Here is a 56,886-nt window from a genome sequence, read left to right on the forward strand (position 1 = left end):
TCAGATGGGTATCATGTTTTGGATTCGCTTGTGGTATTTGCAGATGTCGGCGACCAAATCACGGCTGAAAGCGATTCAAATCTCTCGTTAGACGTATCCGGCCCAATGGCGCTGGGTGTGCCATCAGACGCAAGCAACCTCATGCTAAAGGCCGCGGCTTTGATGCCTCCGGGGCAGGGCGCAGCGTTATCGCTGACCAAGAACCTTCCTGCAGCCTCTGGTATCGGGGGCGGTTCATCAGATGCGGCTGCGACGCTACGTGCCTTATCACAACTTTGGAATGTGGCCCTGCCAACTCCTGAAAAGTTGCTCAAACTAGGCGCAGACCTTCCCGTTTGCATGACGCCCTTGCCGCAACGAATGTCTGGCATCGGTGAAAAGCTATCTTTGGTTCCAAATGTGCCAGAATTGAACATCCTTTTGGTGAACCCTAAAATCGAAGTGCCAACTCCTGCAGTCTTCAAAGCTATGACAAATCGCGATAACCCTGGGATGACTCGGGCCCTGCCTGCTTGGAGCTCTCAAAGTGATTTCGTGCATTGGCTTGGCTATCAGCGCAACGATATGCAAGCGGCCGCCTGTGCGCTTGCGCCAGAAATTTCGAACTGTTTGACTGCCTTGGAAGCCGTAGAAGGCTGCCAATTGGCGCGTATGTCTGGTTCAGGGGCAACATGTATTGGGGTCTTTGTAACCGCCAATGCCGCGAAAGTAGCAGAACAAGTACTCAAGTCTATCTATCCGAATTGGTGGGTGACGGCTGCCAAAACCACTGCGTCCTGATATTCACCTTTTCCAAGGTACTCTGGGGTGAACCTCAAAACAGAGTTTTGAGGAAAGGGGCAACGCCCCTAACCTTTAGCTTACGCGCGCGACCACATAGTCGGCGAGATCAATCAACAGACCTTTGATCTCGTGATCGGGTAGGGTGTTCATCGCGTCTTTGGCCTTCGCAGCCCAAACCAATGCATCCTGCCGCGTTTCTTCAAGCGTTCCGTGTTTGGCCAATAGCGCGAGCGCATGTTCCAAATCACCATCGACTTGCTTGCCCTTTTCAATGGTCCGCTCCCAAAAGGCGCGTTCCTCGGCATCTGCCTTGGCAATAGCTTTGATCACAGGAAGCGTCAGCTTGCGCTCACGGAAATCATCACCGACATTCTTACCGGTCGCCTTTGCATCGCCTTGATAGTCCAGCAAGTCATCAACAATCTGAAAGGCAATTCCCAATGCATCACCGTAGTCATACAGCGCCTTAACAAGCGTTTCATCTGCCGATGCAATAACACCACCAACTTCGGTAGCTGCAGAAAACAAAGCCGCAGTTTTGCCGCGTACAATTTGCAGGTAAACGCTTTCGTCAGTCCGCAAATCTGTCGCCGCAGTCAGCTGCAAAACTTCACCTTCGGCAATCGTTGCAGAGGCATTCGCGAGAATATCCAGAACGCGCAGGCTTCCAGTCTCAACCATCAACTGGAACGAGCGTGAAAATAGATAGTCCCCAACCAGAACAGAACTTTGGTTGTCCCACAACAGGTTAGCTGTTGGGCGTCCACGACGCTGTTCGCTTTCGTCCACCACATCATCATGCAACAAAGTCGCTGTGTGAATGAACTCAACAGTTGCTGCCAGATGCAGGTGATACGGCCCGTCATATCCACACATTTTAGCCGCAGCTAGGGTCAGCATTGGACGTAAACGCTTACCTCCAGCACCCACCAAATGCGCCGTAACTTCAGGGATGCGCGGCGCGTGTTTGCTCGCCATCCGATCCGTGATCAGGTCGTTTACGGCTTGCATTTCGCTTGCCAACAAAGCGCTTAGCGCTTCATGCGGTTTTGTTGCTGCGTGGTCCAGACCCATCACACTCCCGTCACAAGGCTCGACAATTGCCGCTCCTTGCCTTTACATCCCCAGATATGAAAGAACTTTTGCGCACCACAGATCCGACAATCATTGCCTTCGCGATGGCTCTCCTTCAAGGAGAGGGTATAGACTGCTTTGAAATGGACGTAAATATGAGCGTTCTCGAAGGTGGTATTGGAATTTTCCCGCGCCGCATTCTTGTGCATGAAGATCGCTTGATCCAAGCGGAACGTGTGATGAAAGACAACGAGATACCTCTGGGACGGACGTGACCGAAAATACCACTGTAAATGAGTATCTTAGCGGCCGCGTTCTGATCCGACAGCCCGCTGTTGGCTACCGTGCAGGCGTCGATCCTGTACTCCTAGCGGCCTCTGTTCCCGCGGTTGCAGGACAAACCGTGCTTGAGCTCGGGACCGGTGTGGGGACTGCGGCACTCTGCCTCGGCGCTCGAGTGCCGGGTTTGCAAATGACCGGGATTGAATTGCAGTCCGAATATGCGATTTTGGCACAGGAAAACGGCCTGCGAAATAACATGGAATTCGAGGTGCTAACCCAAGACCTCGCCAATCTTTCGCCGGACATCAAGCAGCGTCGATTTGATCATGTGATAGCCAACCCTCCTTATTTTGATCGCTCTGCGGGCTATTCAGCTGTCGATAACGGGCGTGAAATCGCAATGGGTGAAGATACGCCATTGAGCACGTGGATCAATGTCGCGTCAAAACGCGTGGCCCCCAAAGGTTTTGTGACCTTCATTCACCGTGCCGAACGCCTCCAAGAGCTTCTCAAGCAATTGCCATCCTTCTTAGGGTCAATTCAGGTGCAACCCTTGCAACCTCGCCCTGGGCGGGATTCGCATTTATTGATTCTGCGCGCCCGCCATTCTGGTCGCACGCCACTCCGGCTGCACGCGCCAATTCAGATGCATGAGGGGCTGATCCACACTGACGATGCAGATGATTACACTCCGGCGATTAGGTCCGTTCTACGCAATGGCGATTCACTGCCGATGCCCTAATTTGTGGCCAACTGCGGCAACAAGACTTTAAGTCTCAGATTTTTAGGCAAAAAGTGGCTAGCTTTAGCGAGAAACTCACCAATTAAAGCGATTTGGCAGTATATTTCTCTCCTCCATGTTGCACCCGCAGCGTGACAGGCGCACGATTTTGTGATGGACTAATTCTGTTTTGGAAACCTGATAGAGAGGAGGACTGCCATGAGCGTGAGCTCACATTTGGAAGAACTTAAACGGAAACATGAGACCCTCTCAAAACAAGTCGAAGAAGAACAGCGATCGCCAGCTTCAGACGACACTTCAATCGTTGAATTGAAAAAGCAAAAACTCAAAATCAAGGAACAGATTGTCCGACTATCGGCTTAAGCAGATACAGGATTGATCATTCAACCCCGTTTCTTCCCTAAGAGGCGGGGTTCATTTATGCGATCCTACGTTTGCAGCTACAGCGTTGATACCGGTACAATTTCAAACTCGTCAGAGAAATGCGCCGTTTTTTCGATCTCAGCGATGAACCAGTCTCTAAGAGCGGCAATTGCAGGGGTTGTCTCTGCGCCTTTGCGGCATAAGAAATAAAACCGTGCATTCATCTCTAAGGCCAGCTTAAATGGCATAACAAGCCGCCCCTCCATAACATCTTTCATAATGATCGGCCGACGACCTAGGGCGACGCCAACACCTGCCACAGCCGCATCAATTGCGTGATCCGCATTGGAAAAATGAGCACCTCGTTTTCCTTCTGGATAAGGAATGCGTGCGGCGCGGAACCATGCGGGCCAGTCGCATGCATCTTCAAGGAAATCCAACGAATCGTCATACAGCAGCGGGGCGTCTATCAGGCTTTCTGGTGTCGAATATACCTCGGCCAGTTTCGGGGTCATGACGGGTGTTAGCCAATCGTTACGTACCGGCACAGAATATAGACTTTTAAACTCTTCTTGAGCAAACCGGATCGCAACGTCAACGTCGTCACGGTCAAAATCAAGCCGTCGAAGCGTAGCTGAAAAGCGTAGCTCGATGTCCGGATGTGCACGTGCGAAATCGAATATTCGCGGGGCCAACCATTTGGCGGTTAGGGCGGGGCCGGCCGAAATTGTAAGCGTGTTTTTAGACAGTGTATTGCGCGCACTTCGCCACGCAGCAGTAAGTGCGTTAAAGCCTTCGCTCGCGCCGGGGGCCAAGGCTTTGCCTGCTGTAGTCAATTCGACAGCTCGGTTTAATCGAACGAACAGCGGATGCCCCAAGTGGTCTTCAAGCGACTTTATCTGAAACGATAGTGCCGCCGGTGTCACATTCAATTCACTTGCGGCTTTCGCAAATGACAAATGGCGGGCGGCAGCCTCAAAGGCGCGTAGCGCTGTGAGTGGGGGCAATCTATCGGTCACTTCACTTAAGTAAAACTAAATTGACGCGGTGAAAAGTCTCGTTTGTGGCTTTTTTGTAAATGCTCATAATGGATACAGTTCAATAATACTTACGTTAGGAGGCCGTCATGTTGGAAATCGCGGTAACCGCTCAAATAGCCGAAGCAAACAAATGTGCACACCTTGAGCGCTCTAAAGCGTTCTGTTCCATATTCCGCCGCCTGCGCCGAGTATTTTCCGTTCCGCTGAGCCGAACGCCGGCTCTTACGGGGCTGTCCCGCTGAACCTTGGTTCTTACGAGACAAAAAAAGGGCCGGTCAAAAGACCGGCCCTTTTGAAGAACTTTAGGCGTTTGTTTAGACGACGAATTGCGCGCCGTTTGCCGAAATGGTTGACCCATTGATAAAGCCAGAGTCGTCTGACGCAAGGAAGACAACGCAGCGCGCGATTTCTTCTGGCTCACCCAAGCGACCAGCAGGAATCTGTGGGATGATTTTTTCGTTCAGGACGGTCTCAGGGATCGCGCGGACCATTTCCGTGCCGATGTAACCAGGGCAGATCGCATTCGCAGTAATGCCAGCGCGCGCGCCTTCTTGCGCTAGGGACTTGATGATACCCAGATCACCAGCCTTCGTCGCGGCATAATTCACCTGACCGAATTGACCTTTTTGACCATTGATAGAAGAGATCACGATCACGCGGCCAAACTTACGCTCACGCATACCTGGCCAGATTGGGTGAACGGTGTTGAACACGCCTGTCAGGTTGGTGCCAACAACTTCGTTCCACTGTTCCGGAGACATCTTGTGGAATGGCGCGTCACGAGTGATGCCCGCGTTTGCGACAACCACATCAATTGGGCCCAAGTCAGCTTCGACTTGTGCGATGCCAGCCTTAGAGGCGTCGTAGTCCGCTACGTTCCATTTATAGGTTTTGATACCTGTGGCTTCTGTGAAGGCGGCCGCTTTTTCATCGTTGCCCGCGTATGTCGCTGCAACCTCATATCCTTCGGCTTTCAAAGCCTTGGAAATCGCTTCGCCGATGCCGCGGGATCCGCCGGTGACGAGTGCTACTTTGGCCATGGTATTCCTCCAATATGGCTTATTCTTCAGGAAATTATATTACAAACAGTTGTTTCGATGTGCAATTAAGTTGCGCAATGATAAATTGACGCATACTGCTATCTCACTCAATCTAAAGGGTAATTTCAACAAAATAGTTACAAAAAAGGGCACCCAAATTTGGATGCCCTTTTCTTAGTCGTAAATGGGGTAAAGAATCAGGGGCGTTCAACGCACAGAGCAACACCCATGCCGCCACCAATGCATAAAGTAGCAATGCCTTTTTTGGCGTCGCGTCGCTGCATTTCGAACAACAGTGTATTTAGAACGCGGCAACCGGAAGCACCAATTGGGTGGCCAATCGCGATTGCGCCGCCGTTGACGTTCACGATTGCTGGATCCCAGCCCATTTCTTTGTTTACGGCGCAGGCCTGAGCGGCGAACGCTTCGTTGGCTTCAACCAAGTCCAGATCGTCAACAGTCCAGCCAGCTTTGTCCAAAGCTTTACGAGACGCGTGGATTGGGCCAACACCCATGATGGATGGGTCCAGGCCAGCGGTTGCATAAGAAGCGATGCGGGCCAATGGCTTGATGCCGCGCTTTTCAGCCTCTTCTTCTGACATCAACAGAACAGCGGCCGCGCCGTCGTTCAAACCAGAAGCATTCGCCGCAGTGACAGAGCCGCCATCGCGCACGAACGCTGGGCGAAGCTTCTGCATGTTCTCGATAGTAGCGCCGTGGCGGATGTATTCATCCTTGTTTACCACAGTTTCGCCTTTACGAGTCTTAACAACGAAATCAATGACTTCTTCGTCAAATTTTCCAGACTTTTGAGCGTCTTCAGCTTTCAGCTGAGACGCCAGCGCAAATTCGTCCTGCATTTCGCGGGAGATGTCGAATTCATTTGCGACGTTTTCAGCAGTCTGACCCATGTGATAGTTATTGAATGCGTCCCAAAGGCCATCTTTGATCATGGAGTCGACATACTTCATGTCGCCCATTTTTTGACCGGCACGTAGGTGGGCAACATGTGGCGAAAGGGTCATGTTTTCTTGACCACCTGCGACGACGATGGATGCATCACCCAGCATAATGTGCTGCGCACCCAGTGCGACGGCGCGTAATCCAGAACCACAAACTTGGTTAATGCTCCACGCTGCGCTTTCTTTTGGCAGGCCCGCGTTGATATGCGCTTGACGGGCAGGGTTTTGGCCCTGACCAGCTGTCAAAACCTGGCCCAAAATTGTTTCAGAGACGTCAGACTTTTCAATGCCTGCACGCTCTACGACGGCTTCAATTACAGCTGCGCCCAGATCATGTGCAGGTGTGTTAGCGAAAGAGCCACCAAAGCTACCTACTGCAGTCCGTGCAGCGGAGGCGATAACTACGTTTGTCATACTTTTGTTCCTCTAAGATACGGAAAAGGCACCCCTAAGAAAGATGCCCATCGATCCCCTTCCACGGGCTTCATTAGCGGATTTGCCGCAGTGCGGCAATTAAAACATGCCAATACCCGTAAGAAAGTTTCAATTCAGGCGGCCTTTTTGGAACTTTTATTCTTTGCCCACGGGGGATTAACCGTCGGGGCACCAAACGCAAAACCTTGCAGGCAGTCAAAACCTAGCCGCGCTAATGTATTCGCATCTTCAACACTCTCAACTCGGGTTGCAACTGTGAATATGTCGAATTGCCGCGCAATACTCGCCATAGCGCCGGCTAAAACTTGGTTCTCACGATCTCCGTTAATGTTTTTTGTAAATTGGCCATCTACCTTAAGAATATCAAAGAAAAATTCCTTAAAGTACCTAAAGGATGTTAAATCCGAGGCATAGTCGTCCAAAGCAAATGCGATCCCTTTCGCTTGTAGCTCATCCATGAAATCCATCACCAATTCAGGCACTTGCATGGCGGATGGTTCCGAAATCTCTAGGATCAGACGTTCTGCAACTTCTGGCTGTCGCTTGACCGCGCCTTCAAGGGTTCTCATCCAACGCCGATACCCGATAGAACGCGCAGACATGTTAATCGAAAGGCGTAATTTGGGATTGCTCGCCAAAGTTTTCAAACCCAATTCTAGGGCAAGACAATCTAATTGGCGCCCAGCCTCGGTATCAGCGACGACAGCCATGAAGTCTTTTGCGGGAATCACACGCCCGGTTTCATCCAAAACGCGGATCAACCCTTCATAAAATGCGGGCACATTGGGGTCGCTTGCCTTAACGATAGGTTGAAAAGCCAGCATTACCTCTTTGTGGGTAATCGCCTCTTTCACCATGTCCACAGTTGCGACGTCACGCGTTTTAACTGCGTAGTCCAGCGGATTGCCCCGTGTATTCTGTCCTTTGTTGCGGCGGCCCATGTCATCCATCCCCTATGTGTTAGGGGATTGAACGGCATAGCTATGAACAAGCCGTTAAACTCTTAATTTGAAGAGAATTACCCGAATAATCAGGAAGCGCTGTCTTCAATTAATGTTCGTAAAACAGCTTTCGCGTTGTCGCTGCTCCAATCAGCATCGCCACGCAGTCTAGCTATCTCTTGCCCCTCAGGGTTCAAAATCACAGTGATCGGTAGGCCCAAGACCTTCATATCGCGGGCAATTTTCTGCTTTGGGTCTTGGTGACGCGGTAGGTTCTCTACGTTGATCTCCGCAAAGAACTTCTTAATTGCAGGCGGCATGTTCCGTCCAGTGGCCAGGGTCACCACCTCAAACTGGTCACCTCCAAGTTCAGTTTGCAACTCAGACAGCATCGGCATTTCGTGCCGACAAGGTGCGCACCATGTGGCCCAAAAGTTCAAAAGCACATATTTGCCTTGGTAATCACTTAGGAACCCGTCGCCACCATCTTCGTGGACAAAAGCTGCATCGCTGGCTTCCATCGGTTCAGAATGAAATACCAATTTCTTCATATCGCCCTCGCGCAATGCCTCTGCAGATTGCAGATCAGCAGACGCAATATTTGCGCTAAAGGCCAAGGCCATATAAAGCACGCTCAAACGTAACAGACGCATAGTTCCTCCGAAGGGCACGACATGACAGATAATTCCTCAAACCAGATGTGGGGCGGCCGCTTTGCCGCCGGACCGGACGCGATCATGGAAGCAATCAATGCTTCGATCGGGTTTGATCGACGGATGGCAGCACAGGATATCACTGGCTCTCGGGCCCACGCAGCCATGTTGGCCAAGGCAGGCATCATTACGGATAAGGATGCCGAAGCGATTAGGGAAGGCCTCCTCACGGTCTTGTCAGAAATCGAGGGCGGAACGTTCAACTATTCGGCAGCACTCGAAGACATCCACATGAACGTCGAAGCACGCCTAAAAGAGATCATCGGCGAGCCAGCGGGCCGTTTGCACACAGGTCGCTCCCGGAACGACCAAGTGGCCACAGACTTTAAGTTGTGGGTACGTGATCAAATGGACGCTGCAATCTCTGGCATCGAAGCTTTGATGAAGGCGCTGATCGCGCAGGCAGAAGCAGGTGCAGATTGGGTTATGCCGGGTTTTACGCACCTTCAGGTCGCGCAACCCGTCACATGGGGCCATCACATGATGGCCTATGTGGAAATGCTCGCACGGGATAGGTCTCGTTTTGTCGATGCGCGCAAGCGGATGAACGAATCGCCACTGGGTGCTGCTGCCCTTGCTGGCACATCCTTTCCAATTGATCGCCACATGACAGCCGAAGCGCTGGGCTTTGATCGCCCATCTGCAAACTCTTTGGATGCTGTGTCTGACCGTGACTTCGCTTTGGATTTCCTAGGGGCAGCATCCATCTGTGCGATCCACCTCAGCCGCCTGTCCGAAGAACTGGTAATCTGGTCGTCTGCACAATTCCGCTTTGTCACTCTGTCTGACCGCTTTTCAACCGGCAGCTCGATCATGCCGCAAAAGAAAAACCCGGATGCAGCAGAATTGATTCGCGCCAAAATCGGCCGGATTTACGGGGCGAACACCGCGTTGACCATTGTCATGAAGGGCCTTCCGTTGGCTTATTCCAAAGACATGCAAGAAGACAAAGAGCAGACCTTTGATGCCGCCGATAGCCTGATGCTGGCGCTTGCAGCTATGGAAGGCATGGTCAAAGACATGACCGGCAACCGTGAAAGCCTCGAAGCGGCGGCAGGGACAGGCTTCTCCACCGCAACAGACCTCGCTGATTGGTTGGTGCGTGCCCTGAATATGCCGTTCCGTGATGCACATCACGTCACTGGCTCACTTGTCGCAATGGCGGAATCCCGCGGCTGTGATTTGCCCGACCTGACGCTTGAGGATATGAAATCGGTACATGAGCACATTACCAAAGACGTCTTTGGCGTCCTTGGCGTGCACAATTCCGTGGCCTCGCGCACGTCTTACGGTGGTACTGCCCCCGAACAAGTTCGCGCACAGGTCGCCCGCTGGAAGGACCTATTGGGATGAAAGTAGTCGCCGCATTATTGGCGTTGGTACTGGTTGCAAGCTGCGGCGCGGATGGCGCGCCGCTCCGCCCCAGTGCAAACCTTGGCATCAATATCGGCCCGAATGGGATTAGCCCATCCGCCAGCGTTGGTGCCAGTAAGGGGCCAGTGAAGGTAAGCGTCGGCCTTTGATCCGCTTGCCGCTCTGTTAGAGTAGGTATTTGGATCAAGAAAAGCTTGTATGATTGCGCTACAGCCAATCTGTGCCTAAAGAGGCGCGGTAGGATTGGCTGGAGTGACACAACATGGATCATTTTCTTTATCGTGACGGCGCGTTGTTCGCCGAGGACGTGCCAGTGGCAGAAATCGCCGCGCAAGTGGGCACACCATTCTATTGCTATTCCACCGCGACCTTCGAACGCCACTTTCGCCTTTTTGACGAGGCGCTAGAAGGCACCGATCATTTGGTCTGCTACGCGATGAAAGCGGCCAGCAACCAAGCCATTTTAAAAACACTCGCCGCACTTGGTGCTGGTATGGATGTGGTTTCAGGCGGCGAATATGCGCGTGCCAAAGCCGCAGGCGTTCCGGGTGACCGGATTGTATTCTCGGGTGTTGGCAAAACACGCGAAGAAATTCACACAGCCCTCACCGGCGGCATCCGTCAATTTAACGTCGAATCAGAGCCAGAAATGGAAGTGATCAACGCGGTGGCGTTGGAGCTTGGCGTTAAAGCTCCAATCACCGTACGCGTGAATCCAGATGTCGACGCAAAGACCCACGCAAAAATTGCGACAGGCAAATCCGAAAACAAATTTGGCATCCCAATCAGCCGTGCGCGCGAAGTCTACGCCCACGCCGCTAGCCTGCCGGGTCTGGAAGTCATTGGTATCGACGTTCACATCGGTAGCCAATTGACGCAACTTGAGCCATTCAGGCTGGCCTATCAAAAGGTCGCGGAACTCACGGAAACCCTACGTGCCGACGGCCACGACATTCGTCGCCTTGATCTGGGTGGCGGGCTTGGCATTCCTTACGAACGCTCTAACGACGCGCCGCCACTGCCTGTGGAATACGGCGCGATGGTCAAAGAAACACTGGGCCATCTGAACTGCGAGATCGAGATTGAGCCGGGTCGCCTTATTGCGGGCAACGCGGGCATCATGGTCAGCAAAGTCATCTACGTGAAAGAAGGCGAAGACCGCCAATTCATGATCATTGATGGCGCGATGAACGATTTGATCCGTCCAGCCATGTACGAAGCACATCACGATATTATTCCAGTGGTCGAAGCCACACCGGGCGAAGAGCCAACGACCTATGACATCGTTGGCCCCGTATGCGAATCTGGTGATACCTTCGCCAAAGGCCGCACCATGGCCGAGGTGAAACCAGACGATCTCGTCGCCTTCCGCTCCGCCGGAGCTTATGGCGCGGTGATGGCCAGCGAATACAATACGCGCCCTTTGATCCCAGAGGTTCTGGTCCATGGTGATCAATTTGCGGTTATTCGCCGACGTCCGACCTTTGAAGAAGTGATAAATCGCGATACCATTCCCGAGTGGCTCTAGGGCAATTCCGCCCATAGCCATCGGAATGGGAGCACCGTGGCACCAACAGGTCCCGCAAAAACCGTTCTAAATAAGCTCGCTTGGGTTCTGACGCTCACCCGTCTGGGCCTGTTGGCCGAGCGCGTGATTCGTGCATTCTGGCCTCTTTGGTCTGTGATCTTTGTTGTGGTTGCGGCCCTCATGTTGGGCTTGCAGGATAGCTTATCTGTCGAAGCGGTGTGGATTTTGGGTCTCGCGGCGCTGGTCTCCACCGTGTGGTTTCTTGTCCGTGGCACGCAAAAGCTAAAGCTTCCTAGCCGCCAAGATGCACTCGTTCGACTAGACGAGACTTTACCCGGACGACCCGTTCAGACGCTTTTGGATCAACCCGCAATGGGGCAGGGCGATCCAAATACGCAGGTCATTTGGGCCGCCCATCAGGCGCGTATGGCCGCCAAGGCCAGCGCCGCACGCGCGCCCAAGCCCGATTTGCAAGTATCTCGCCTCGATCCCTTTGGATTGCGCTTTGTCGCACTATTAGCGTTATGCGTCGCGCTACTATTCGGCAGCATTGGCCGCATTAGCAGTGTCACAGCCATGACCCCAAGCAATGCGCCCACCATAGCAGCAGCCTCTTGGGAGGGATGGATAGAACCGCCCGCATATACGGGCCTGCCGACGCTATACCTTAACGACCAACCAGAAGGCCCGCTAAACCTACCTGTAAACAGCCAGGTCATTCTGCGTCTCTATGGCGAAATCGGCGCGCTGACCGTTCAAGAGACTGTCTCCGCCCGCATTGGCGAATTGCCAAGCGTCTCTGAAGCGGCGCAAGACTTTGTCCTTCGTCAGGACGGTGCGCTGACCATTGCCGGTGACAATGGCCGCAGTTGGGCCATTACTTTGCGCCCCGATACTGCGCCTGAAATCCTCAATGTCGGGGAGGCGACCGCCAGTGGACGTGGCGAAATGAGCCTGCCGTTTACTGCCCAAGACGACTACGAAGTGGTCGCCGGCACAGCGACGATGGCGCTCGATATGGCTCAGGTTAATCGGCAGCACGGCCTAACTGTTGATCCTGAACCCATTCCAGATGTCGACATGCAATTGCCGCTGCCAATCTCTGGCAAACGCGATCAGTTCGAAGAAACCCTGATCGAAGATTTCTCAGAACATGTGCTAGCGCATCTACCCGTCACCATCACTTTGCAGGCCGAAGATGCAGCAGGTCAGAAAAGCCAGCCACATGTGGTTAATCTAGTACTACCTGCACGCCGGTTCTTTGACCCATTGGCCAATGCTTTGGTTGAGCAAAGGCGCGACCTTCTCTGGTCCCGTAAAAACGCGCCCAGAGTTGCACAGCTTTTGCGTGCCATCTCTCATCGCCCAGAAGAGGGTATTTTCCGCAAAGATGCCGACTATCTGCGTCTACGCCTGATCCTAAAAGACCTTGAACGATACAGCGCCGCAGGACTTACTACAGACCAACGCGACGAAGTTGCGCAAAACCTTTGGGATTTAGCCGTTAAGCTCGAAGAAGGCGATCTTAGCGACGCCATTGCTCGCATGGAACGCGCCCAAGAACGCCTTGCCGAAGCCATGAAAAATGGCGCAAGCGACGAAGAAATCGCACGTCTCATGCAAGAGCTGCGCGAAGCCACCCAAGATTACATGCGCCAACTCGCACAGCAACAACGCGAAAACGGCGACGATTCAGATCGGGACCAGCAGCAAGCACAGAACTCCATCGAAATGACGCAGGACGATCTGCAGCGCATGATGGACCGCATCCAAGAGTTGATGGAACAGGGTCGCATGGCCGAAGCCCAACAAGCGCTCGAAGAATTCCAGCGGATGATGGAGAACATGCAGGTCGCCGAAGGCGGGCAGGGTCAGCAATCTCCCGGCGAGCAAGCGATGAACGAGCTTGGTGAAACCCTTCGCCAGCAACAAGGCCTGTCTGATCAAGCCTTTCGTCAACTCCAAGAGCAATTTAACCCCAACGCACAATCCGGCCAGTCCTCTGAAAACGAGGGGTCCAGCGGCGGACAAGGACGCGGTGAGTCCCACGATGGCACCGGCGGAGAAGGACAAGGCGAGGGTGAAGGTGAAACCGGCGAAGCCGGAGAGGGCCTAGAAGGTGAACTTTCTGACCGTCAGCAAGCCCTTCGCCAGGAACTACAGCGCCAACAACAAAATTTGCCCGGGCAGGGCACACCTGACGGTGATGCCGCGCGCGAGGCCTTAGGTCGCGCAGGGGATGCCATGGATGGCGCAGAAGAAGCGTTGCGCAACGATCAATTGGCAGAAGCGATCGATAAACAATCCGAAGCAATGGAAGCCCTGCGCGAAGGCATCCGCAGCCTTGGCGAGGCCATGGCGCAGAACCAAAACAATCAACAAGGACAGGGCCAAGCCCAAGGTCGCCCTGGATCAGCCCGCGATCCGTTGGGCCGCAATCCTGGATCACAGGGCATTGCTGGTACGGATGAGGGGCTTTTGCAGGGCGAAGATGTCTATCGCCGTGCCCGCGACCTGTTGGATGAAATCCGCCGCCGCTCCGGAGAAACAGCACGCCCCGAGCAAGAACGCAGTTACCTGCGCCGCTTGCTCGACCGTTTCTAACAGGCGTTTGTTTTAACTGTCAGCTGAATCAGAGGCCATGCCATCAAGCCAAAGCATCAGCTTTGTCATCTGCGCATCCAACTTCAGTCGCCCATTATCGACCGCATTCACATAGGCCGCGACATAGCGTTCAGACTGTGGAATGGATTGGCTCACCTGATCAGGCTTTGAATACACATAAATCCCGCCTGCGATGAGCAGGATCGCCAATGCAAACCCGATACGGCTGCCACCGGCGCGACGTTGGCTGACAGTCGGGCGACCATCTGGCTGTTCATCTGCTGGGCGGTCTTCGGTTGATCGCAGGGTCGAGTTAATTTCTTCGATGTCCGGCAGCAACTCCCGCCGAGAATTCGCAGGTACCGGTTCTTGTGGTGCATCCATCTCGTCCGCAGATACGCCACGCATCCGTGCCATGCGCTCGCGTGCCTGCCGTGCGCGTTTGGCCGCATCATCAACAGGTTCGTCCAATCCCAGATCCGTTTGTGTCTCTAGACTGGTTTCTTCTGCCCGACGCGCGGCCTCAAGGGCTGCTTCTTCGCGCAAAACGTCCGCGACAGATGGATCAAGCTCGCGTCGCTGCGGAGCCTCTTCTGCGTCCTCGGGGACTTCAAGCTCGGGCTCGTCGTCGTACTCCGGCTCAGGCGTTTCAGAATGATCTTCTTCTAGCGCTGCACCCAATTCGGATTCAAAATCATCCGCTTTTACTGGTTCAGCCTCAGGCGCTTCTTCGATCTCTTCCTCTTCGACGGGTGCCTGCTGAATGTGGTCAGGGCGCGCTCGGCGCACAGCAGCTTTCACAGCCGCAGCCAGCGCTTCATCCGTCGCATCTGCGGTCATCGTCACCGCATCTGTTTCAACTGGCTCTTCGATAGCTTTTTCTTCATCCGCTTCAAACGCAGATGCGTCGTCAACTTCCGGTGTCCATTCCGCATCCGGTGCGGGGACATCTAGGTTTGCTTCGGCGTCTGCATCGAAATCTCGATGGGCCTGAAACCATGTCGAACTACAATTAGAGCACTGAACATCCCGCCCTTCAGGCGGAATCACATCTTCCGGTACCTCATATTGAGCACCGCAATTTGGGCAAGTTAGCCGCATGAACCCCTCAAACCCCCGATAACCCAAGCATTAATTAACAACATATGGTGTAACTGGTGCGCGGGAAAGTGCAAATCTGGTTCGCAACGCATTGCAACCCAAGCGATGCTGCGGCACAACAGTGCAAACCATGATGAGGCCACCCGTGATTGAGCTGGACAACATCGCATATAGCTATGGCGGTGGAGAATTACTGAGCGAAGTTAACCTGTCTATTCAGCCCGGAGATTTTTATTTCCTGACGGGCCCATCAGGCGCGGGTAAGACCACATTTATGAAGCTCTGCTATGGCGAGTTAACACCAACATCAGGGCAAGCCCGTCTGTTCGGCCAAGACGTTCGCTCGATGAGCCGCGATGATCATGCAGTGACCCGTCGTCGTATCGGTGTCGTGCACCAAGATTGCCAATTCTTAGATCACCTGCCACTTGCCGATAATGTCGCCCTGCCATTGGCGGTTTCCGGCCGAGATGACCTTGAAAACGTCTCAAACCTCAAGGAACTATTGGGGTGGGTTGGCTTAAAAGAACGCGCCAAAGCATTGCCGCCTGAACTTTCCGGCGGTGAACGCCAGCGGGCGGCCCTTGCGCGAGCGGTCATTATGTCCCCCGACATCATTTTAGCCGACGAACCTACCGGTAACGTCGATTGGGAAATGTCCCAGCGTCTTTTGCAGCTGTTGTTAGAGCTGAACCGCATGGGCAAAACCGTGATGATCGCAACCCATGACATGAACCTGATCCGTGCCGCGAAATCCAAGGTGCAGGCGCGTGTTCTGCGTATCGCAAACCGACATGTGCAATTGGCAGGAGCGGACCTGTGAAGACCTTCCTTGCTGACATCATGGCGATCTTTGTCGGTGACGCTCAGGCAGACCGCATTGTCCCGCCGACGGGTTTCACCGCACGGCTAACGCTTTTCGCCTCTGGTGCCATGGCATTCCTCGCCGTCTTTGCTCTCGCCCTTTCTCTGGCCTCTGGCCGTTTGGCACAGCGTTGGGGTCAAGAATTGGCCCAAAGTTCAACACTGCGTATTTCAGCGCCAGTCGAACAGCTCGCAGCCCAAACCGCCGCCGCGCTCAAGGTGCTTGAAACCACGCCCGGTGTCGCCGAAGCCCGTGCTTTGACCGCCGAAGAGCAACGCGCTTTGCTGGCCCCTTGGTTCGGCCCCGACCTACCGGTGGAAAACCTGCCTATCCCGCAGCTGATCTCTATCGAGGAAACCTCTGGCGGATACGATGCCGCTGGCCTGCGCTTGCGCCTTCAAGCCGAGGTGCCCGGAGCCATCCTTGACGACCACACGCGCTGGCGCAAACCCTTACAGCAGGCGGCCAGCCGTCTGCGTTTGCTGGGCTTTGTCTCGATCATCTTGATTGCCGCGGTAACTGGCACCATCATCACATTGGCGGCCAACGCTGCCCTTGCCGCAAATGCCCGCCTGATCGCAGTTCTACGCCTTGTCGGCGCGCAAGACAGTTATATCGCCAAAGCATTCGTACGCCGCTTCACGCTGCGCGCCCTTTCTGGCGCAGCTGTCGGAACGGTCGTTGGCCTGATTGCCGTTCTCATCCTTCCCTCAGCGCAGGATCAAGGCGGCTTCCTAACCGGCCTAGGGTTCCAAGGCGCGTCTTGGCTTTGGCTCGTTCTTCTTCCAATCTTGGCTGCTGTCGTGGCCTTCCTCGCCACCGGTGCCGCCGCGCGTCGCACCCTGTCGGAGTTGCGCTAATGGCCATCCAATGGGTCCGCTCGCTGTTATTCATCATTCAGATGTATGCCATGATGCTGATCATGGGGCTTGCGTGTTTCATTCCATCTTTGCTCAGTCGCAAAGCTGCCATCGCCTCGATGCGCCTTTACTGTGCGTGGGTACGTTGGACCGCCTCGTGGATGGTCGGCCTGACCAGCGAAATTCGCGGAGCCGTCCCGCAAGACGAAGTGATCGTTGCCTCCAAACACCAATCGTTCTTTGATATTATCCTGCTCATGGGCGCGCTGCCATCTGGCAAATTCATCATGAAACGCGAACTGATGTTTGCGCCGATCCTTGGCCAATACGCCTTGCGTATCGGCTGTGTCCCAGTCAACCGCGGCAAGCGCGGCAAAGCCATCAAGAAAATGGCTGAAGACGTCAAAAGCGGCGCACAAAAGCCCGGTCAGTTGATCATCTACCCACAAGGCACACGTATCGCGCCCGGCGTTCAAGCGCCTTTCAAAGTGGGCACTTACGTTCTCTACAATCAACTCGGGCAAACCTGCGTACCAGCCGCCACCAACGTTGGCGTCTTTTGGCCCCGCAAAGGCATCCTGCGCAAGCCGGGGCACGCGGTTATGGAATTCCTCGACCCAATCGAAGCAGGCCTCGATCAAGCTAGCTTTATGGGACGCCTAGAAGAGACTGTCGAAAGCCATTCCAATGCGCTGATGCGCGAAGCGGGGTTTGATCTGGATGGACTACATAACCTCAATCAACGCGCTTGAGGCGCTCTACCCAGAGCCAAGCGTAAACGCGACCCGCAAAGTCGCGTACCAACTCACTCCAGCCTACCGAAAATGGATCATGGCGGCCCGATATTGCGTTATCGCGACTGTCGGCCCAGAAGGCACCGATGCAAGCCCACGTGGCGACATTGGCCCCGTAGTCTCTGAAATCGACGAACACACGCTCGCCATGCCTGATTGGCCGGGCAACAACCGCATAGACACGCTGCGCAATCTTGTCGGGGATCCCCGCATCGCACTGATGTTCATGATCCCGGGGCAGGGCGCTGTGGTGCGCCTGAACGGTCAGGCGCGTATCACAACAGATGAAACCCTGCGCCAGCGCTTTGAAACCAAAGGCAAACTGCCGCGCACGGTTATCGTCATCAAAATTAACGAAATCTACGCTCATTGTTCCCGTGCGAACATCCGGTCAGACCTCTGGAACCCAGACAACCGCCCTACCGAGGCCCCAACAATGGGTGATATGCTTGCCGAAGCAACGGGCGGAGAAATCCAAGCTGAGGCTTATAACCAAGACTGGGCAATTCGCGGGCCGCAAAAACTGTGGTGACCCCACGCTTTTGTGAAACAGCTTTAGAAGCAATTTCCACATAGAGCCCCTAAGTTAACCTAAGCGCACCCCGATTGCGCGTCTAAGGCTATGTTGCAAGCCTTGGCGGAACGGCAGTTGTACCACCTGTGCAGTCCCCCTGTCGTTCTGCCTACTCCTGAGAAAAGTAAATTGCACAAAAAAGGCGGCCCCTGTTGGGACCGCCTTCTAATCGTCTAATCCGTAAGAACCTTACGCGTGGATAGGGCCATCGCCACAAGCCAATGCAGCTTCGCGCATCGCTTCGGAATAGGTTGGGTGCGCGTGGCAGGTCATTGCAACGTCCTGCGCTGAGGCACCAAATTCCATCGCAACACAGATCTCATGGATCATGTCACCAGCCGCCGGGCCAATAATCGCAGCACCTAGCACGCGATCTGTTTCCGCATCCGCGATCAGCTTCACAAAACCATCCGCTTGGCCAATCGCCTTGGCACGTGCGTTGCCCATGAACGAGAATTTGCCAACCTTAACCTTGCGGCCTTCGGCTTTCAGCGCATCTTCAGTCTGACCAACAGTCGCGACCTCAGGTGTCGTGTAGACAACGCCCGGGATAACCGAATAGTTCACGTGGCCATGTTTGCCCGCTAGAACCTCTGCGACGGCCATGCCTTCGTCTTCGGCTTTATGCGCCAGCATTGGGCCTTCGATCACGTCGCCAATCGCATAGATGCCCGGCACGTTGGTTGCCCATTTGCCATCAACAGCAATCTGACCACGCTCTGTCATCTTCACGCCAAGCGCGTCCAGACCCAGACCTTCGGAATATGGTTTACGACCGGTCGCAACCAGAACCACGTCAGCGTCCAGCACTTCCTCGGCATCGGGGGATTTCTTCAGCGAATACTTAACCTTGGCTTTGGTCTTGGACGCATCCACACCAGACACAGCCGCGCCCATGATGAACTTTAGACCCTGCTTTTCCAGAATACGTTTGAACGTGCGCTGAACGTCTTTGTCCATGCCCGGCGTGATCGCATCCATGTATTCAACAACAGTCACTTCGGAACCCAAACGCTGGTAAACGGAACCCAGTTCCAAGCCAATCACGCCCGCACCAATCACAACCATCTTCTTAGGCACTTTGCCCAATTCCAACGCACCGGTAGAGGTCACGACGACTTTCTCGTCCACCTCAACACCCGGCAAGGAAGACGGTACAGAACCAGACGCAATCACGATGTTCTTGGTCTCATAGGTGGTGTCGCCCACAGTCACCTTGCCCGGTGCCGGGATAGAGCCATAGCCCTTCAGCCAGTCGATCTTGTTTTTTTTCATCAAGAACTCAACACCGGTGGTGTTCTGGCCCACAACGTCGTCTTTATAAGACTTCATCTGGTTCCAATCCACAGATTGGGTTTTGCCCTTTAGGCCCATGTTCGCAAAGTTATGCTCTGCTTCGTGCAACATATGCGTCGCATGCAACAGCGCCTTTGACGGGATACAGCCCACGTTCAAGCATGTGCCGCCGAGCGTATCGCGACCTTCAACAATCGCGGTTTTCAGGCCCAGTTGGGCGCAACGAATTGCGGACACATAGCCACCAGGGCCTGCTCCGATGATGATGACGTCATATTGGGACATGTTTGTCTCCTGAAATTCGGGATGGGGAGGGGGCTCTGCCCCCAGTGCCGTTTGCACTTCCCCCGGAGTATTTATGGAAAGATGAATACGGGGCGTGGCGCCCCATATTTATACTTACAGATCCATCAACAGACGACGTGGATCTTCCAGCGCTTCTTTTACGCGTACAAGGAACGTAACCGCGCCTTTGCCGTCGACGATGCGGTGGTCATAGGATAGCGCCAGATACATCATCGGGCGGATCACCACTTGGCCGTTGATCGCCATTGGACGGTCCTGAATTTTGTGCATGCCCAAGATACCGGACTGCGGTGGGTTCAGGATCGGCGAGGACATCAAGGAACCGTAAACACCACCGTTAGAGATGGTGAACGAACCGCCCTGCATTTCCGCCATAGACAGTTTGCCATCACGTGCACGTTTGCCTTTTTCAGCAATCGCTTTTTCGATGTCCGCAAAGCTCATCTGATCCGCGTCACGGATAACTGGAACAACCAGACCTGTTGGCGTACCCGCCGCGATGCCCATGTGAACAAAGTTTTTGTACACGATGTCTGTGCCGTCGATTTCCGCGTTCACTTCTGGCACTTCTTTCAGCGCATGCACGCAGGCTTTGGTGAAGAAGGACATAAAGCCAAGCTTCACGCCGTGCTTTTTCAGGAACAGGTCTTTGTACTCGTTCCGCAGCGCCATAACTTCGGTCATGTCGACCTCGTTATAGGTGGTCAGCATCGCCGCTGTGTTCTGAGAGTCTTTCAGACGTTTCGCGATTGTCTGACGCAGACGTGTCATTTTCACACGCTCTTCACGAGATGCATCATCCGCCGCAACTGGTGCACGTTGCGCCACTGCTGCGGTAGGGGCCGCTGCTGGTGCGATTGCTGCTTTCAGCACGTCTTCTTTCATGATGCGACCATCACGACCAGACCCTGCGATTTGTGCCGCTGACAGACCTTTTTCAGCCATCAGTTTGTTTGCAGATGGGGCGTTTTCTACGTCTTTGCCGCCCGCAGGTGCTGCTGCCGGAGCCGCCGCCGCAGGAGCTGCCGCTACCGCGCCACCACCAGACGACAGAACCGCCAACTTAGCGGTCGCATCCACTGTTGCGCCTTCAGCTGCGATGATTTCGGTCAAAACACCGGCCGCTGGGGCAGGGACTTCGACGGAAACTTTGTCTGTTTCCAGCTCACACAGCATTTCATCCGCTGCAACCTGATCGCCAACTTGTTTAAACCATGTGGAAACAGTCGCTTCGGTTACAGATTCACCAAGTGTCGGAACCATAACGTCTACAGAGCCACCCGCCGCTGGGGCAGGAGCCGCTGCTTCAGCGGCTGCCGCTGGTGCCGGAGCGGCACCTTCGCCTGCTAGAATAGTTGCCAGCAATGCGTCTACACCCACTGTGGCGCCTTCTGCGGCTACGATCTCGCCCATTGTGCCAGCAGATGGTGCAGGCACTTCGACGGTTACTTTGTCTGTTTCCAGCTCGCACAGCATTTCGTCTACCGCTACGGCATCGCCAGGCTTTTTAAACCAAGTTGCAACAGTCGCTTCGGTGACACTTTCGCCCAGAGTAGGGACGCGTACTTCAGTCGTCATTGTTCTAATTACCCTTCAATGGTCAGCGCTTCGTTCACGAGCGCGTTTTGTTGTGCTTTGTGTTGGCTCGCCAAACCGGTTGCTGGCGACGCAGATGCTGCGCGGCCCACAAAGGTTGGACGTGTGTGTTTTGCTTTGATCCGGCCAAGAACCCATTCGATGTTTGGCTCAATAAAGGACCATGCACCTTGGTTCTTTGGTTCCTCTTGGCACCAAACCATCTCTGCCCCCTTAAAGCGCTCTAGCTCTTTCACAAGAGAGATCGCTGGGAACGGATAGAACTGTTCGACACGCAGCAGGTAAACATCGTCGATGCCGCGAGCGTCACGTTCTTCAAGCAGATCATAGTAAACCTTACCCGAGCACATAACGACGCGTTTGATCTTGCTATCTGCAACCAGTTTCGTGTCGCTGTTACCATGCTGTGCATCGTCCCACAGAACGCGGTGGAAGCTTGATCCATCGGTGAACTCGTCGGCCTTTGAAACTGCCAGCTTATGGCGCAGCAAAGATTTCGGCGTCATCAAGATCAATGGCTTACGGAAGCTGCGGTGCAACTGACGGCGCAGGATGTGGAAGTAGTTCGCAGGCGTTGTACAGTTTGCAACGATCCAGTTGTCACCACCACACATCTGCAAGAAGCGCTCCAAACGCGCAGAGCTGTGCTCTGGGCCTTGGCCTTCGAAACCGTGCGGCAATAGAACGGTCAAACCGGACATCCGCAGCCATTTGCTTTCACCAGAGCTGATGAACTGGTCAAACATGATCTGCGCACCGTTGGCAAAATCACCAAACTGAGCTTCCCAAAGGGTCAGCGCATTTGGTTCTGCCAACGAGTAGCCATATTCAAAGCCCAAAACCGCATATTCAGACAGTGCAGAGTCGATCACCTCGTACTGCGCTTGCCCTGGACGGACATTGTTCAGCGGGTAATAGCGGCTCTCATCGTCTTGGTTCACGATACCTGAGTGACGCTGCGAGAATGTCCCGCGGGTTGCGTCTTGGCCAGACAAACGAACAGGATAACCTTCGGTCAGCAATGACCCAAAGGCCAGCGCTTCGCCGGTTGCCCAATCAATACCTTCGCCAGTTTCAAACATCTTGCCGCGGTTTTCCAACAAGCGACCAACCGTTTTGTGAATTGGATAGCCTTCTGGAACCGTGGACAAAGATTTGCCAACCTCATCAAACGTCGCGCGTTTGATCGCGGTCTCACCGCGTTGGTAATCTTCGTCTTTGCGATCCAAATGAGACCACTTACCGTCTAGCCAATCAGCTTTATTCGGTTTGAATTCCTTACCTGCTTCGAACTCTTCGTTCATTTTGGCTTGGAACGCGGCCTTCATGTCTTCGATTTCACCCTCAGGGATCAAACCGTCTTTGACCAAACGCTCGGTGTACAAAGATAGGGTCGTTTTGTGGCCCTTAATCTTTTTGTACATCACCGGGTTGGTGAACATCGGTTCGTCGCCTTCGTTGTGACCAAAGCGGCGATAGCAGAAGATGTCCAAAACAACGTCTTTCTGGAACTTCTGGCGGAACTCCGTCGCAACCTTAGCTGCGTGTACAACCGCTTCTGGGTCATCACCGTTCACGTGGAAGATCGGCGCTTCAACAACCAGCGCGTTGTCTGTTGGATATGGGGAAGACCGCGAGAAGTGCGGCGCAGTTGTGAAACCAATCTGGTTGTTCACAACGATATGCATTGTGCCGCCGGTCTTATGGCCACGCAGACCGGACAAAGCGAAACATTCCGCAACAACACCTTGGCCCGCAAAGGCCGCATCGCCGTGCAATAGAATTGGCAGAACTTGACTACGCTCTTCGTCGCCCAATTGGTCTTGTTTCGCGCGTACCTTGCCCAAAACAACCGGGTTCACCGCCTCTAGGTGCGATGGGTTCGCTGTCAACGACAGGTGAACATTGTTGCCGTCAAACTCACGGTCAGAAGAGGCACCAAGGTGATATTTCACATCCCCAGAACCATCAACGTCTTCTGGCTTAAACGATCCACCTTGGAATTCGTTAAAGATCGCTTTGTATGGCTTCTGCATGACGTTCGCCAAAACAGACAAACGACCACGGTGCGGCATGCCGATAACGATGTCACGTACACCCAACGCACCACCGCGTTTGATGATCTGTTCCATCGCGGGGATCAGGCTTTCGCCACCGTCCAAGCCAAAACGCTTGGTGCCCATGTATTTCACATGCAGGAACTTCTCAAAGCCCTCGGCCTCAACCATCTTGTTCAGGATCGCTTTACGACCTTCACGGGTAAAGGTGATCTCTTTGTTGTAGCCTTCGATGCGCTCTTTCAACCAGCTCGCTTCTTCGGGGTTGGAGATATGCATGTACTGCATCGCGAAAGTACCACAATAGGTACGACGCACGATGTCTAGGATTTGGCGCATCGTTGCGATCTGCAAACCCAAGACATTGTCGATAAAGATCGGACGATCCATGTCCGCGCCGGCAAAGCCATAAGACGCCGGGTCCAACTCAGGGTGCGGCGTCTGATCGCGCATACCAAGCGGATCAAGGTCCGCAACCAAGTGGCCACGAATACGGTAAGCCCGGATCAACATCAGCGCCCGGATCGAATCCAGAACCGCTTGTTTGATCGCTTCGTCAGAGACTTCCACGCCTTTTTCAGCCGCTTTCGCCTTGATCTTGTCGCCAGCTGCTTTGCCTTCCGCCGGGGCAGGCCATTCGCCTGTCAACGCACCGGTTAGGTCATCATTGGGGGCAGGAGGCCAATCGCCACGCGCCCAAGACGGGCCAGTCGCTTCGGCCTTTACGTCCAGCTCTGCATCGCCAAGCTGTTTGAAAAAGTCTTGCCAGACCTCATCAACCGCATTCGGGTCAGACGCATAGCGCGCGTAAAGCTGTTCAAGATATTCAGCATTATGCCCCTGCATAAAGCTGGAGGCATGAAAAACGTCGTTTGACGATTGGTCGGTCATGGAGGACTCCCGAGCCACAAGGTTTCTATTATTACTTTCGGCTCTATGCGCCGAACTTAGAAGGAAGGGCCAACCAAGGCCCTTCCAAGTATTGCTAAACGATTTAGCCGATCGCCTTCAGAACAGCTTCGCCCAAACCGGCTGGGCTGTCTGCAACAACGATACCTGCGGATTTCATCGCTTCGATCTTGTCTTCGGCGCCACCTTTACCGCCAGCGACAATCGCGCCAGCGTGACCCATGCGGCGGCCCGGAGGTGCCGTACGGCCAGCAATGAAGCCAGCAGTTGGTTTCCAACGGCCCTTCTTCTTTTGCTCTTTCAGGAATTCCGCAGCTTCTTCTTCTGCAGAACCACCGATTTCACCGATCATAATGATGGACTGTGTTTCGTCGTCGTCTAGGAACATGTCCAATACGTCGATGTGCTCAGTACCTTTGATCGGGTCGCCACCGATGCCCACAGCTGTGGACTGGCCCAGACCGATGTCAGCAGTTTGCTTAACCGCTTCATAAGTCAAGGTACCGGAACGGGATACAACACCAACAGAGCCACGCTTGTGGATGTGGCCCGGCATGATGCCGATTTTGCAGGCGTCAGGAGTGATAACACCTGGGCAGTTCGGGCCGATCAGGCGCGACTTGCTGTCGATCAACGCACGTTTCACACGCATCATGTCCAGCACAGGAATGCCTTCAGTGATACAGATGATCAGTTCCATTTCCGCATCGATCGCTTCCAGAATGGAATCCGCCGCGAAAGGAGGAGGAACATAGATCACAGAAGCATTTGCTTCGGTGACGTGCTTTGCTTCGTGTACCGAGTTGAACACTGGCAAGCCAAGATGCTCATTGCCACCTTTGCCCGGTGTCACACCACCGACCATTTTAGTGCCATATGCAATCGCTTGCTCAGAGTGGAACGTACCCTGCGAGCCAGTCAGGCCCTGACAGATTACTTTGGTATTTTCGTCAACGAGAATGGCCATCTTATTATCCTTTCACCGCTTTAACGATCTTTTCAGCACCGTCAGACAGGTTGTCTGCTGCGATGACGTCAAGGCCAGAGTTGTTGATGATGTCTTTACCAGCTTCAACGTTTGTACCCTCAAGGCGCACAACCAATGGAACTTTCAGACCAACTTCTTTCACAGCGGCCACAACGCCCTCTGCGATCACGTCGCAGCGCATGATGCCACCAAAGATGTTCACCAAGATGCCTTTGACGTTCGGGTCAGAGGTGATGATTTTGAACGCTTCGGTTACTTTTTCTTTGGTAGCGCCGCCACCAACGTCCAAGAAGTTCGCAGGCTCAGCACCGTACAGTTTGATGATGTCCATAGTGGCCATCGCCAGACCCGCGCCGTTCACCATGCAACCGATCTCGCCGTCAAGCGCGATGTAGTTCAGGTCGTATTTGGACGCTTCCAATTCTTTGGAATCTTCTTCGCTCTCGTCGCGCAGCTCAGCTACGTCAGCGTGGCGATAGATCGCGTTGCCGTCAAAGCCCAGTTTCGCATCTAGAACCTTCAGGTCACCAGAGTCAGACACGATCAGCGGGTTGATTTCCAGCATCTCCATGTCTTTTTCGGTGAACGCTTGGTACAGTTGACCCATCAGCTTAACGCACTGCTTAACCTGCGCGCCGGTCAGGCCCAAAGAGAACGCAACACGACGGCCGTGGTATGGCTGGTAGCCAGTCGCCGGATCAACAGAGAAAGACAGGATCTTCTCAGGAGTGGACTCTGCTACTTCTTCGATGTCCATGCCGCCCTCGGTGGAGCAGACGAAAGACACACGAGATGTCACGCGGTCAACCAGCAGAGCCAGATACAATTCACGCTCAATGCCGGAACCAGCTTCGATGTAGATACGATTGACTTGCTTGCCCGCTGGACCAGTCTGGTGTGTCACCAGAGTACGACCAAGCATTTTCTTCGCTTCTTCTGCGGCTTCTTCCACAGATTTCGCTAGGCGTACGCCGCCTTTTTCGCCTGCATCAGCTTCTTTAAAAGAGCCTTTGCCGCGTCCACCTGCGTGGATTTGTGCCTTAACAACCCAAAGCGGGCCATCAAGCTCACCGGCTGCGGTTTTGGCATCCTCGGCCTTCAGAACAATACGTCCTTCAGAAACCGGGGCACCGTATGTACGAAGGAGAGCCTTCGCTTGGTATTCATGGATGTTCATGAACCTATCCCATATTGCTGCGGTTGAGACAGGTATAGACCTAAGATGACCAACAAACTAAGCAGTTTTTTCCAATACCGAAGAAATACGGGCAATTTTCTCTAATTTGTGATCACACGAAAAAAAGCTGTGATCACAAAATTGCTTTGGATGTGAATTCTGTTGATTCGTGTGGCCCTATTCGCCACAGTCCCTCAGGTATTAATTATAATTCTTATAGGTTCACCTTTATGTCTTGGGCAATCGTAATTACGGCGGATGAGCTTGAATCATTGCTCTTGGCCAACGTGGCATGGCATCTCGCGACCGGCGCTTCAGCGGTCCATGTCTATCTTGACAGGCCTGACGACCCCGTGGCCGAAAAACTACGTAAAATTCACGGAGTTCAGGTCACACTCTGCGACGATGCCCATTGGAACCGCCTAAACAAAAATAAAGGTCGCCCAGTTTTGCAGATGTCGCGGCAATCGCTTAATGCAAACGACGCACTTAAGAACACCACCGCCGATTGGCTGGTCCACCTTGATGCCGATGAATTCTTAAACCCCACCGGAAACCTCGCCCTCGAATTTCAATATGTCCGCGAATTAGACGTCGAACTTCATTTTCCCGCGTGGGAACGCGCCTATTTTGCCGATCAACCTATCACAGGCCTATTCGATGGCGTCATGCGCGGCTCTACCAAAGGACGGCACCGGCATGACGGAACCATTTTTAAAGATAACGACGACTGCCTAAATCTTGGTATGATTGGTCATGCGGCTGGCAAATGTGCCGTGCCAACGAACAGTAACTTTATTCTTGGCGTGCATTGGTCATTTCGCGAGAAACGCGGGCCTAAAAACCGTTCCGAACGTTATGGCAGTCAGGCCGCTCGGCTCTATCATTTCGACGGTCTCACACCGCTGCATTGGGTCATCAAATCTCTAAGATACGCCAGCCACGATCCCAATGATCTAAAGCGGCTCGTGTCCGACAGTCGCCTTGCCCAAATCCAACGTCTGCTCAAAACCGGGGGGGATCGCGCCGCAGGGCAACGATTGCACGACGCCCTGCGCCTGCTCGATGCACCCTATTTGGATCGGTTAGAAGGGTTTGGATTGCTGGATCGTCAGGGATTTAACCCCTTGCCAAAAATCCAAAGCATTTTGCCAGATTACACACTCCCAACCGCAAAAGAATGGGATGCGCAAATCCTTGAACGTTATCCAGATATGGCCGACGCGCTTAAGTAACCCGAGCGCCAGACACAAAAAAAGCGCAGATGAAATCATCTGCGCTTTTCCGTAAATCTTTAGGTCAGCTTACTTAAGAGATGGGTCGATCTCTTGGCATGCTGTGACCAGACCTTTAACCGCTGCAACAGATTTGTCGAAGCCAGCTTGCTCTTCGTCGTTCAGTTTGATGTCGATAACACGCTCAACACCACCGGCGCCGATCACTGTTGGAACACCAACGTACATGCCGTTCAGACCCAATGCGCCGTCAACATATGCCGCACATGGCAGAACGCGCTTTTGGTCTTTCAAGAACGCTTCAGCCATTTCGATCGCAGATGTCGCTGGTGCGTAGAACGCAGAACCAGTTTTCAACAGACCAACGATTTCCGCGCCGCCGTCACGTGTACGCTGAACGATTGCGTCCAGTTTGTCCTGAGTTGTCCAACCCATTTCAACCATATCTGGAAGAGGGATGCCGCCAACTGTAGAATAACGAACGGATGGAACCATTGTGTCGCCGTGGCCGCCCAGAACGAACGCAGTTACGTCGCGCATGGAAACTTTGAATTCTTCCGCAAGGAAGTGACGGAAACGTGCAGAGTCCAGAACACCCGCCATGCCGCAAACCATGTTGTGTGGCAGACCAGAGAATTCGCGCAGCGCCCAAACCATCGCGTCCAGCGGGTTGGTGATGCAGATAACAAATGCGTTTGGCGCGTGGGCTGCAATGCCTTCGCCAACGGATTTCATAACTTTCAGGTTGATGCCCAGCAGGTCATCACGGCTCATGCCAGGCTTACGTGCAACACCAGCAGTTACGATGCAAACGTCCGCGCCTGCGATATCCGCATAGTCGCTTGTGCCTGACATTGCGGCATCAAAACCTTCAGATGGGCCAGATTCTGCAATGTCCAGCGCCTTACCTTGTGGCAGGCCGTCAGCAATATCAAAAAGTACTACATCACCAAGCTCTTTAGCTGCTGCAAGGTGCGCAAGTGTGCCGCCGATGTTGCCAGCGCCGATAAGGGCAATTTTGGGTCTCGCCATTGGAATAGTCTCCAGTCCGATTGAAATTTGGAGTTTGGGTACGCTCATAATTGCCGTCGCGCAAGTATTTTGCGCCGCAATGCGGCGAGGCTTTCTGTTTGTAAGTTTCGACAAAACATCGGTATACATACGCATACTAACGAGTTTTAGCGCTACCGGCGGGCCAGCATGACCAATGAAATTTTCATGATTGCGGCAGTCGCCGTCCTCTTCGCGGGCTTCTCCAAGGGCGGTTTTGGCGGCAGCGTGGCCTTTGTCAGCTCTGCGATTCTGGCTTTGGTGATGAAACCAACAGAGGCCGTGGGCCTTATGCTGCCCCTTTTGATTCTGATGGATTTTGGCACTTTGCGTCCATTTTGGCGCAAGTGGGACATCCATCAGGCCAAGGTTTTGATCCTCGGCGGTTTGCCCGGTATTTTGCTTGGAACCCTGTTGTTCAGTGTCATCAATGATGACGTTCTACGCATCCTGCTGGGTGTTATTGCGCTGGGCTTTGTCATTTGGCGCCTTTGGCCTAATAAAGCTCCACGCGTTCATCGCTTCCCTGACAAAGTCGGGTATCTGGCTGGGCTTGTCGCGGGTTTTACGAGCTTTGTCAGCCATGCCGGTGGCCCACCCGCCGCGATCTATCTGTTGCCACAAGGAATGGGCAAAACCAAATACCATGCGACCGTGACCTTGGTGTTCTGGGTGATCAATGCCCTAAAATTCGTACCCTATGCTTTCTTGGGTGTCTTCACATTCGAATTGTTCAAATACGACCTAATCCTCGCGCCAATCGCGCTGCTAGGTGTTTGGATCGGCGTGCGCGCACATCATCTGGTGCCAGAAACATGGTTCTTCCGCGTGACATACCTCTGCCTTGCCTGCACCGGGGTAAAGCTCATCTTTGATGCGGTAACTTAACCGATCACGCGTCTTTGCCATCCTCTGGCAAAACCTCTGCCAATGTCTCAAATGATTGCCCAGAAGCCACGAGGCAGGTCGTGCCATTTGGCATCGTGATCGTGATCGTCCACGATCCGCTTTGATCGCTCGCGAACACTTCGACCAACGCATTGTCGCGCCCAAGGCCAACCGACTGACGCGTTTCGCCATATCCTTCGGTCAAACGCTGCACCACTGAATCTCGGGGGGCACAGTTGCGCATAGATTGGGCCGCAACTTGGCTGGCAAAGCAAAGAGCCAGAGCCGTAAGAATGAAAAGTCTCGATCTTCCTTTCATCATCTTATCCTTTCTTGCATGGCACAGTGTTACTGCCTGCAAAAACGGCCCCTCTCTCATAAATACTCAGAGATTCTGCCGCAAATAAGGCAAACGCCCACCTGTGCGTGATGGGAAAATCTTGCGCATCAGACGAGAACGAAGCGTTAATGCAGCGTGCGTTGCCCCCAAATCAGTGCTTAAAAACTCATGTAAATAGGAAACATCCCTTTGCGACGCACCGTCTTTCTGCGGTGCGGCGAATTACTCCTTGAATTCTTTTTGCAAAAAATGCCACTACTAGGCGCAACTTTATTACGGGAGAGAATCCTTGTCGCAACGCACACGCCCATACCGCTCCGTCCTTTACATTCCGGGTTCCAAGGAACGCGCGCTGGAAAAGGCAAAGACACTTCCAGTTGATGCAATCATCTTTGACCTCGAAGATGCCGTCGCTCCGACCGAAAAAGAAAACGCGCGCGACATTCTCGCAAACGCACTCGAAACCGGCGATTACGGCCCGCGTATGCGTATCGTTCGGATCAACGACCTCTCAACGGAATGGGGCCCAGCCGACGCAGCAGCGGTCAAGAACATGCAGGCTGACGCGGTGCTCTTGCCCAAAGTTGACAGCGCCGCCCAAGTCCAAGCCTTGGCTGACATCGTTGGCGACATGCCAATCTGGGCCATGATGGAAACCGCACGCGGCATGCTAAACGCGCTCGAAATCGCATCCCACCCAAGCCTACAAGGCTTTGTAATGGGCACCAACGATCTTGCCAAAGAACTGCAATCGCGCTTCCGCGCAGATCGCCTTCCGTTGCAAACCGGTCTTGGCCTTTGCCTTTTGGCCGCGAAAGCCGAAGGCGTTGTTATTGTCGATGGCGTCTACAACGCCTTCAAAGACGACGATGGCCTGCGCTTTGAATGTGAACAGGGCCGCGATATGGGCATGGATGGCAAAACCCTCATCCACCCAGCACAGGTCGACATTGCCAACACTGCCTTCGCCCCATCAGAGGCGGAAATCGACCTGTCTCGTCGTCAGATCGAGGCATTCGAACAAGCCGAAAAAGAAGGCACTGGCGTCGCCGTAGTGGACGGAAAGATCGTCGAAAACCTGCACGTTGTGACCGCCCGCGAAATTCTCGCGAAAGCGGATGCAATTGCCGAAATTAGCGGTTAAAAGTTAAGGCGATTTACATTCCTGATCGGAGATCGCATTCATGGCACTTATTGTCATAGGCTTAATTCTTTGGGTGGCGGCGCATTTGTTCAAACGCGTGGCCCCCGCAAAACGTGCAGCAATGGGCGATAAGGGCAGGGGCCCCATCGCGTTAATTCTGCTTGCCGCTATCGTCCTTTTCATCGTCGGCTACCGGATGAGCGAATACACCCACCTATGGGATCGCGCAGGCTGGGCCACTCCGGTGAACAACCTGCTGATGATTTTCGCACTATATTTCACCAGCCCCGGCCCAAGCAAAGGCGCGCTATTTCACAAGATGCGCCACCCCATGCTGACCGGCTTCCTTCTATGGGTTGTCGCGCACCTCTTGGTAAACGGCGACATGGCATCGCTTGTTCTCTTTGGCGGCCTTGGCCTCTGGGCCTTGCTGGAAATCGTGGTGATCAACCGCGCTGAACCAAACTGGGAACCAAACCCAAAGGGCACCATTGCCAAAGACGGCATGTTCTTGGCCATTTCAATCTTACTCGTTGGCGTGATCGGTTCCATCCACATGCTCTTCGGCCTTACCCCATTCGGAGGATAACACCATGAAACTATACCGTTTTCTCTCCGAGGATGACACATCCGCCTTCTGCCACAAAGTCACCGACGCCTTGAACAAAGGCTGGGAATTACACGGCGACCCAACGCAAACCTTTGACCCTGTCAAAGGCATCATGCGCTGCGGTCAAGCTGTGGTGAAAGAGGTCGAAGGCACCTACACCCCAGACACAAAGCTAGGAGCGCACTAATGGCCAAGACCAACCCGGGCCGGTTCTTCGAAGATTACAAAGTGGGCGACGTGATCAAACACGCCGTCCCACGCACCATCTCAGGTGGCGAGCGCGCGATGTACCACGCGCTCTATCCTGCGCGTCATGCGCTTTACTCTTCGGATGAATTCGCGCGGGCCTCTGGTCTGACAAAGTCGCCAATCGATGATCTGGCGGCCTTCCACGTCGTGTTCGGTAAAACCGTGCCCGACGTATCCCTAAACGCTGTCGCGAACCTCGGCTATGCCGAGGGCCGCTGGCTGCTACCGGTCTACGAGGGCGACACGCTGCGTTCCGAATCCGAAGTCATCGGCGTCAAACAAAACTCCAACGGTAAATCCGGCGTTGTTTATGTCCGCACCCGTGGCCTCAACCAAAACGACGAAACCGTCATGGAATACGTCCGCTGGGTCATGGTCCGCAAAGGCAACCTAGACGCCCCAGCACCAGAAACCGTGATCCCGGACCTCAACAAAGTCATTCCAGCAGATCAACTCCAGATCCCAGCAGGCCTTGATTTTACCAACTACGACTTTGACCTCGCCGGCGAACAGCACCGCTGGGGCGATTACGAAATCGGCGAAACCGTTGACCACGTCGATGGCGTCACAGTCGAAGAAGCCGAACACATGATCGCCACCCGCCTGTGGCAAAACACAGCCAAAGTCCACTTTGACAACACCGCCCGCCCAGACGGCACCCGCCTGATCTACGGCGGCCACGTCATCTCCATGGCCCGCGCGCTGTCCTTCAATGGTCTTGCCAACGCACAGATGATCGTTGGCCTCAACGGCGGCGCACACGCCAACCCATGCCTCTCCGGCACGACCATCCGCGCCTGGTCCGAAGTTCTGGACAAAGCCGAAACCAACGCCCCCGGCGTCGGCGCCATCCGCCTCCGCCTTGTTGCAACCAAAGGCGGCGCGCCGTTCGAACTCAAGGGCGAAGACGGGAAATACCTGCCAGACGTCCTGCTAGACCTTGATGTTTGGGCGCTAATGCCGCTTTGATAGCAGCATGATCAAAGCCTTATTATCAGCCGCAACCATAGCTTTGGCCTGTCCCGCACAGGCCGAGCTTTCCCTGACAGACACGCCAGCAGACACGCAGGCCTATGTCGAAAACAACTTGCTTGGCATTTTCTACCACGAATTCGGCCACGCCCTGATCGACATCCTAGAGTTGCCAATCTTCGGCCAAGAAGAAGACGCAGCCGACGTGCTGTCCGTCTTCCTCCTCTCGGAATTCTACGAAGAAGAGGCCGCCGTTCAGCTCGCCTACGACACCGCCTTCGGGTTCCTCGGCGAAGCCGATCAAACAGCCGCAGCGGATATTCCCTTCTGGGACGTGCACGGCCCAGACATTCAACGCTATTACAATCTGGTCTGCATCTTCTACGGTGCCAACCCAGACGAACGCGATGACGTTGCCCAAGACCTCGGCCTTCCAGAAGAACGCGCAGACTATTGCCCGGATGAATTTGACCAAGCCGCTCATAGCTGGGGCGGGGCGCTTGACGAAATTGCAAATGACAAAGGCGGCCAATCGATCAAGCTTGGCAACGTCCAAGAAGACACCGACGGAGCCATCTTAACAGCCCGCGTGATCACAGAAGAGATCAAAGCGCTCAACGCTGAATTCCGTCTACCGATGACCCTAGATGTGCACGTCATCGCCTGCGACGAGGCCAATGCCTTCTACGATCCGGCAGAGCGCAGCATCACGATGTGCACAGAATTTGCCGATTCATTGGTCGAAATGGCGCCAGACTTCTAAATGGCTCATTAATCTTGCAAGTTTCCACATTTGTGATCACAGCAACTTTTTCTGTGATCACTTAATTGCATCATGTTTGCGCCAACTGATAAAAAACCGTACGTTTCAACAAAAAATCACTGATTTTTACGATCCGGAAAGGTGACAAATTAGAAAATCTCGTTACTAAAGAGCCAAGCGAACCTGAAAGGAGCCAGCATGGCCGATGTAAATCGCGGCAATCGCCCGCTATCGCCACATTTGACCATCTACCGTCCACAATTGACCTCGATCTCATCTATCATGGTGCGGATTACCGGTATTGCGACGTTTTTTGTCTCTGTGATCATCGTCTGGTGGCTTCTAGCCGCTGCGACCTCGGCGTCATCCTTCGGGGCGGTCGACGGGTTCTTGCGCAGCTGGTTTGGTGACCTGATCTTGCTTGGCGCGACTTGGGCTATTTTCTACCACGCACTCGGACGTCTGCGTCACGTGATCTGGGATTTCGGGTATTGCCTCGAAGTTGAAACATCCGAGACGATGGCCAAGGGTATGTTCATCCTTGCGACCGTTCTGACCGTCATCACAATGATCTTGGTGTAAGGGGAATGGCTATGAATTATCTCACTGACCGCAAACGCGCACAGGGCCTTGGTTCCGCGAAACAAGGCAGCCATCACCACTGGGTTATGATTGTTAGCTCAATCGCGCTGGTTCTTGTTGTTCCATTTTTCGTGCTGACCCTCGGTTCCGCAATTGGCGGCACCCACGAAGAGGTGCTCGCATTCTTTAGCCGCCCAGTCGCCGCGATCTTCACCGGTCTCGCTCTGGCGGTCATCATCAACCACGTAAAACACGAAGCCCATGAAGCGATCGAAGACTACATGCATGGCGTTGCGCAAAAACTGACATTGGTTGCCACATCCGTGGTGGCGAACACGTTGATTGCCGCCGGTCTGTTTGCTCTCGTGAAACTCGCTCTGTAATTCGCGCGCTAAGGAATTAAGAAAATGACAGCTGCTTACGAATACGAAACGCACGAATATGATGTTGTTGTGGTTGGTGCCGGCGGCGCAGGTTTGCGCGCCACACTGGGCATGGCAGAACAAGGTCTGCGCACTGCTTGTGTGACCAAAGTTTTCCCAACCCGCTCGCACACAGTTGCCGCTCAGGGCGGTATCGCGGCATCCCTGTCCAACATGGGCCCAGACAACTGGCAGTGGCACATGTATGACACCGTCAAAGGCTCTGACTGGTTGGGTGACACCGACGCGATGGAATACCTCGCGCGTGAAGCCCCAAAAGCGGTCTACGAACTGGAACACTACGGTGTGCCGTTCTCTCGTACCGAAGAGGGCAAGATCTACCAGCGTCCATTCGGCGGCCACACCACCGAATTTGGCGAAGGCCCAGCCGTTCAGCGGACCTGCGCCGCAGCGGACCGGACCGGCCACGCGATCCTGCACACACTTTACGGCCAGTCCCTAAAGAACAACGCAGAATTCTACATCGAATACTTCGCGATTGACCTCATCATGAGCGAAGAGGGCGAATGCCAAGGCGTCGTCTGCTGGAAACTTGATGACGGCACAATGCACGTCTTCAACGCAAAAACCGTTGTTCTGGCGACAGGCGGCTATGGCCGTGCGTATTTCTCTGCAACCTCTGCGCACACCTGCACAGGTGACGGCGGCGGCATGGTGGCCCGCGCGGGTCTGGCCCTGCAGGATATGGAATTCGTTCAGTTCCACCCAACCGGTATCTACGGCTCTGGCTGCTTGATCACCGAAGGTGCACGCGGCGAAGGTGGTTACCTGACCAACTCCGAAGGCGAGCGTTTCATGGAACGTTACGCACCACAGTACAAAGACCTCGCACCACGCGACTACGTTTCCCGGTCGATGACCATGGAAATCCGCGAAGGCCGTGGTGTTGGCGCCGAAGGCGACCACATCTTCCTAAACCTCAACCACCTTCCATCAGAAGCCCTCGCAGAACGCCTGCCAGGCATCTCTGAATCCGCGAAAATCTTCGCAGGTGTTGACGTGACCAAAGAGCCGATCCCGGTTCTGCCAACAGTTCACTACAACATGGGCGGTATCCCAACCAACTATTGGGGTGAGGTTCTGAACCCAACCAAAGACGACCCAACCGCGACCGTGCCTGGCCTGATGGCCGTGGGCGAAGCGGGCTGTGCGTCGGTTCACGGTGCAAACCGTCTGGGCTCTAACTCTTTGATCGACCTCGTGGTCTTCGGTCGTGCGGCCGCAATCCGCGCTGGCAAAACCGTTGATGCAGATGCCGCAAACCCAACGCTGAACCAAGCGTCTGTAGATGCCGCATTTGATCGCTTCGACGGTCTGCGCAACGCCAAAGGCAACGTTTCAACTGCAGAACTGCGCCTAGAGATGCAGAAAACCATGCAGTCTGACGCTGCCGTCTTCCGTACAGACAAAACCCTCAAAGAGGGCGTTGAAAAGATGACAGACATCGCGGGCAAAATGGATGACCTCAAAGTCACCGATCGCAGCTTGGTCTGGAACTCTGATCTGATGGAAACGCTAGAGCTTGCAAACCTCATGCCAAACGCGCTGGCCACCATCCACGGTGCCGAAGCACGTAAGGAATCTCGCGGTGCACATGCCCACGAAGATTACTCAGAGCGTGACGACAAAAACTGGCGCGTTCACACCGTGTCCCGCGTAGACGGCAACAAAGTTGACCTGTCTTACCGCCCAGTCGTCAAAGACCCTCTGACCACAGAGGCCGAAGGCGGCATCAACCTCAAGAAAATCGCACCAAAGGCACGTACGTTCTAATGCGGAATTTGGTGGTTTCTTTGTGTTGTGTTTCGCTGTTGGGGGCTTGCGTTGAGCAAGGCTCCAACTCAAGCACGCCACCACCACCAAACTATCTTGAGGCGCAGACCCAACAAGAATGTACAGATGCGGTGAGGAAAGAAGTTTCCGATGCGCGTCAGGTGAGACATTTGCCTGCGACTTCGACAACGGAATTCATCGGTCAGGCCATCGGCAAAGGCATCGCGATGGGCATCATCAAAAGCCGCGCCAAGCGACATTTTGTGACATGCCTTGAACGCATTCAGTCTCAGGGCGTGACACTTTATAGGCCTGATGGCACTCCGGTGCCGCCTGGTGGAACCGTCACAGATGCTAGCTTAGCGTCGTCTAGCGCGGACAATGAAAATGCTGCTGCAGGTGATTTGCCCTACGGCTGTCATAAGAAAGCTCCGGTCATGTACCGCGGCGATTTGATTTGTGTGAGGGATTGATGCAAGACGCGGCGCAAACTCAACTTGCTCAGGCACTCGGCTTTCAGCCGGGTATGGTCCTGCGCACGTTTGGGATGCGCCGCTCTGGCAACCATGCGATCACCAATTGGCTGACCCGCAACCGCGAGAAAAACAGCGTTTTCCTCAACAACTGCGTGATCGGAAAACCCGCCGCCACCAGCTGCCGCGGGATAGAGGTCAACACACGTCGTTTGCCCCATAAACAAGGTGACTCGCTTGTCGATACCACCTTTGCGGCGGGGGACGGGGCCTTGGTCGTCATCTCTTACGAAGACTTCGCACCAGATACAGATGATCTTGTTGCGGGCCTAACATCTGACATCCCAGAAGAGATGATCACGCGTAACATCGTGATGTTCCGCAACTTCATGAACTGGTCAGCGTCGCTATTGCACAAAGTGCAATCAAACGACGCACAGCAACCGCTGGATTGCCTTCGCATCATGATGTCCGCCATGGACAAATATCGCGACCTTTTGGATTTGGTGGCCAACGCCAAATCTGTCGGTGCCCTGCCGGTCAACTACGACCGCTGGGTCGCGCGCCCACGCTACCGTGGTCGCCTGCTCCAAGAGCTGGGCTTACCACGTAACGACAATACGCTTGGCCCAGTGCAACCCTATGGCGGCGGCTCGTCGTTCCAACGTGACGCCCAAAAAGCCGAAGAATTGGCAACAGACCAGCGCTGGCGCGAGATGATCAATGATCCGTCTTTCCAGATCGTGCTTTTGGCGGCCAGCCAAGATCCCGAGCTGATCGCGCTGATGCATAAGCTGATGCCACAAGATGCCGAGATGCTGACCACCTACCTTGGTCAGGCTCAGTTCCCTTATCACGTGCAGGTGACAGACACATGATGTGTGCCGCCCGCATATCCCCCTTTGCCGCCCAAGGCGGTTCCCTTTTCACCCCATGCGCGGTCCGCGCATTAGGCAACTGAAGGAGACGACGGAATGGTCGAATTTGCGCTCCCTAAAAACTCCCGTATCACCACGGGTAAAACCTGGCCCAAGCCAGACGGCGCTAAGAACCTGCGCAAGTTCCAGATTTATCGCTGGAACCCAGATGATGGCAAAAACCCATCCGTCGATACGTATTTTGTCGACATGGACAATTGCGGCCCAATGATCTTGGACGCGTTGATCAAGATTAAGAACGAGATCGACCCAACACTGACCTTCCGCCGCTCTTGCCGCGAAGGTATCTGTGGCTCTTGCGCGATGAACATCGACGGCATCAACACGCTGGCCTGTATCTATGGCATCGATGAAGTCAAAGGCGCGGTTAAGATTTACCCACTGCCGCACATGGAAGTTGTTCGCGACCTGATCCCAGACCTGACGCATTTCTACGCGCAGCACGCGTCGATCATGCCGTGGTTGGAAACCAAAACCAACCGCCCTGCGAAAGAGTGGAAGCAGTCTATCGAAGACCGCAAAAAGCTGGATGGTTTGTATGAATGCGTAATGTGCGCATCCTGCTCAACCTCTTGCCCAAGCTACTGGTGGAACAGCGATCGTTACCTCGGCCCAGCAGCGCTGCTACATGCGTACCGTTGGATCATCGATTCACGCGACGAAGCGACTGGCGAGCGTCTGGACGAGCTTGAAGATCCGTTCAAACTGTACCGCTGCCACACAATTATGAACTGTGCGAAAACCTGCCCCAAGGGTTTGAACCCAGCCAAGGCGATTGCAGAGATCAAAAACATGATGGTGGAACGCGCTGTTTAAGCGCGCTGGGGGTTTCACCCCCAGACCCCCAGAGTATTTTTAGAAAGATGAAGAGGGTGGGCCGCCGGTCCGCCCTCTTTGCATTTGGTATGCGTTGACTTTTGTCGGGTAGGGCGGCAAGTCGAGCCTATGCATATTTTCATCGGCCTTCTGCTGGCATTCTTGTTGATCGCGATATTCTCAAATCGCAAAACCCGCGGCTGCCGTTGGCGGATGGATAAGGATCGCGACGAAGGCGATCAGCGATTTTTCATCTGCATGGCATGCGGGAAAACGTGCCTGTCCTCGGATGGAAAAACACCGCGATTTTGCAAAAAAGATCCGGGCCGTTAACTATTAAAATCAGCGTTTTCGTCGAATCGTACGTTTCGAGCGCTTAACTGTACGAATTTCCACATTTATCAATCGCAGGGGGAGGGCGCGTTGTGAAAGCCTTGGCTATGCAACGCTAAATATGGTGAGTCGTTGTTAAGGAACTGGTAATTGGACCGTCCCAAGACGGCCCAAAACCGTGGTTAATGCAGCGTACGGTCAGGCAAATGCCGCTTCGAGCGCGATTTCGACCATGTCGCCAAAAGATTTTTCACGCTGATCACTTGGAAGCGCATCGCCTGTCAAAAGGTGGTCAGACACGGTTAAAACAGCCAAAGCGCGGCAATCATGACGTGCGGCTAGGTTATAAAGCTCTGCGGCCTCCATCTCGACGCCCAGGATGCCATGGCGCACCATTTGTTCATTCAAATCAGGGCGTTCGTCGTAGAAAACATCGCTAGAATAGATGCCACCAACATGTGTCGCCGTGCCCTTTGCCGCCGCCGCATCCGCCGCCGCACGTAGCAACCCGTAGTCGGCGCAGGGCGCAAAGTTCATTTCCTTGAAAATACCCCGTGACGGAGTGGAAAGTGTGGTCGCTGTCATCGCTAAAATCACGTCCCGCACCGCGATTTTATTCTGCATCGCTCCGCAAGAACCTATACGGATCAATGTCTTAGCGCCGAAATCCTTTATCAGCTCATTGACGTAAATCGACAGGCTCGGCATCCCCATACCCGACCCGTGGATGGTGACAGGATTGCCTTTCCAAGTGCCGGTAAACCCCAACATGCCGCGAACTTCGTTCACCAATTTGACGTCATCCAAAAAGGTTTCAGCCGCCCATTTCGCGCGATACGGATCGCCCGGTAATAGAACGGTTTCGGCGATCTCGCCCGGCTCTGCGCCGATATGAATTGTCATGGTTTCTCTCCGCAAGTCAGCAATTACACGCCAGAAAACGCCGAGTAGCGCGTCAGCACAAGCCCCAATTCGTCAGCGAATGATTTCGAATTTTTTTGAAGATGCCGACGTGGTCACTGTTCTAGATTGCACATCCCGAACCGAGGCTGCACCTGGCCCTGACCACATTTCATCAACCATTTGATTCACAAGCCTTTTTTCGCCCTCAATCTGGGCAATCACTGCGCCGGAAACGTCGTTTCGAACCCAGCCTTTTAACCCCAAAGACTGCGCGCGTGCGCGTGTCCAATGGCGGTAAGCCACGCCTTGAACGCGGCCTGTCACTCGAGCTTTGATTGTGATGGGTAACATTTGGCATCCTCCCCGCGCAAAGTGTGACTCCGCACGGGGTAAAATGCAAATTTGCAGCTTATTCAGCGGCGACTGGTGTTGGGTCTGCGAGAACAACGATGTCTTGCATGATCGTGTTTAGCTCAAAATCCTTAGGCGTATAAACGCGAGAAACACCCATCGCCAGCAGTCGCGCTGCATCGTCGTCAGGGATGATTCCGCCAACGATTACAGGGGTTTCGCCCAAGCCTTCGGCCTTCATCCGCGCAACCAGATCCTCGACCAACGGCACGTGAGAGCCAGATAGGATCGACAAGCCGACGACATGCGCGCCATCTTCTTTGGCCTTGGTCACGATCTCTTCTGGGGTCAGGCGGATGCCGTCATAGGTGATGTCCATCCCGCAGTCCCGCGCGCGGAATGCGATTTGTTCAGCACCGTTGGAATGGCCATCCAAGCCCGGTTTGCCGATTACAAATTTCAAGCGACGGCCAAGCTTGTCGCTAACCATATCCACAGCATTCCGCAGATCGTCCAAGCCTTCGGTTTTGTTAGACGGGCTTGCGGAAACCCCTGTCGGACCACGGTATTCGCCAAAGACAGTCCGCATTTGCGCGGCCCATTCCCCTGTCGTGACACCTGCCTTAGCGGCTTTGATCGACGCAGGCATAACGTTGTCACCTGCCTGTGCTGCGGCGCGCAATTCAGCGAGTGCAGCTTCTACCGCGTCATTGTCACGGGCGTCACGCCACTCTTGAATACGATTGATTTGCTGTTGTTCAACTGCCGGGTCCACAACCATGATCCCGCCGTCGCCTGTCATCAGCGGAGAAGGCTCTCCCTGTGTCCATTTGTTAACGCCAACCACAACGGTTTCACCCGCTTCGATGCGGTTCAAACGTTCTGCGTTTGAGTCAACCAAACGGCCTTTCATATAGTCGATCGCGTCAATGGCACCGCCCATTGAATCAAGGTTCGCCAGTTCGTGCCGCGCGCCTTCTTTCAGCTCTGCGACTTTGCGGTCGACAGCCGGGTTGTTGTCAAAAAGATCATCAAATTCAAGGAGATCGGTTTCATATGCCATGATCTGCTGCATACGCATCGACCACTGCTGATCCCATGGGCGGGGTAGGCCAAGGGCTTCGTTCCATGCAGGCAATTGCACCGCGCGGGCACGTGCTTTTTTGGAGAGCGTGACAGCCAGCATTTCGATGAGAATGCGGTAAACGTTATTCTCTGGCTGCTGTTCGGTCAGGCCCAAAGAGTTAACTTGTACACCATAGCGGAAGCGGCGGAATTTTGAATCCTCAACGCCATAACGCTCGAGCAGAATTTCATCCCATAGTTCAACAAAGGCGCGCATTTTGCACATTTCGGTGACAAAACGGATGCCCGCATTCACAAAGAAGGAGATACGGCCACAAAGTGCTGGGAAGTCTGCGGCTGGGACACGTGGGCGCAATTCATCCAACACAGCAATTGCAGTCGCCAAAGCAAAGGACAACTCCTGTTCCGGTGTCGCGCCAGCTTCTTGCAAATGGTAGGAACACACGTTCATCGGGTTCCATTTGGGCACATTCGTATAGCAATACTCGGCCACGTCGCCGATCATCTTAAGGCTTGGTTTCGGGGGGCATACATATGTGCCCCGGCTGAGGTATTCTTTGATCAGATCGTTCTGAACCGTACCCTGAAGCTTTGAAATATCTGCGCCTTGCTCTTCGGCGACGGCGATATAAAGCGATAGCAACCAAGGCGCGGTGGCATTGATCGTCATCGAGGTGTTCATCTTTTCCAGTGGGATTTGATCAAACAACGTCCGCATGTCGCCTAAGTGGCAGACGGGAACGCCGACTTTGCCAACCTCACCGCGGGCAAGGACATGATCGCTGTCGTAGCCGGTCTGGGTTGGCAAATCGAATGCGACGGATAAGCCAGTCTGACCCTTTTCAAGGTTTGACCGATACAATGCATTAGAGGCCTCTGCAGTGGAATGTCCGGCGTAAGTCCGGATCAGCCAGGGACGGTCTTTTTGCTGTGTCGTCATGATCAGTCCTCGATCCATCTGTAGGTAAGAATATTGCGATTTAGTGTAGATAGTTGCAATTTTGTGCTTTTGTCAATTCGCTGCGACGCGGCGTATACGTAAGAATATTACGATTTTGGGCCAATATTGGCGGATATTTTGCAAAACTGACGAGCTTCAGCCTGTAACTTTCGATATTCTTGGGCTGTTTTTTCAAATCTGATAGCTCATTTATCCCATATTATTAAGGGTTTGACGTGCGAGTTGAGCAATGCGCCGTTACGTCACTTGATTTTTCTGCAGTTGCGAGGTTATAAAGTTACCGAAATATGTTAGATTAAGTTGCAATCTTTCGTGACAAAACCTATCCCTTCCCTCGAAGGCGATTCTGCATCGCGGCGAAACACAGTTTTTAGGAGGCAAAAATGGCTCTGGATACAAATAACGGCTTGGCCACATACGAGGCCCCAGAAAAAGACCTTTATGAATTGGGCGAAATGCCTCCGATGGGCCATGTGCCTAAGCAAATGTATGCTTGGGCCATCCGTCGTGAGCGTCATGGTGAACCTGATAAGTCATTCCAAGTTGAAGTTGTTGACACACCAACACTAGACAGCAACGAAGTGCTGGTTCTCGTTATGGCGGCTGGCGTTAACTATAACGGCGTTTGGGCCGGTCTTGGTGTTCCGATTTCTCCGTTTGATGGCCATGGCGCCGATTACCACATCGCGGGTTCTGATGCGTCTGGCATCATCTGGGCCGTTGGTGAAAAGGTGAAGAACTGGAAAGTTGGCGACGAAGTTGTCATTCACTGTAACCAAGACGATGGCGACGACGAAGAATGCAACGGTGGTGATCCAATGTATTCTCCGACACAGCGTATCTGGGGTTACGAGACGCCTGATGGATCGTTTGCGCAGTTCACACGTGTTCAAGCCCAGCAATTGCTGCGTCGCCCAAAGCATCAGACTTGGGAAGAGTCTGCTTGCTACACGCTGACGTTGGCGACAGCGTACCGTATGCTGTTTGGTCACCCTCCACATGAACTGAAACCAGGTATGAACGTTCTGGTTTGGGGCGCATCTGGCGGTCTGGGTACTTATGCGATCCAATTGATCAAAGCAGCTGGTGCAAATGCAATTGGCGTCATTTCTGACGAAAGCAAACGAGACTTTGTTCTTGGCCTTGGCGCTAAAGGCGTGATCAATCGTAAAGATTTCTCATGCTGGGGTCAGTTGCCCACCGTAAATACGCCAGAATATGACACATGGTTCAAAGAAGCGCGCCGTTTCGGCAAAGCGATCTGGGAAATCACTGGTAAAGGTAACAACCCTGACATCGTGTTTGAGCACCCGGGCGAAAGCACATTCCCAGTGTCCAACTTGGTTTGTAAAAAGGGCGGCATGGTTGTTATCTGCGCGGGTACGACTGGCTTTAACCTGACGTTTGACGTGCGTTACACATGGATGCACCAGAAGCGTTTGCAGGGTTCGCACTTTGCACACCTCAAGCAAGCGGCTGCAGCAAACCAGATGATGATCGAACGCCGGATTGAGCCATTCTTGTCTGAAACATTCGAATGGGACGAAATTCCTGAAGCGCACATGAAAATGTTCCGCAACGAACACAAGCCGGGCAACATGTCGGTATTGGTACAAGCGCCTAAAACAGGGCTGCGGACTTTAGAAGAAGTGCTAGAAGCCGGTAAATAATCCGCTTTCATTGCTAAAAAAGTTCACCCGCAAGCCTCGTGTTTGCGGGTGATTTACGTTTGAGAAACCACTTCGCTGCTATCTCGTTTGGGGAAGGCCGTCGCCAACGCAGAATGCGTTGTTCTGGCCCAGAGAGCGAAGCAGCATGCTTGAAGCATTGTGTCGCGCATTGGAAATTCTCGAGGGCACGTATGAAGTACAATTGGATTCTGGACGTTTTGGCTGATCTAAAGACGTTTTCAACAGTTAATGGGCTACACGGATTGGCCAAAGAGCTGGACGATACACGGTTATTAGCAGCGATTGAAATTGCGTCACTTCAGGAAGAAGAAGAGGCTGCGAATAACGCGCAGCCGACGCAGCGTCGATTGCAATAATGATGGGGCAATTCCTCGCTGGTGCTTTTTGTGAGGCAGATGTAGGGTCGCGGAATGACCTCTACGGCACTAACTCTTTCCCTTGATCAGGCAGAAGCCTTCGACCAGATTTCCACGATGCTGAAAGCAGCGGGGGTCGATTTGGATACCGGCGTTTTGATGCCGCCGAAAGAGTCGCATACGTCAGTGGCCGCAGTGATGGGCAAGGCTGGGTCGGGTAAGACGCTACTGTTGGCAGAGCTAGTTAAAGCCTTGCGTGACGCAGATGTTTCCATTGTTTCGGGTGACTACGAAAGTAAGAAAGCGTTGGATAAACGCACGCTTGCGATTTTGGCACCGACAAACAAAGCGGCTAGTGTTTTGCGCATGCGCGGCGTGCCTGCCACGACGATCCATCGCATTCTTTATAGCCCCGTTTATGATCCTGAATATGAGCGTATCGCTGAGTGGCTGGCTGAAAACGGGGAGCGCCCGTCTGATGTCGAAGGCCTGACAGACGAAGCACTGGATCGCGCGCACGCTTTTTATCAAATTCATAAATCGATACCGGGTGCTTTGGCGGCGGCTGGTTTGCGTGGCTCTGATTTTATCACGGGGTGGAAGCGTCGCGAAGAAGGTTTGGATATTGGGTTGGTTGATGAATCTTCTATGCTAGATGATCGTCAATTTGATGACCTCAAGGAAATTTTTCCAACGCTATTGGTGTTTGGTGATCCGGCGCAGTTAGCGCCAGTAAACCAATCCGGTTCTATGGTGTTTGATAAGCTTCCAGAAGATGCGAAATTCACACTCAGCCGTATTCACCGCCAAGAAGCAGACAATCCCATTTTGGATTTGGCGCATGCTTTGGCAGATCCGCAAATGGGATTTCATGAGTTTGAACGCTTAGTTGAAGAGAAAGCCCAGCAGGACGACCGCGTGGTTATGGCCCAGCGGGTTGAGGTCGATCTGATGGCGCGTTCGCCTGTTCTTGTTTGGCGCAATGCCACGCGTATTCGTTTGATCAATGCGTTTCGGGCCGTTCACGGTGCGCCGTCAGATGAATTGATGGAAGGCGAGCCGCTGATTTGCGACGGGATTGAATTGCCTGCCAAACACCGTAAAAAGCGCCTCGATCTAGAGGCGCGTGGCCTCATCAAGGGGGCGCAGGTTGTTTACCTTGGTCCAGGTCGGAAGCCGGGATTTTCGCGCTTGCATGTGATGGGGGCAGAAGACCCGCAAGTGTCTGCGGCATCCATAGTAAAAATTGAAATGCCCGACGAAGAAGAGCCGTTTATTCCATATGCAGCACGTATGGGCGCTGCGTTCCTACACGGCGCTGCTGTGACCATCCATAAGGCTCAGGGGAGCCAGTGGGAGAACGTACAGGTGTTTGCGCCCGACCTTGAAGTTGCGGCGCGCATGGGACGGGTTGAAGCAGGGCAACCATTGTGGAAACGTTTGGCTTATGTGGCGATCACCCGCGCGCAAGAGCGGCTGTATTGGGTGGTGCGTAACCGTTTGAGTAAACCAACCGGGCCACTACGAATAGACGACCTTAAGGCGCCAGCAGTGCCTTTGACACTTGAGGAGCAGGAATGAAAAGCATTTTGATCACCGGCGCCAGCTCTGGCATTGGGCGCGCAACCGCAGAAGCGTTTCTTGAGCAGGGTTGGACTGTTGGTTTGATTGCCCGTCGAGGTGACCGTTTGACGGAATTGGCGCAACGCTACAAAAATGCCATGGCTTTGCCTGTTGATGTGACCGATGCTGCCGCGATGAAGGCGGCATTTGGTCGATTTGTTGATCGGGTTGGGCGCTTGGATGTTTTGTTCAACAATGCTGGCGTGTTTGGCCCCTCAGCGTCGATTGACGAAGTTGATTTGGACGACTTTGACAATGTTTTGAACGTGAATATCCGCGGGATGTTTATTGCGGCGCAATTGGCATTTCAGCAAATGCGGGAGCAAAATCCGCAGGGCGGGCGCATTATCAATAACGGTTCATTGTCTGCCCACAGCCCACGGCCGGAATCCGTTTGCTACACCACCAGTAAGCACGCGATTAGTGGTCTGACGCGCAGTATTTCCTTGGATGGTCGCCCGTTTGATATTGCTTGTGGTCAAATCGACATTGGCAATGCACGCACGGAATTGGTCGAAGATCTGAATGCCCGGAAACTGGCAGAAGACCCTGACGCAGACTTAATGCCGATGATGGATGTTCAAGATGCGGCGCGTCTGGTGTTGCACATGGCTGAGCTTCCAGCATCAGCCAATGTGCAATCCATGACGGTTATGGCAACCAAAATGCCATATGTCGGGCGCGGGTAATTACGCGCCGCGACGAACGTAGCGGAAGAACGCAGAGGCGCCCCAGCCAGCAATAATCGCAATAGCGAGTGACAGCAGCCCATAGATAAGCGGCTGCTGACGCGACAGGTTGAACAAGAAACGCTCTAGTCCAACTTTGCGCACGTCGATTTGCGTTTCGTGTGTCGAGATCACTTTGCCATCGCGCATCAGGAAGATACGCGTGATATAGTCACCTTCTGTCAGGTTTGCTGGCATGGAGATCGAGGCTTTGAATAGCGTTTGTTGATCAACCGTAACCGTGTTTTCACGTATAGAATAAAGACCATTGTTGGTCCGAATACGCGCGACAGCCTCCGCGAAGTCGTTTCCATTTGCGCTTTGTGCACGAGCGCTGACAGATGTGATGGCGTTGCCGATAGAGATGCTATGCTTGATGTCTTCTGCTTCGCTCACGATCTGATCAAACGGGCCGCTTGTTGCCACGGCATAGAAGCTTGGCGCGCGATCAACTGTGACGCTTTCGGTATTGACCCAGATGCCGTATTTCCGCTCTTTGCGACGAACAGTCAAAGGCTCCTTGGGGCCAGAAACGGCGATAACGACTTCGAGCGGATCGCCTTCGGGAATGGGGTCTTCACGTTTGACTGCGCCAAAGACTAGAATTTCAGAGCCATCAAAGTTTGCTGTGATGGCCACGCGGTTTTGGCTTAGACCAAGAACCACTTGTTCCTCTGCTTGTGCGGGCAAGGCGCAACAGATCATGAGGGCGAGTTTACGCAACATCTTAGTGGCCTCCTACAGCGCCAAGCGAGAAGAGCTCGCTCGGTTCGATCAAGAGGTCTAGACCAAGTTTAAAGCAAACACCCAAAACCATCATGGCCAGCAAAATACGCAGTTGTTCTGCTTTCAGTTTCGTTCCGATCATTGCGCCGAACTGCGCGCCGATTACACCACCAACGAGCAGTAGAACAGCTAAGGCCATATCAACTGTGAAGTTGGTTGTGGCGTGCAGCAGTGTGGTGAATGCTGTCACAAAGATGATCTGAAACAATGAGGTGCCCACAACAACTTTGGTTGGCATGCCAAGCAAATAGATCATGGCAGGCACCATGATGAAACCACCGCCAACACCCATGATGGCTGACAAGATGCCAACAAATACACCGACAAGCAAAATTGGAATAACCGAAATATACAACCCAGAAACACGGAACCGCATTTTAAAGGGTAGGCCGTGAATCCAGTTGTGGTTTTTACGCTTAATTGGACCTGTGTTCTTTTTCGAACGACGGATCGCATTCAAGCTTTCGATGAACATCAAACCGCCGATGATCCCAAGGAATACGACATAACAAAGTTTGACCAGCAAATCGACCTGACCCAAAGCTTTTAGGTAGTTGAAGAGCACGACACCAATCGCGGCCCCGGTAAGGCCACCGATCAGCAATACCGTTCCCATTCGTAAGTCGACTGTTCGCCTTTTGAAATGCGCGAGAACACCTGAGAACGATGATGCCACGATCTGATTAGCTTCAGTCGCAACAGCAACGGCTGGTGGGATGCCTATGAAAAACAAAAGCGGCGTCATTAAAAATCCGCCGCCTACACCAAACATACCTGAAAGGACGCCAACAAGGCCTCCTAGTCCAAGTAGGAGGAAAGCGTTCACGGAAACTTCAGCGATTGGGAGGTATATTTGCATGAGCCCAAATAGCGGGACTCGTATGACATTGGCAAGCGGGCTACCGTAAATTTTGCAGCCCGCTGGCAGTAATTTTCGTAAAAAGTGTTAGCGCTCTTTGACGTAAGGCTCTCCGCCGGCCCGTGGAGGGATAGCGCGCCCTACGAAACCAGCCAAAATCACAACTGTGAGGATGAATGGTAGGGCTTCCATGAACTGAACGGGAATCACCACGCCAGCGACTTCGATGCTCTGAAAGCGCACAGCAAGAGCTTGCAAAAGGCCAAACAGCAAACAAGCATACAGCGCATACCAAGGGCGCCATTTCGCAAAGATCAAAGCGGCGAGGGCGATAAACCCTCGACCAGCGGTCATGTCTTTGATGAAACCAGCTTGTAAGCCTGTTGCTAGATATGCACCAGCAACGCCACAAAGAATGCCGCAGATCGCAACAGCGGTGAACCGTAGACGCACAACTGAAATGCCTGCTGTATCGACAGACGCCGGATTTTCACCCACAGCCCGTAGGCGCAGACCAAAGCGCGTGCGGAACAAGACCCACCAAGTGAGTGGAACCAAGGCGACAGCCACATAGACCAACGCACTATGGCCCGAAATTAGCTCTTCGTATGTGGGGCCAAAGTACGGGATGGATTCAAACATATCCGCAAATGGCAGAGTTATCGGGTTGAGGCGGCCTTCGCCCATAAGGGATGGCGTACGGCCCCCTTGTTTGAACCAGTCTTGTGCAATCAAAACGGTCATACCGGCCGCAAGCATATTGATCGCTACACCTGAAATCAGTTGATTGCCCCGGAATGTGATAGATGCGATCCCGTGGATGGCCGACAGGATCAGCGACGCGCCGATGCCTGCCAAAAGGCCGATCCAGACATTGCCTGTGATGGCAGCAAAGGCAGCGGCAGCAAACGCCGCCGCGAGCATTTTACCCTCGAGACCAATATCAAAGATGCCGGCGCGTTCAGAGTAAAGGCCAGCCAAGCAAGCCAGCAAAAGAGGGATAGCCAAACGCACGGAGCTGTCCAGCACCTGAAGGAGGGTTAGGAAGTCCATTATGTGGTCTCTTTCTTGTTCAACGCGAGGAACAGGCGTTCCAACGGCATCCGCACCATATTATCGAGAGCCCCAGTAAAGAGGATCACCAAGGCCTGGATGACTACAATCAATTCACGCGGGATGCTTGTCCAAAGAGCGAGTTCTGCGCCACCTTGGTTCAAGAAGCCAAACAGCAAAGCTGCCATTAGGATGCCAATGGGATGGTTGCGCCCCATCAAGGCCACAGCAATACCAACAAACCCAGCGCCTTCTGTGGAATTCAGGATCAACCGTTCACTTTCGCCAAGGGTTGTGTTGACTGACATCATGCCAGCCAAAGCGCCGGAAATGAGCATCGCAATTACAGTGATCCGTAATGGTGAGATACCAGCATATTTTGCGGCAGTTTCAGATTTGCCAAAGCTGCGGATGTCATAGCCTAGCTTTGTGCGCCAGATTAACAGCCAGACCACGACGCAGGCCGCCAGTGCAACGAAGAACGTAACGTTAGCAGGCGCACCACGGAACATCCGAGAGCCTTCTGGTGCGAACATTTCGTGGAAGTTTGGCAAATGAACCGCATCCGGGAATGTCGCTGACGCTGGGTCCATGGAGCCGGTTGGGCGTAGAACCTCGACCAACAAATACCCCAGAACCGAAAAGGCAATGTAGTTGAACATGATGGTCGTAATAACGACGTGGCTACCGCGTTTTGCCTGAAGGTAGGCCGGAATAAACGCCCAAGCTGCACCGAATAGGGCTGCACCAATGGACGCGCCAACAATTGCTAAAGACCAGTGTGGCCAAGGAATATAGAGACACACCAAAGCAACACCGACGCCGCCAATCATGGCTTGGCCTTCACCGCCGATATTGAATAGGCGCGCGTGAAAGGCCACAGCGACGGCGAGGCCCGTAAAGATGTAGTTTGTTGTGTAATAGAGTGTGTAACCCCAACCTGCGCTGCGCTTCAGTGCGCCGTCGACCATGAGTTGAAACGCTTCTACCGGGTTTTCACCGATGCCCAAGATGACGAGGGCACTAAAAAATGCGGCCAATGCTAAGCTGATTAGCGGCACAAGTAGGACGTCGGCCCATACTGGCATTTTACCCATCAGGCGTTCTCCCCAGTCATACCGGCCATTAACAGGCCTAATTCTCGTTCATCTGTTTCCGCTGCAACACGCTCGCCCATGATTTTGCCATCGAACATAACGGCGACACGGTCGGCGAGTGACAGGATCTCTTCGAGTTCCACGCTGACCAGTAGAATGGCTTTGCCTTGGTCACGTAGGGCAATGATTTGCTCGTGAATGAACTCAATCGCGCCAATGTCGACACCGCGGGTTGGTTGGCCGATGAGTAGCAAGTCGGGATTTCGTTCGATTTCGCGCGCCACAACAATTTTCTGTTGGTTGCCGCCAGAGAAGTTTTTGGCTGCTAGATGTGGGTCGGGCGGACGCACATCAAATCGCTGCATTTGATCGGTGGCTTTCTCGAGAATAGCTTTGTTGTCCATGAACATACCAGATTGGTATTCAGGTTCATGGTGGTAGCCGAAGACAGAGTTTTCCCAAGCAGTGAAGTCCATAATCAGACCTTCGCGCTGGCGATCTTCGGGTACATGCGCAATTCCAGCAGCACGTCTTGCTTGGCCATCAGATCCAGCGCCTTTGAGCGGTATCTCAGTGCCATTCATACGAATGGTTCCGGTACCCTCTGCGAATCCTCCTAGGACTTCTAGCAATTCTGACTGGCCGTTCCCGGCCACCCCTGCGATGCCCAAAATTTCTCCGGCGCGGACCTCAAGGTCGATGCCTTTGACGCGCAGCACGCCCTTGTCATCAACCACGCTTAGGTTTTCGATCTGTAGCACCTGTGCGCCTGGTATCGCGGGTTCTTTATCGACACGCAGCAGTACTTTGCGGCCCACCATCAATTCAGCCAAGCCTTCAGGGCTGGTTTCAGAGGTTTGGACCGTAGCCGTCATTTCGCCACGGCGCATAACGCTCACGGTGTCAGTGTATTCCATGATCTCGCGCAGCTTGTGCGTGATAAGAATAATGGTTTTTCCTTCTGTACGCAGGCGATCCAAAATGCGGAAAAGCTGATCTGCTTCGGAAGGTGTTAGAACCCCAGTGGGTTCGTCGAGAATAAGAATATCTGCCTGACGGTACAGGGCTTTTAGGATTTCTACACGCTGTTGATGACCGACGCTTAGGTTTTCGATCAAGGCGTCTGGGTCAACGTTCAGCTCGTATTCTTTTGCAAGCTGTGTCAGCTCCTTGCGCGCCTTTGAAAGCGATGGGCGCAAGAGGGCGCCACTTTCGGCACCTAGAATGATATTTTCAAGGACCGAGAAGTTTTCAACCAACTTGAAATGTTGAAACACCATGCCGATGCCCGCCGCAATTGCTGCTTGGCTGTCAGGAATGACGGTCTTCTTGCCTTGGATGTAGATGTCGCCTTTGTCCGCTTTGTAGAATCCATAAAGGATTGACATCAAAGTAGACTTTCCCGCGCCGTTTTCCCCGATAATACCGTGGATCGTGCCTGGACGGACCGAAATAGAGATATCTTTGTTGGCCTGAACAGGACCAAAGGCTTTTGAAATTCCCTTAAGCTCGAGTGCCAAGGGGGCGTCAGCGGGAAGGGCGGCCAATTCTGGCCGCCCTGTGTTAAGCGAATTGCTCATTTAAGATCAGAATTCCAGAACTGAGCAGGATTCTGCAGCAGCATAGTCTTCTACTTTAACTTCGCCGGAAACGATGGATTTGGTTGCCATTTCTACAGCGGCAGTCATTTCTGCAGTCACGAGAGGTGCATTGTTTTCGTCAAACGCGACGCCAACGCCTTCGGCGGCCAGATTAAGATTCTGGAAACCAGTTTCCAGATCAGCACCATCTTTCAGTGCGTTATAAACAGCCACGTCAACGCGCTTCAGCATAGAAGTCAAAACTTTGCCCGGGTGCAGGTGGTTTTGGTTTGAGTCAACACCGATGGACAGGATGCCTTCGTCTGCTGCCACTTGCAGAACACCAACACCGGTGCCGCCAGCTGCCGCAAAGATAACGTCTGCGCCATCAGAGATTTGCGCTTTTGTTAGCTCGCCGCCCTTTACCGGGTCATTCCATGCAGAAGGCGTGGTGCCGGTCATGTTGGCAATCACTGTCGCGTCTGGGTTTACAGATTTAACACCCTGTGCGTAGCCACATGCAAACTTACGGATCAACGGGATGTCCATGCCACCGATGAAACCAACAGTGCCGGATTTGGAAGCTTCTGCTGCCATAACGCCCGCCAAGAAAGAGCCTTCGTGCTCTGCAAAGCTGATTGTCAGAACGTTAGGAAGGTTTGCCCAACCGTCGATGTTGACGAATTTGGTTTCAGGATAATCAGGTGCAACCTGTTCGATTGGAGTGGTCATGGCAAAGCCCATGGTCACAATCGGGTTTGCACCAGCTTCTGCAAAGCGACGCAGAGCTTGTTCGCGTTGTGCTTCGGACTGCAGTTCGATTTCCAAGAATTTGCCGCCAGTTTCTTCTGCCCAGCGTGTCGCGCCTGCAAAGCCAGCTTCGTTAAATGACTTGTCGAACTTGCCGCCAAGATCGAAAATCAGCGCAGGGTCAGCAGCAGCAGCACCAGCGGTCAGAGCAGCAGCAGCAGCGGCGCCCAGGAATTTCTTCATCAGGGTCATGTGTATCTCCCACATTATTGTATAGGCCCAGTCTATCCCTCGCGCCGGGCCTTGGTGTTCAGATCTTTCAGATCAATGTACAAATTTGGCCGGACAGGTAGGGGAGGGTCAACTGGTTTTTTTGACCAACTGGCCCAGATTTCGTCACCCGGTTTCAATTATTATAGGGAGCGAGACATGATAAGAGCATCGACTTTGTCTCCATTTGTCCGTGCGTAATACTCTGGTCGAGTGGAATTTGTTTTGTAATCGTTTGATAAATAAATGTTTATCGCGACTGCGTTGTCTGCGGCAACCTCTAGAAATGTTGTCGTCGCACCCCGCAACTTTGCAGTCTCATGGTATTGATTAAGAAATAATCGCCCCAACCCAAGACCTTGAAATTCTGGATCGACAGCAAGCGTTAGAAGCTCGGATTCATCCGCAATGACCCGGCCAAGGGCAAAGCCTCGTGAATCGCCCTCACAAAAGCAGAGTGGGCTTTCCAAAAAGCTAGCAAATTCAGATGATTCCCAAGGTCTAGAATCATTAAAAGCCGCTTTGTGGATTTTCGAAAGCGATTCCGGTGTCATAGGATTTTAGGCGGTTGGTCCCGGGCGGGTGCAGCGTCGGCGCTTCGAATGTACAATGGTGCTGGCCGAGGATTATCTGCCCCTAACCGCGCGCTCGCGCAACGTGCGATATTTGACGCCAGAATATCCCCAGTCGGTGGCGACAATATTTCGCGTTCACTCGTATAGGGCGCCGGCGTCAGATGGGGTGCCTTGCCGCTTGCTTGATCCAGCACATAGATATGATCGCGAGGCGCTGGAACGGTTGCAACACAATTTGACGAATGCCCCCAACGTGTTGCATCAAATGTGGAAACGCCGATGGCTGGAATATTTAGAGCGAGCGAAAGGCCGCGTGCCGCAGAAACAGAAATTCGAATGCCGGTAAAATTACCCGGGCCAATCCCTACGCCAATGGCCGATAGGTCATTCCAAAAATGGCCTTGGTCGGTCAGAAGTGTTTCAAGCAGAGGCATCAGCTCTTCTGCTTGGCCGCGAGACATCTCTACCACTTTGGACGCCAAAATTTCGTCACCACGCAACAAAGCGGCCGCGCAGTGCGCGGCCGATGTATCAAACGCCAAAATCAGTGGATCAGACACCAACAGGGCGAACCTCTGTGACTTCTGGGATGTAATGGCGAAGCAGGTTTTCGATACCCATCTTCAACGTAACAGTAGACGATGGGCAACCTGCGCAGGCGCCTTGCATGTACAGATAAACCACGCCGCGTTCGAAGCCGTGGAACGTGATGTCACCACCGTCTTGTGCAACAGCAGGGCGCACGCGTGTGTCCAGCAATTCTTTGATTTGGTCAACGATTTCGCTATCTTCGCCAGAGTGGTCAGCATGGCCGGATGGGGCTACGCTATCTGCTGCTAAAACAGGTTGGCCAGACTGAAAATGCTCCATGATAACGCCCAGAATAGAAGGCTTCACATGGTCCCATTCTGTGCTTTCACCCTTGGTCACAGTGACAAAGTCATGGCCCAAAAATACGCCAGTCACACCGCTGATAGTAAAAATCCGTTCAGCCAGTGGCGAAGCAACCGCGCTTTCAACGTTTGGAAAGTCTGCAGTGCCTGCTGACAAAACCGTTTGGCCCGGCAAAAATTTGAGTGTCGCAGGGTTCGGAGTGGATTCAGTTTGAATAAACATCAGTGTGCCTTTCGTCTCTGTCTTCCGATATGCGTGGCCTTATTCAAAGTGTCAAGGTTTGGAACTATTCTAAAAGGGTGAGATAGGCCCGACACAAATGAAAAAGCCGGGTCTCCCCGGCTTGTTGTAGCGTTTGAATTAGGTGATCGCCTCTAGCCGTTCCTTGGACATATCGCCGGGAACAATGGTCACTGGGATAGGCAACGAACCAGAATTACGTGTCAGTTGTGTTACTAAGGGCCCTGGGCCACCTTTTTCGGTACCGGCTCCTAGGACAAGAACGCCAACATCTGCGTCTTCTTGAATTTGGGCTAGGATTTCGTTCAGGGGTTCGCCTTCGCGAATAACCAACTCCGGATCAACATTCTGGCGGTCCCGCATCCATTTTGCGAAGACTTCGAAATGCACTTCGATCCGCTCACGCGCTTCTTGGCGCATGATGTCACCGACGCCAATCCAGTGATTGAACTCTTCTGGTGGAATAACTGACAAAACCTCGACGCCACCGCCGGTTTTTGCAGCTCGCATTGCGGCAAACCGCATAGCATTTAAACATTCGCGGCTGTCATCCAGCACGACTAAAAACTTGCGCATGAAATTGCCTCCTTCTGCGTATCATGGCGGAAGCGCGGATTAAGGGCAATGCTTGATGCACCAGGCAAGCGATTGCGTTTCATGCCCTTTGCCAAAGAACCGAAAATAAAATCGAAAGAAAAATGGCGCGAACCTACGTTGCGCGCCATTCTAAATACTTAAATTTAAGGCTTAAACGATATTCAAGCGCCCACCATGCCAACGATGCGGTAAGTTTCCTTTAGGATTGGCGTAGCTATTTCACGCGCACGTTCCGCACCCTTTGCCAAGATCGCGTCGATTTCCGTTGTGTCTTGCATTAAGCGCGACATCTCTCCGGAGATGGGTGATAGCTTTGCTACTGCAAGATCAGCCAAAATTGGTTTGAACTCCGAGAATTGCTTTCCACCAACCTCTGCCAACACTTGATCAACTGACTGATCGTTCAACGCCGCATAGATGTTCACAAGATTGCGCGCTTCGGGACGGCCCTCTAGGCCATCAGCTTCGGAAGGCAAGGCTTCTGGATCGGTCTTGGCCTTGCGGATTTTTTTGGCGATGGTGTCAGCGTCATCGCGTAAGTTAATGCGCGATGCGTCAGACGGATCAGATTTTGACATCTTCTTTGTGCCGTCACGCAATGACATAACGCGTGTTGCCGCGCCTTCTATCACAGGTTCTGGGATCGGAAAGAAATCGACACCATAGTCGTGATTGAATTTAGTTGCGATATCGCGTGTCAATTCAACGTGTTGCTTTTGGTCTTCGCCAACAGGCACATGGGTTGCGTGGTATAGCAAAATATCCGCGGCCATCAAAGCAGGGTAGGCAAACAAACCAAGCGAAGCATTTTGCGAATTTTTGCCAGCTTTGTCTTTCCATTGCGTCATGCGCTGCATCCAACCCATTCGAGCGACACAGTTAAACATCCAGCCAAGCTGTGCGTGTTCTGGCACCTGCGACTGGTTAAACAGAATGGACTTGTCCGGGTTTAAACCAGAGGCGATGTAACCCGCACATAATTCATATGTCGCATGGCGCAGTTTCGCTGGGTCTTGCCAAACGGTGATCGCGTGTTGATCAACCATGCAATAGATTGATTGAACACCGGTCTCTTGTGTATCGACAAAGCGCTTCATCGCGCCAAGATAGTTGCCCAAGGTCAGGCCGCCCGACGGCTGAATGCCGGAGAAGACTCGTGGGGTAAAGTCAGAGGACGTTTGGACCGCCTCGTTCATATCAGATACTCCGTCTGGAATTTATTGCTCGCTTGGCTTACCCATGGCGGGAAATGCCGTCAAGGAGCACGTCTAATGTCGCAACCGCACAATACCAGCCCGTTTAATGCCATCCCGCCTGTTGTGGGGGCGTTGGCGCTGGCGATCATTGGTATCGAATTGGTGTTCTACCTTGGAAGTAAAGGGCTGGTTGGTGGACCACAGTCTATTGCTTGGCGACTGGCGACGGTGCAGTCCTATGCCTTCTCTCCGGATATCCTCGCGTGGATGTGGGATA

At 53.4% G+C, this 56,886-nt stretch carries 58 protein-coding genes (2 of these 58 cut by a window edge); 30 read left to right on the plus strand and 28 right to left on the minus strand.

Annotated features, from left to right (window positions below):
- Positions 1-780 carry the 3' portion of a 4-(cytidine 5'-diphospho)-2-C-methyl-D-erythritol kinase gene (locus Q4544_RS04110; RefSeq protein ID WP_303504214.1) on the plus strand. The gene continues 69 nt to the left of window position 1, outside the view, so only the last 780 of its 849 coding nucleotides appear in the window; its start codon lies off the left edge, out of view; its stop codon occupies positions 778-780.
- Between the two features lie 75 nt (positions 781-855).
- On the opposite strand, the gene Q4544_RS04115 is transcribed toward Q4544_RS04110, so the two are convergent.
- Entirely contained in the window at positions 856-1,857 is a 1,002-nt protein-coding gene (locus Q4544_RS04115; protein WP_303504215.1) for a polyprenyl synthetase family protein, read from the minus strand.
- 56 nt (positions 1,858-1,913) lie between these two features.
- Here Q4544_RS04115 and Q4544_RS04120 point away from each other — a divergent pair, with 56 nt between their 5' ends.
- The 3 genes from Q4544_RS04120 to Q4544_RS04130 all read left to right on the plus strand — a co-directional run bounded on the left by Q4544_RS04120 (position 1,914) and on the right by Q4544_RS04130 (position 3,244).
- Positions 1,914-2,132 (plus strand): DUF2007 domain-containing protein, encoded by a 219-nt coding sequence (locus tag Q4544_RS04120; protein WP_303504216.1) that lies wholly within the window; start codon positions 1,914-1,916, stop codon positions 2,130-2,132.
- Complete coding sequence (locus Q4544_RS04125; RefSeq protein ID WP_303504217.1) at positions 2,129-2,881, plus strand: tRNA1(Val) (adenine(37)-N6)-methyltransferase; 753 nt, start codon at positions 2,129-2,131, stop codon at positions 2,879-2,881. Before Q4544_RS04120 ends, Q4544_RS04125 begins: the two co-directional genes overlap by 4 nt.
- 198 nt (positions 2,882-3,079) lie before the next feature.
- Positions 3,080-3,244: a YdcH family protein gene (locus Q4544_RS04130; protein WP_303504218.1), complete on the plus strand. Its 165-nt coding sequence runs from the start codon at positions 3,080-3,082 to the stop codon at positions 3,242-3,244.
- Between the two features lie 77 nt (positions 3,245-3,321).
- Here the strand turns inward: Q4544_RS04130 and Q4544_RS04135 are convergent, their stop codons facing one another.
- The 5 genes from Q4544_RS04135 to Q4544_RS04155 all read right to left on the minus strand — a co-directional run bounded on the left by Q4544_RS04135 (position 3,322) and on the right by Q4544_RS04155 (position 8,315).
- The gene (locus Q4544_RS04135) at positions 3,322-4,263 is read right to left on the minus strand and encodes a transcriptional regulator GcvA (protein ID WP_303504219.1); all 942 of its coding nucleotides are present in this window, start codon (positions 4,261-4,263) and stop codon (positions 3,322-3,324) included.
- A gap of 335 nt (positions 4,264-4,598) precedes the next feature.
- Positions 4,599-5,324, minus strand: coding sequence for an acetoacetyl-CoA reductase (gene phbB / locus Q4544_RS04140; protein WP_303504220.1), 726 nt, complete (start codon positions 5,322-5,324; stop codon positions 4,599-4,601).
- Between the two features lie 197 nt (positions 5,325-5,521).
- Positions 5,522-6,700, minus strand: a complete 1,179-nt coding sequence (locus tag Q4544_RS04145; RefSeq protein WP_303504221.1) for an acetyl-CoA C-acetyltransferase — start codon at positions 6,698-6,700, stop codon at positions 5,522-5,524.
- 134 nt (positions 6,701-6,834) lie between these two features.
- The gene (locus tag Q4544_RS04150; protein ID WP_303504222.1) at positions 6,835-7,662 is read right to left on the minus strand and encodes an EAL domain-containing protein; all 828 of its coding nucleotides are present in this window, start codon (positions 7,660-7,662) and stop codon (positions 6,835-6,837) included.
- Positions 7,663-7,751: 89 nt separating this feature from the next.
- A complete protein-coding gene (locus Q4544_RS04155; protein ID WP_303504223.1) occupies positions 7,752-8,315 on the minus strand; it encodes a TlpA disulfide reductase family protein in 564 nt (187 codons plus the stop codon).
- A 21-nt stretch (positions 8,316-8,336) separates the two neighbouring features.
- Here Q4544_RS04155 and argH point away from each other — a divergent pair, with 21 nt between their 5' ends.
- The 4 genes from argH to Q4544_RS04175 all read left to right on the plus strand — a co-directional run bounded on the left by argH (position 8,337) and on the right by Q4544_RS04175 (position 13,881).
- Positions 8,337-9,728 carry an argininosuccinate lyase gene (gene argH / locus Q4544_RS04160; RefSeq protein ID WP_303504224.1) on the plus strand — a complete coding sequence of 464 codons (1,392 nt, stop codon included), beginning with the start codon at positions 8,337-8,339 and terminating at the stop codon, positions 9,726-9,728.
- Positions 9,725-9,898 carry a hypothetical protein gene (locus Q4544_RS04165; protein ID WP_303504225.1) on the plus strand — a complete coding sequence of 58 codons (174 nt, stop codon included), beginning with the start codon at positions 9,725-9,727 and terminating at the stop codon, positions 9,896-9,898. The genes argH and Q4544_RS04165 overlap by 4 nt, the downstream gene beginning before the upstream one ends.
- A gap of 113 nt (positions 9,899-10,011) precedes the next feature.
- Complete coding sequence (gene lysA / locus Q4544_RS04170; RefSeq protein WP_303504226.1) at positions 10,012-11,277, plus strand: diaminopimelate decarboxylase; 1,266 nt, start codon at positions 10,012-10,014, stop codon at positions 11,275-11,277.
- Positions 11,278-11,313: 36 nt separating this feature from the next.
- On the plus strand, positions 11,314-13,881 hold the full coding sequence (locus Q4544_RS04175; RefSeq protein ID WP_303504227.1) for a TIGR02302 family protein: 2,568 nt from the start codon (positions 11,314-11,316) through the stop codon (positions 13,879-13,881).
- 12 nt (positions 13,882-13,893) lie between these two features.
- On the opposite strand, the gene Q4544_RS04180 is transcribed toward Q4544_RS04175, so the two are convergent.
- The gene (locus tag Q4544_RS04180) at positions 13,894-14,982 is read right to left on the minus strand and encodes a zinc-ribbon domain-containing protein (protein ID WP_303504228.1); all 1,089 of its coding nucleotides are present in this window, start codon (positions 14,980-14,982) and stop codon (positions 13,894-13,896) included.
- Positions 14,983-15,127: 145 nt separating this feature from the next.
- Between Q4544_RS04180 and Q4544_RS04185 the strand changes: the two genes are divergently transcribed.
- Genes Q4544_RS04185 through Q4544_RS04200 form a run of 4 tightly spaced genes read left to right on the plus strand, consistent with a single transcriptional unit; the run spans position 15,128 to position 18,033 of the window.
- Positions 15,128-15,805, plus strand: a complete 678-nt coding sequence (locus Q4544_RS04185) for a cell division ATP-binding protein FtsE (RefSeq protein WP_303504440.1) — start codon at positions 15,128-15,130, stop codon at positions 15,803-15,805.
- A 20-nt stretch (positions 15,806-15,825) separates the two neighbouring features.
- Entirely contained in the window at positions 15,826-16,707 is an 882-nt protein-coding gene (locus Q4544_RS04190) for an ABC transporter permease (RefSeq protein WP_303504441.1), read from the plus strand.
- Positions 16,707-17,459 carry a 1-acyl-sn-glycerol-3-phosphate acyltransferase gene (locus Q4544_RS04195; protein ID WP_303504229.1) on the plus strand — a complete coding sequence of 251 codons (753 nt, stop codon included), beginning with the start codon at positions 16,707-16,709 and terminating at the stop codon, positions 17,457-17,459. The genes Q4544_RS04190 and Q4544_RS04195 overlap by 1 nt, the downstream gene beginning before the upstream one ends.
- The gene (locus tag Q4544_RS04200) at positions 17,428-18,033 is read left to right on the plus strand and encodes a pyridoxamine 5'-phosphate oxidase family protein (RefSeq protein WP_303504230.1); all 606 of its coding nucleotides are present in this window, start codon (positions 17,428-17,430) and stop codon (positions 18,031-18,033) included. Before Q4544_RS04195 ends, Q4544_RS04200 begins: the two co-directional genes overlap by 32 nt.
- Positions 18,034-18,264: 231 nt before the next feature.
- Here Q4544_RS04200 and lpdA read toward each other — a convergent pair whose 3' ends face one another.
- The 5 genes from lpdA to sucC form a co-directional block, all read right to left on the minus strand.
- Positions 18,265-19,656: a dihydrolipoyl dehydrogenase gene (gene lpdA, locus Q4544_RS04205; RefSeq protein ID WP_303504231.1), complete on the minus strand. Its 1,392-nt coding sequence runs from the start codon at positions 19,654-19,656 to the stop codon at positions 18,265-18,267.
- A 114-nt stretch (positions 19,657-19,770) separates the two neighbouring features.
- Positions 19,771-21,255, minus strand: coding sequence for a 2-oxoglutarate dehydrogenase complex dihydrolipoyllysine-residue succinyltransferase (odhB, locus tag Q4544_RS04210; protein ID WP_303504232.1), 1,485 nt, complete (start codon positions 21,253-21,255; stop codon positions 19,771-19,773).
- Positions 21,256-21,263: 8 nt separating this feature from the next.
- Complete coding sequence (locus Q4544_RS04215; protein ID WP_303504233.1) at positions 21,264-24,221, minus strand: 2-oxoglutarate dehydrogenase E1 component; 2,958 nt, start codon at positions 24,219-24,221, stop codon at positions 21,264-21,266.
- Between the two features lie 103 nt (positions 24,222-24,324).
- On the minus strand, positions 24,325-25,206 hold the full coding sequence (sucD, locus tag Q4544_RS04220; protein ID WP_303504234.1) for a succinate--CoA ligase subunit alpha: 882 nt from the start codon (positions 25,204-25,206) through the stop codon (positions 24,325-24,327).
- Positions 25,207-25,210: 4 nt separating this feature from the next.
- On the minus strand, positions 25,211-26,404 hold the full coding sequence (sucC, locus tag Q4544_RS04225) for an ADP-forming succinate--CoA ligase subunit beta (RefSeq protein ID WP_303504235.1): 1,194 nt from the start codon (positions 26,402-26,404) through the stop codon (positions 25,211-25,213).
- 230 nt (positions 26,405-26,634) lie between these two features.
- Between sucC and Q4544_RS04230 the strand changes: the two genes are divergently transcribed.
- Complete coding sequence (locus Q4544_RS04230; RefSeq protein ID WP_303504236.1) at positions 26,635-27,639, plus strand: glycosyltransferase family 2 protein; 1,005 nt, start codon at positions 26,635-26,637, stop codon at positions 27,637-27,639.
- 69 nt (positions 27,640-27,708) lie between these two features.
- On the opposite strand, the gene mdh is transcribed toward Q4544_RS04230, so the two are convergent.
- Positions 27,709-28,671: a malate dehydrogenase gene (mdh, locus tag Q4544_RS04235; protein ID WP_303504237.1), complete on the minus strand. Its 963-nt coding sequence runs from the start codon at positions 28,669-28,671 to the stop codon at positions 27,709-27,711.
- Positions 28,672-28,839: 168 nt separating this feature from the next.
- Between mdh and Q4544_RS04240 the strand changes: the two genes are divergently transcribed.
- Positions 28,840-29,577, plus strand: coding sequence for a sulfite exporter TauE/SafE family protein (locus Q4544_RS04240; protein ID WP_303504238.1), 738 nt, complete (start codon positions 28,840-28,842; stop codon positions 29,575-29,577).
- 4 nt (positions 29,578-29,581) lie between these two features.
- On the opposite strand, the gene Q4544_RS04245 is transcribed toward Q4544_RS04240, so the two are convergent.
- Positions 29,582-29,896, minus strand: a complete 315-nt coding sequence (locus Q4544_RS04245; RefSeq protein ID WP_303504239.1) for a hypothetical protein — start codon at positions 29,894-29,896, stop codon at positions 29,582-29,584.
- Between the two features lie 310 nt (positions 29,897-30,206).
- On the opposite strand from Q4544_RS04245, the gene Q4544_RS04250 reads away from it, so the two are divergent.
- The 11 genes from Q4544_RS04250 (at position 30,207) to Q4544_RS04300 (ending at position 38,680) form a co-directional block, all read left to right on the plus strand.
- Positions 30,207-31,061: a CoA ester lyase gene (locus Q4544_RS04250; protein ID WP_303504240.1), complete on the plus strand. Its 855-nt coding sequence runs from the start codon at positions 30,207-30,209 to the stop codon at positions 31,059-31,061.
- A 40-nt stretch (positions 31,062-31,101) separates the two neighbouring features.
- Positions 31,102-31,650, plus strand: a complete 549-nt coding sequence (locus tag Q4544_RS04255; RefSeq protein ID WP_303504241.1) for an NnrU family protein — start codon at positions 31,102-31,104, stop codon at positions 31,648-31,650.
- A gap of 4 nt (positions 31,651-31,654) precedes the next feature.
- The gene (locus Q4544_RS04260; RefSeq protein ID WP_303504242.1) at positions 31,655-31,858 is read left to right on the plus strand and encodes a DUF1737 domain-containing protein; all 204 of its coding nucleotides are present in this window, start codon (positions 31,655-31,657) and stop codon (positions 31,856-31,858) included.
- A complete protein-coding gene (locus Q4544_RS04265) occupies positions 31,858-32,889 on the plus strand; it encodes a MaoC family dehydratase (RefSeq protein WP_303504243.1) in 1,032 nt (343 codons plus the stop codon). Before Q4544_RS04260 ends, Q4544_RS04265 begins: the two co-directional genes overlap by 1 nt.
- A gap of 7 nt (positions 32,890-32,896) precedes the next feature.
- Positions 32,897-33,655, plus strand: coding sequence for a DUF4344 domain-containing metallopeptidase (locus Q4544_RS04270; RefSeq protein ID WP_303504244.1), 759 nt, complete (start codon positions 32,897-32,899; stop codon positions 33,653-33,655).
- Positions 33,656-33,853: 198 nt separating this feature from the next.
- Positions 33,854-34,237 carry a succinate dehydrogenase, cytochrome b556 subunit gene (gene sdhC / locus Q4544_RS04275; RefSeq protein ID WP_303504245.1) on the plus strand — a complete coding sequence of 128 codons (384 nt, stop codon included), beginning with the start codon at positions 33,854-33,856 and terminating at the stop codon, positions 34,235-34,237.
- 11 nt (positions 34,238-34,248) lie between these two features.
- Entirely contained in the window at positions 34,249-34,620 is a 372-nt protein-coding gene (gene sdhD / locus Q4544_RS04280; protein ID WP_303504246.1) for a succinate dehydrogenase, hydrophobic membrane anchor protein, read from the plus strand.
- A 24-nt stretch (positions 34,621-34,644) separates the two neighbouring features.
- Positions 34,645-36,453: a succinate dehydrogenase flavoprotein subunit gene (gene sdhA, locus Q4544_RS04285; RefSeq protein ID WP_303504247.1), complete on the plus strand. Its 1,809-nt coding sequence runs from the start codon at positions 34,645-34,647 to the stop codon at positions 36,451-36,453.
- A gap of 170 nt (positions 36,454-36,623) precedes the next feature.
- Positions 36,624-36,926 (plus strand): hypothetical protein, encoded by a 303-nt coding sequence (locus Q4544_RS04290; RefSeq protein WP_303504248.1) that lies wholly within the window; start codon positions 36,624-36,626, stop codon positions 36,924-36,926.
- Entirely contained in the window at positions 36,926-37,804 is an 879-nt protein-coding gene (locus tag Q4544_RS04295) for a hypothetical protein (RefSeq protein WP_303504249.1), read from the plus strand. Before Q4544_RS04290 ends, Q4544_RS04295 begins: the two co-directional genes overlap by 1 nt.
- A gap of 96 nt (positions 37,805-37,900) precedes the next feature.
- Positions 37,901-38,680, plus strand: coding sequence for a succinate dehydrogenase iron-sulfur subunit (locus Q4544_RS04300; RefSeq protein ID WP_303504250.1), 780 nt, complete (start codon positions 37,901-37,903; stop codon positions 38,678-38,680).
- Positions 38,681-39,211: 531 nt separating this feature from the next.
- On the opposite strand, the gene deoD is transcribed toward Q4544_RS04300, so the two are convergent.
- The 3 genes from deoD to Q4544_RS04315 form a co-directional block, all read right to left on the minus strand.
- Entirely contained in the window at positions 39,212-39,916 is a 705-nt protein-coding gene (gene deoD / locus Q4544_RS04305) for a purine-nucleoside phosphorylase (RefSeq protein WP_303504251.1), read from the minus strand.
- Positions 39,917-39,988: 72 nt separating this feature from the next.
- Complete coding sequence (locus tag Q4544_RS04310; protein WP_303504252.1) at positions 39,989-40,267, minus strand: acylphosphatase; 279 nt, start codon at positions 40,265-40,267, stop codon at positions 39,989-39,991.
- A 58-nt stretch (positions 40,268-40,325) separates the two neighbouring features.
- Positions 40,326-42,293 carry a protein meaA gene (locus Q4544_RS04315; RefSeq protein WP_303504253.1) on the minus strand — a complete coding sequence of 656 codons (1,968 nt, stop codon included), beginning with the start codon at positions 42,291-42,293 and terminating at the stop codon, positions 40,326-40,328.
- Positions 42,294-42,697: 404 nt separating this feature from the next.
- Here Q4544_RS04315 and ccrA point away from each other — a divergent pair, with 404 nt between their 5' ends.
- The 4 genes from ccrA to Q4544_RS04335 all read left to right on the plus strand — a co-directional run bounded on the left by ccrA (position 42,698) and on the right by Q4544_RS04335 (position 46,673).
- Positions 42,698-43,984: a crotonyl-CoA carboxylase/reductase gene (gene ccrA / locus Q4544_RS04320; protein WP_303504254.1), complete on the plus strand. Its 1,287-nt coding sequence runs from the start codon at positions 42,698-42,700 to the stop codon at positions 43,982-43,984.
- A 191-nt stretch (positions 43,985-44,175) separates the two neighbouring features.
- Entirely contained in the window at positions 44,176-44,361 is a 186-nt protein-coding gene (locus tag Q4544_RS04325) for a hypothetical protein (protein WP_303504255.1), read from the plus strand.
- A gap of 54 nt (positions 44,362-44,415) precedes the next feature.
- Positions 44,416-45,942 carry an ATP-dependent RecD-like DNA helicase gene (locus tag Q4544_RS04330; protein WP_303504256.1) on the plus strand — a complete coding sequence of 509 codons (1,527 nt, stop codon included), beginning with the start codon at positions 44,416-44,418 and terminating at the stop codon, positions 45,940-45,942.
- Positions 45,939-46,673, plus strand: a complete 735-nt coding sequence (locus Q4544_RS04335; protein WP_303504257.1) for an SDR family oxidoreductase — start codon at positions 45,939-45,941, stop codon at positions 46,671-46,673. Before Q4544_RS04330 ends, Q4544_RS04335 begins: the two co-directional genes overlap by 4 nt.
- Here Q4544_RS04335 and Q4544_RS04340 read toward each other — a convergent pair whose 3' ends face one another.
- The 11 genes from Q4544_RS04340 to trpS all read right to left on the minus strand — a co-directional run bounded on the left by Q4544_RS04340 (position 46,674) and on the right by trpS (position 56,609).
- On the minus strand, positions 46,674-47,438 hold the full coding sequence (locus Q4544_RS04340) for a TIGR02186 family protein (protein WP_303504258.1): 765 nt from the start codon (positions 47,436-47,438) through the stop codon (positions 46,674-46,676).
- Between the two features lies 1 nt (position 47,439).
- Entirely contained in the window at positions 47,440-48,357 is a 918-nt protein-coding gene (locus tag Q4544_RS04345) for a sulfite exporter TauE/SafE family protein (RefSeq protein ID WP_303504259.1), read from the minus strand.
- Between the two features lie 87 nt (positions 48,358-48,444).
- Positions 48,445-49,410: an ABC transporter permease gene (locus Q4544_RS04350; RefSeq protein ID WP_303504260.1), complete on the minus strand. Its 966-nt coding sequence runs from the start codon at positions 49,408-49,410 to the stop codon at positions 48,445-48,447.
- Positions 49,410-50,507 carry an ABC transporter permease gene (locus Q4544_RS04355; RefSeq protein ID WP_303504261.1) on the minus strand — a complete coding sequence of 366 codons (1,098 nt, stop codon included), beginning with the start codon at positions 50,505-50,507 and terminating at the stop codon, positions 49,410-49,412. The genes Q4544_RS04350 and Q4544_RS04355 overlap by 1 nt, the downstream gene beginning before the upstream one ends.
- Positions 50,507-52,087, minus strand: a complete 1,581-nt coding sequence (locus Q4544_RS04360) for an ABC transporter ATP-binding protein (RefSeq protein ID WP_303504262.1) — start codon at positions 52,085-52,087, stop codon at positions 50,507-50,509. The genes Q4544_RS04355 and Q4544_RS04360 overlap by 1 nt, the downstream gene beginning before the upstream one ends.
- Before the next feature lie 6 nt (positions 52,088-52,093).
- Complete coding sequence (locus Q4544_RS04365) at positions 52,094-53,089, minus strand: BMP family protein (protein WP_303504263.1); 996 nt, start codon at positions 53,087-53,089, stop codon at positions 52,094-52,096.
- Between the two features lie 161 nt (positions 53,090-53,250).
- The gene (locus Q4544_RS04370; protein ID WP_303504264.1) at positions 53,251-53,661 is read right to left on the minus strand and encodes a GNAT family N-acetyltransferase; all 411 of its coding nucleotides are present in this window, start codon (positions 53,659-53,661) and stop codon (positions 53,251-53,253) included.
- A complete protein-coding gene (gene tsaB / locus Q4544_RS04375; RefSeq protein WP_368411211.1) occupies positions 53,658-54,242 on the minus strand; it encodes a tRNA (adenosine(37)-N6)-threonylcarbamoyltransferase complex dimerization subunit type 1 TsaB in 585 nt (194 codons plus the stop codon). Before tsaB ends, Q4544_RS04370 begins: the two co-directional genes overlap by 4 nt.
- On the minus strand, positions 54,235-54,798 hold the full coding sequence (locus Q4544_RS04380) for a NifU family protein (protein WP_303504266.1): 564 nt from the start codon (positions 54,796-54,798) through the stop codon (positions 54,235-54,237). Before Q4544_RS04380 ends, tsaB begins: the two co-directional genes overlap by 8 nt.
- A 138-nt stretch (positions 54,799-54,936) precedes the next feature.
- Positions 54,937-55,392: a universal stress protein gene (locus Q4544_RS04385; protein ID WP_303504267.1), complete on the minus strand. Its 456-nt coding sequence runs from the start codon at positions 55,390-55,392 to the stop codon at positions 54,937-54,939.
- A 182-nt stretch (positions 55,393-55,574) separates the two neighbouring features.
- Complete coding sequence (trpS, locus tag Q4544_RS04390) at positions 55,575-56,609, minus strand: tryptophan--tRNA ligase (RefSeq protein ID WP_303504268.1); 1,035 nt, start codon at positions 56,607-56,609, stop codon at positions 55,575-55,577.
- A 75-nt stretch (positions 56,610-56,684) separates the two neighbouring features.
- Here trpS and Q4544_RS04395 point away from each other — a divergent pair, with 75 nt between their 5' ends.
- A protein-coding gene (locus tag Q4544_RS04395; RefSeq protein WP_303504269.1) for a rhomboid family intramembrane serine protease crosses the window boundary here: on the plus strand, positions 56,685-56,886 show its 5' portion. The gene runs 485 nt beyond the window's last position; the window shows 202 of its 687 coding nt (coding positions 1-202); it begins with the start codon at positions 56,685-56,687; the stop codon falls past the right edge of the window.

It is taken from the genome of Cognatishimia sp. 1_MG-2023 (assembly GCF_030548175.1).
GTDB lineage: Bacteria > Pseudomonadota > Alphaproteobacteria > Rhodobacterales > Rhodobacteraceae > Cognatishimia.

Excerpts from the sequence above, each read along its gene's own strand:
- Q4544_RS04115 (WP_303504215.1), bottom strand. The coding sequence starts at position 1,857 with ATGGGTCTGGACCACGCAGCAACAAAACCGCATGAAGCGCTAAGCGCT.
- Q4544_RS04120 (WP_303504216.1), top strand. The coding sequence starts at position 1,914 with ATGAAAGAACTTTTGCGCACCACAGATCCGACAATCATTGCCTTCGCG.
- Q4544_RS04130 (WP_303504218.1), top strand. The coding sequence starts at position 3,080 with ATGAGCGTGAGCTCACATTTGGAAGAACTTAAACGGAAACATGAGACC.
- phbB (WP_303504220.1), bottom strand. The coding sequence starts at position 5,324 with ATGGCCAAAGTAGCACTCGTCACCGGCGGATCCCGCGGCATCGGCGAA.
- Q4544_RS04145 (WP_303504221.1), bottom strand. The coding sequence starts at position 6,700 with ATGACAAACGTAGTTATCGCCTCCGCTGCACGGACTGCAGTAGGTAGC.
- Q4544_RS04150 (WP_303504222.1), bottom strand. The coding sequence starts at position 7,662 with ATGGGCCGCCGCAACAAAGGACAGAATACACGGGGCAATCCGCTGGAC.
- Q4544_RS04155 (WP_303504223.1), bottom strand. The coding sequence starts at position 8,315 with ATGCGTCTGTTACGTTTGAGCGTGCTTTATATGGCCTTGGCCTTTAGC.
- argH (WP_303504224.1), top strand. The coding sequence starts at position 8,337 with ATGACAGATAATTCCTCAAACCAGATGTGGGGCGGCCGCTTTGCCGCC.
- Q4544_RS04165 (WP_303504225.1), top strand. The coding sequence starts at position 9,725 with ATGAAAGTAGTCGCCGCATTATTGGCGTTGGTACTGGTTGCAAGCTGC.
- lysA (WP_303504226.1), top strand. The coding sequence starts at position 10,012 with ATGGATCATTTTCTTTATCGTGACGGCGCGTTGTTCGCCGAGGACGTG.
- Q4544_RS04180 (WP_303504228.1), bottom strand. The coding sequence starts at position 14,982 with ATGCGGCTAACTTGCCCAAATTGCGGTGCTCAATATGAGGTACCGGAA.
- Q4544_RS04190 (WP_303504441.1), top strand. The coding sequence starts at position 15,826 with ATGGCGATCTTTGTCGGTGACGCTCAGGCAGACCGCATTGTCCCGCCG.
- Q4544_RS04195 (WP_303504229.1), top strand. The coding sequence starts at position 16,707 with ATGGCCATCCAATGGGTCCGCTCGCTGTTATTCATCATTCAGATGTAT.
- Q4544_RS04200 (WP_303504230.1), top strand. The coding sequence starts at position 17,428 with ATGGACTACATAACCTCAATCAACGCGCTTGAGGCGCTCTACCCAGAG.
- lpdA (WP_303504231.1), bottom strand. The coding sequence starts at position 19,656 with ATGTCCCAATATGACGTCATCATCATCGGAGCAGGCCCTGGTGGCTAT.
- odhB (WP_303504232.1), bottom strand. The coding sequence starts at position 21,255 with ATGACGACTGAAGTACGCGTCCCTACTCTGGGCGAAAGTGTCACCGAA.
- Q4544_RS04215 (WP_303504233.1), bottom strand. The coding sequence starts at position 24,221 with ATGACCGACCAATCGTCAAACGACGTTTTTCATGCCTCCAGCTTTATG.
- sucD (WP_303504234.1), bottom strand. The coding sequence starts at position 25,206 with ATGGCCATTCTCGTTGACGAAAATACCAAAGTAATCTGTCAGGGCCTG.
- sucC (WP_303504235.1), bottom strand. The coding sequence starts at position 26,404 with ATGAACATCCATGAATACCAAGCGAAGGCTCTCCTTCGTACATACGGT.
- Q4544_RS04230 (WP_303504236.1), top strand. The coding sequence starts at position 26,635 with ATGTCTTGGGCAATCGTAATTACGGCGGATGAGCTTGAATCATTGCTC.
- mdh (WP_303504237.1), bottom strand. The coding sequence starts at position 28,671 with ATGGCGAGACCCAAAATTGCCCTTATCGGCGCTGGCAACATCGGCGGC.
- Q4544_RS04240 (WP_303504238.1), top strand. The coding sequence starts at position 28,840 with ATGACCAATGAAATTTTCATGATTGCGGCAGTCGCCGTCCTCTTCGCG.
- Q4544_RS04245 (WP_303504239.1), bottom strand. The coding sequence starts at position 29,896 with ATGAAAGGAAGATCGAGACTTTTCATTCTTACGGCTCTGGCTCTTTGC.
- Q4544_RS04255 (WP_303504241.1), top strand. The coding sequence starts at position 31,102 with ATGGCACTTATTGTCATAGGCTTAATTCTTTGGGTGGCGGCGCATTTG.
- Q4544_RS04260 (WP_303504242.1), top strand. The coding sequence starts at position 31,655 with ATGAAACTATACCGTTTTCTCTCCGAGGATGACACATCCGCCTTCTGC.
- Q4544_RS04265 (WP_303504243.1), top strand. The coding sequence starts at position 31,858 with ATGGCCAAGACCAACCCGGGCCGGTTCTTCGAAGATTACAAAGTGGGC.
- Q4544_RS04270 (WP_303504244.1), top strand. The coding sequence starts at position 32,897 with ATGATCAAAGCCTTATTATCAGCCGCAACCATAGCTTTGGCCTGTCCC.
- sdhC (WP_303504245.1), top strand. The coding sequence starts at position 33,854 with ATGGCCGATGTAAATCGCGGCAATCGCCCGCTATCGCCACATTTGACC.
- sdhD (WP_303504246.1), top strand. The coding sequence starts at position 34,249 with ATGAATTATCTCACTGACCGCAAACGCGCACAGGGCCTTGGTTCCGCG.
- sdhA (WP_303504247.1), top strand. The coding sequence starts at position 34,645 with ATGACAGCTGCTTACGAATACGAAACGCACGAATATGATGTTGTTGTG.
- Q4544_RS04295 (WP_303504249.1), top strand. The coding sequence starts at position 36,926 with ATGCAAGACGCGGCGCAAACTCAACTTGCTCAGGCACTCGGCTTTCAG.
- Q4544_RS04300 (WP_303504250.1), top strand. The coding sequence starts at position 37,901 with ATGGTCGAATTTGCGCTCCCTAAAAACTCCCGTATCACCACGGGTAAA.
- deoD (WP_303504251.1), bottom strand. The coding sequence starts at position 39,916 with ATGACAATTCATATCGGCGCAGAGCCGGGCGAGATCGCCGAAACCGTT.
- Q4544_RS04310 (WP_303504252.1), bottom strand. The coding sequence starts at position 40,267 with ATGTTACCCATCACAATCAAAGCTCGAGTGACAGGCCGCGTTCAAGGC.
- Q4544_RS04315 (WP_303504253.1), bottom strand. The coding sequence starts at position 42,293 with ATGACGACACAGCAAAAAGACCGTCCCTGGCTGATCCGGACTTACGCC.
- ccrA (WP_303504254.1), top strand. The coding sequence starts at position 42,698 with ATGGCTCTGGATACAAATAACGGCTTGGCCACATACGAGGCCCCAGAA.
- Q4544_RS04325 (WP_303504255.1), top strand. The coding sequence starts at position 44,176 with ATGAAGTACAATTGGATTCTGGACGTTTTGGCTGATCTAAAGACGTTT.
- Q4544_RS04330 (WP_303504256.1), top strand. The coding sequence starts at position 44,416 with ATGACCTCTACGGCACTAACTCTTTCCCTTGATCAGGCAGAAGCCTTC.
- Q4544_RS04335 (WP_303504257.1), top strand. The coding sequence starts at position 45,939 with ATGAAAAGCATTTTGATCACCGGCGCCAGCTCTGGCATTGGGCGCGCA.
- Q4544_RS04340 (WP_303504258.1), bottom strand. The coding sequence starts at position 47,438 with ATGTTGCGTAAACTCGCCCTCATGATCTGTTGCGCCTTGCCCGCACAA.
- Q4544_RS04345 (WP_303504259.1), bottom strand. The coding sequence starts at position 48,357 with ATGCAAATATACCTCCCAATCGCTGAAGTTTCCGTGAACGCTTTCCTC.
- Q4544_RS04350 (WP_303504260.1), bottom strand. The coding sequence starts at position 49,410 with ATGGACTTCCTAACCCTCCTTCAGGTGCTGGACAGCTCCGTGCGTTTG.
- Q4544_RS04355 (WP_303504261.1), bottom strand. The coding sequence starts at position 50,507 with ATGGGTAAAATGCCAGTATGGGCCGACGTCCTACTTGTGCCGCTAATC.
- Q4544_RS04360 (WP_303504262.1), bottom strand. The coding sequence starts at position 52,087 with ATGAGCAATTCGCTTAACACAGGGCGGCCAGAATTGGCCGCCCTTCCC.
- Q4544_RS04365 (WP_303504263.1), bottom strand. The coding sequence starts at position 53,089 with ATGACCCTGATGAAGAAATTCCTGGGCGCCGCTGCTGCTGCTGCTCTG.
- Q4544_RS04370 (WP_303504264.1), bottom strand. The coding sequence starts at position 53,661 with ATGACACCGGAATCGCTTTCGAAAATCCACAAAGCGGCTTTTAATGAT.
- Q4544_RS04380 (WP_303504266.1), bottom strand. The coding sequence starts at position 54,798 with ATGTTTATTCAAACTGAATCCACTCCGAACCCTGCGACACTCAAATTT.
- Q4544_RS04385 (WP_303504267.1), bottom strand. The coding sequence starts at position 55,392 with ATGCGCAAGTTTTTAGTCGTGCTGGATGACAGCCGCGAATGTTTAAAT.
- trpS (WP_303504268.1), bottom strand. The coding sequence starts at position 56,609 with ATGAACGAGGCGGTCCAAACGTCCTCTGACTTTACCCCACGAGTCTTC.